Source organism: Calditrichia bacterium, from assembly GCA_020634975.1.
Lineage (GTDB): Bacteria > Calditrichota > Calditrichia > RBG-13-44-9 > J075 > JACKAQ01.
In genome coordinates this window covers 173,015-230,685 of the sequence record JACKAQ010000001.1, presented here as the reverse complement: position 1 = coordinate 230,685, position 57,671 = coordinate 173,015, and the positions used below count along the sequence as shown (strand labels likewise).

Below are 57,671 nucleotides of genomic sequence, written 5' to 3'. Positions count from 1 at the left end.
TCCGTCCGAAAATGCGCAGCACGTTGCCCAGCGTGAATGGCGTGGAAAGCGCCAACGCACACGGGCAGGCGATGATCAGCACAGCGGTAAATGCGTTCAGCGCAAGTGTCACATCTGTTTGCAGCCAGAAAATTCCGGCGATGGTGGCAATGCTCAAAATCGCGATGGTAAAATATTTGCTGATGCTGTTTACAAAGGAATTCATATTGTGTGCATCCGGATTGCCAAATGCGTCGTTATTCCACAATTGCGTGAGATAGCTTTGGGAGACATCTTTCACAACTTCCATTTCGATGGCGCTGCCAACCTGCCGTCCGCCTGCGTAAACCAGATCGCCGGAGTGTTTGGCAACCGGTTCGGCTTCGCCGGTAACAAAGCTGTAATCGATCATGCCGTCGCCGTTGATCAGCACGCTGTCCGCCGGAATCAATTCCTGATGGCGAACCACCACGCGATCGCCGACTTCCAGCTTTTCCAGCGGAATGCTGGTTTCGCTGTTACCGGTTTTGCGGGTAATGGCGATGGGAAAAAATGATTTGTAATCGCGTTCGAAAGATAGATTGTCATACGTTTTTTGCTGGAATATTTTACCGATGAGCAGCAAAAATACCAGTCCTGCAAATGAGTCCATGTATCCGGCGCTGTTGTACCACAAAATTTCGATCAGGCTGCGACCGAACATCGCCAAAATGCCCAGCGAAAGCGGCACATCAATATTAATGGCGCGGTGGCGCAAGCTGGCATATGCGGATTTCAGATAATCGATCGCGCTGTAAAACAGCACCGGCAGCGACAGCAAAATGTTCATCACGCCAAAAAACCGGCGAAAACCCGGAGTAATCGTATCGCCGATGGCCAGATATTCCGGAAAACTGAGCAACATAATGTTGCCAAAGCAAAATCCGGCAACGCCTATTTTAATGTATAAACTGCGGTTGGTGCGCTGTTGCGATTGCTGATTGCCAACGCCATCCAGATTAATGAGCGGCTCATAACCCAGTGATGCCAATAGTTCCACCGTTTGCCGCAACGAAATTTCTGTGTGGCGAAACGTTACCGATAGTTCCTTCCGCAAAAAATCAACTTTGGACTGGCTGAACGCCGGATTGATTTTGTAGAGATTTTCCAACAGCCACAAACAGGAACTGCAGCGAATGGCCGGAATGTAAAATGTTACTTTCGTAAGGCGATCATCCCGGAAGTCGGTCAGTTTCTGCTGAATAGCTTCATCATCCAGATACGCGAAACGTTCGGGCATTTCCACTGCTTTTGGGCGTGCACCGGGATTTTCGTTCAAATCGTAATATTGGCAAAGGTCGTTTTCGTTCAAAATTTCGTACACCATTTTGCAACCATTGCAGCAAAAAGCTTTTTCGTCCAGATGAACCGTTTCATCTGCACATGGCAAACCGCAGTGGTAGCAGGCAACGTCTGTCGTTACCGGTGATTTTTCGGGCGCTTCGACCAAACCGGAATCCTTTAGTGGCATTGAATTTCTTGAGTTACGGGCTTGTTAAACGCTGTGGAAGCGTTGTTAAATCCCTTATAAGTGGTAATAATTCCCAACACAATCACCAAAACTGTGGCAAATTTAAACACCTTGCTGCGGAAATTTGCGGAAACAGCCGTTGCGCTCAACCCAACGGCAATTAGTGCCGGGAATGTTCCCAAACCAAAAAACAACATCGTTGCCATGCCGCTGAGTATGCCGCCGGAAGCCGCAGCTTTTGCGCCGGCAGCATACACCAGACCGCATGGAATGAACCCCATAACAAACCCTAAACCTAACATCCTACCGGTTCGTAACTGGCGTAACGAACGGCCGATTAATCGCTTAAACAGGTCGTACCCCGGAAAGCTGGAAGAATATTTGGATGGCACCCAACCACCCATATCGAGACCGATCAAAATCATCAAAACACCGGCAACGGCTTGCAAAACCCCCTGATATGCATGCAATCCGCCAATGACATTCAACGTTTCGCCGACCAATCCGAATAGCCCCCCCAGCAAACTGTATGTAAACACTCTGCCGGTATTATACAGAAAGTGCGGCGTTAACCGATGAAATAAACTGGTAGAATAGCGTTCCCCGGTTTGTAATTGAATGGTGTATGCTGTAACAAATCCCCCGCACATTCCAATACAATGTCCGAAGCTGCTAAAAAATCCGATGGTAAAAATGATCCAGTATTCAGTCACGAAATTCTTCCTTAATCAAATGTTCGCTATAATAGCAAAGCGTTTGCCAATTAAATTTCATTTCGCGTAAGCCATATAAAAATATGCACTTACAGAATAGGATAATTGGAGGTTGTTTGATATCGCTCTGCCACACAATTGGAGCGATTTAAACGAAATGGATTAAATTTTTACTTAACTATTTGAAAAATCGGAATTTATGGATTCTGTGCATCGCGTGGCTGCTAACGATTTTGTGGCACCCTTTTTTTGTGTAAATATCAAGCCGGGAGTAAAACTTGCGGATCAAAATAAAAAATACATCTGCCGATAAAGCTATATCGTTAACGCGAAAAAATGCTTAACTTTTATACACGGCGAGCACTGTAACAAAAAGTTAAACCCAAAACAGCTGATTTGACTTTTAAACGATGCTGCCGTAATATGCAGCATGATTTTCGAATTGACTGACAACCGACGATTTCTACCAGCACGTTACAAATAATTGCGAAATTTGTTCTTTTAGAATATTGAATACAATTCTGAATCCAAGGGGTTGCCAATGGGTAAGTTGAATGTAAAAGAAGCTGTTCAATCGCTGGAGTTGCAGGCGTTTATGCGATCGCTATTGGAAGATCTGCGTACGCTGGATGAGATGATCAAATCCGGAGCGATTGAAAGCGATATTACCCGAATCGGTGCAGAACAGGAATTGTGCATGATCGATGAATTCTGGCGTCCGGCACCGGTCATCGAAAGTGTATTGCCGCGCATTCGCGACCCGCATTTCACAACTGAACTTGCCAAATTTAATCTGGAATTTAACCTCGATCCCATGGAATTTAACGGAGATTGTTTGAGCAAATTGGAAACTGAAATACACGCCGCTCTCGCAAAAGCATGCAAAGCTGTCCGGATGATGCGCGGTGATGTCATCCTTTGCGGCATTCTGCCAACCATCCGGAATATGGATTTGGAACTGGATAACATGACACCAATACCCCGTTATAAAGCGCTGTTCAACAGCCTGCGCCGTATGCGCGGCGGCCCGTTCGAGTATCATATTTTGGGCAAAGATGAGCTGATTTTCAAACAGGATTATCCGTCGTTCGAATTTTGCAACACCTCATTTCAAATCCATTATCAGGTGAGCCCCGCGCAATTTATCGATACTTATAATTTTTCGAAACTGATCACCGCGCCGGTGCTCGCGGTAGCCACAAATTCGCCGCTGCTTTTTGGAAAGCGGCTGTGGCACGAAACCCGCATCGCGCTGTTCCAGCAAGCCATCGATACGCGAAATATGTCGCATCATTTGCGCAAAGGACGCTCGCGGGTGTCCTTTTCCGATCAGTGGGTGCGCAATTCCATTCTGGAAATTTTTCAGGATGACGTATCGCGATTCCGTTTGCTGCTGTACGCAGATGTAGAGGAAAAATCCTGGGATATCTTCAAAAATGGCGAAATACCGGAACTTACGGCATTGCGTATTTTTAACGGAACGATTTATCGATGGAACAGAGCCTGTTACGGCATTCTGGATGGCAAGCCACATTTGCGCATCGAAAACCGCGTACTGCCCGCAGGTCCGACCGTTGTGGACGAAGTGGCCAACGCTGCATTCTGGTTTGGGTTGATGCACGGAATGCCGGACGAATATCGCAATTTGCCCAATAAAATTGAATTTGATCTGGCTGTTGAAAATTTTACAAATGCCGCACGAAACGGGCTCGATGCCAGCTTTTACTGGATCAACGATACCCGTTACACGGCGCAGGATCTGGTGTTGAAAGAGTTGCTGCCAATCGCCAAAAACGGATTGAAACGTGCCAATATCGATGCGGTGGATAGCGAAAAATACCTCTCGATTATTCAGGAAAGAGTGGAATCGGGAAACACCGGCTCCCGCTGGATGCTGCGTTCATTTACCAATTTGAAAGAAAAAGGCTACGGCGATGAATCGCTGGTTGCGCTGACAGCCGGCATCGTAAAACGCCAAAAAACCAACACGCCAGTGCACAAATGGGATCTGGCAACCATCGATGAAGCAGGCAGTTGGATCAATAAATTTGGGCGGGTTGAACAAATTATGGCGAACGATTTGTTTACCGTTCAACAAACGGATTTGGTGGATTTGGTGACCAGCATCATGGATTGGAAAGATGTGCGACACATTCCCGTGGAGGGCGACAACGGGGAGTTGGTCGGGTTGATTACCTCGCGGAGCATTATTCATCATTATGTATGTGCCAACGAAGGGCGAAAAAATGCAGCTATCTGTGCCGGCGATATTATGATTCGCAATCCGATTACCGCATCACCGGAGATGTTTACCGTCGATGCGGTTTTGATGATGCAAAAACACGAAATCGGCTGTTTGCCGGTTGTAAAATCCGGGCGATTGGTTGGCATTGTTACGGAATATGATTTTATGAAAATTTCTGCACAGTTGCTGGATGAACTGTATGGCAAAATTGATGTGCCTCAAAATAATAAACCGCCGTCTAAATACAGGATCAAGAACAGCGGTTCATTAATGAGGAGGTAATGTATGTTCAAAAAAAGCTAAATCAAATAAATAGTGACAGTTACATGTTTGGATTAATCCATGCATAACACCCATCTTTTAGCGTGTCGCGATTTCCTTGCATGTGTTTATCTGCTTTTGTGCGAATAAACGGCGCCAGTTGATTGTAACGGTTCTGTGCAGAAGAGGCAACGTTACGATCTTTTGATGCAGCTTTGCGATACTCTTCGCGAGCCATTTCAAATACCAGTTTGTCGTCGTAGCTGTAGCCATCTTTTTCGCGTTTGTTGGAGCAATTCATAACCGCATTTTCATAAATTTCACCCATCACCATATAAGCCAATCCATAACCGGCATCTTTATTAATTGCCCGTCGGATATACGAACGTGCCACCGAAAATTCGTTCAATCTTCCGTAAACAGAAGCTAACGCACATAATGTATTGAGTCGATCCGGGTCGATAGTGATGATTTTTTTGTAAACGTTGATCGCATTGGAAAGCTGGTCTTTCGATTCATAAACGCGCCCGATGTAGCTAAATGCTTCCACATTTTCCGGTTCCTGAACCAGCACCGCGTTAAATGCGCGAAGCGCTTTGTCGTATTGCCCGGATTCAAATGCAATCATGCCGTACTGGCGAGCGTTCAGCACATTGGTCGTATCTTTTAGAAATGCTTCTTCACGGGCTTTCAGCGGGTCCATCCCAAAAAAGTCCATCATTCGTGCCAGCGTTGTTGCTGCTTCCACATTTTCCGGATCGTATTCGATCACTTTCCGTTGTGCGTCGATGGCGCGTTCATCTTCAAGCTGTAAGTACAATTGAGACAACACCATATAGTAATTTTTTAACGCATCTGGGTTTTGGGTTTCATCAGAAACCAACGCTTCGTAATGCAAAATGGCGCATTTAATATTCCCTTTGTTCTTTTGCAAGTATCCGGCGTGATAATGCAGCGACGGATAATCCGGATACAATTTCAACCCGCGATATGTTGCCAGCATCGCGCTATCCGGCTGATTCAGGTTCAGGTAACAATCTACAATTTTGCCGTAAACTACTTTAAAAGCACCGGTTTTGTCGTTAACCACAACTTTCCAGAAATAGGGGAGGGCTTTTGAATAGTTATCTTCGGATTTGCCGTACTGTGCTTTTTTGTAATATTCGCGACCGTAATCGTACCAAATTCGAATTTGATCCATTGTAACAGAATCATCGGCGTAAGCATCGTAAGGTGTGGTCATGTTTTCCGGTTCACATGCCACGTCTTCGGTTTCATCCAGTCCTTCTTCCTGAGCAGAAATGGGCTGAAAAGTTGCAGCCAGCATAAAAAGTAATGCAGTGAAAGCGGCTGTTTTCAGTGCGGTGAAAATATTCACGATTAACTCCATTTTTTTAAAACACACGATATTTTTTTATTGCCAACAAACAAAATGGGATTGCGGCGGCGCTGTCATCCGGACAAAATAAGCCAGCGTCAATTACGATTTGGCAAAGCTCACAAAATTTGCCTGCATTTTAAGCTTGATATATTGGGAAACCCGAAACCGGCCGTTTTCGAAAATGTCGCTCCATTTCATCCCGAAATCAAACCTGTCAACCAAACCGGTTGCGGTAAATGATACATAATTCGAAATATCGTTGGATACGGTTGTTAGCAATACTTCCAGCTCAACTTCGCGGGTTTCGCCGCGCATGGTTAACTCGCCTGTCATCTTGTATTTGCTGTCATCCATTTTTGTGAACGATTTGCTGTGAAAAGTGATCATCGGGAATTTTTCAACAAAGAAAAAGTTCTCCGATTTCAAATCCATATCGCGAATGACGTTGTCCGTATCAATACTTTTGGCGGCTATTTGGGCAACGAATTTGCTATTTTCAAAATTGTTCTCCCCCGGAACAAATTGAATTTCAAATTCTTCAAAAAATCCCTGCGTCACACCAACCGTCGGATAGCCTTTTTCCTCATCATAATCATCACTCAATACCACAATATGTTCAGCTTCAAATCCCACACTTGAGTGCGCTTTATCCATTATCCAGCCTTTTTGGGCCATCATCAAGCCATTGCAAATCAATAATGTCACGAGAATGTTTTTGAGCATTTTCATGATTGACCTCCACAATAATCTATTAAATTTTTCTCTTTTAAAACGCTTCTTTTATACAACTAAAGTAACAAATAACAAATTGCTTGCCAGAAATTAAGTATTGATACAAACTCAATAAAATCATGTATATATCGATTGGTGTTGCATTTTTCTGCATTGTGGAACAGGTGCCACAAAAGCACGGAAAAGACGTTAAAATAACGATCTAAATTTATAGTTTATATATATTTAGGTGTGGATAATAATTATTGTTTTCATCAAAACGTGGCAGGGGTTTTTTGCGCGTTAATCCATTGCAAAATGCAATAGTGCTTCCAACACTCCGCCGGAAATTGCCTGCTCCCGGTATCCGAAATAGCGGAAAGCATCGCTTGGCGTATGCTGGAAAATTTGTGCAACGGCTGCCCGGGCTTCGATAATTTTACCGCTGTGGGTTAATCCCCAAATCTGTCCGTCAAACGGCGAACGGATTTCGATGCTGTCCACCCTGCCGATGGCTTCGTTGTAATGCACCATATCACCGATATTTTTGAGGGAAACCCATACACCGCCAATCGGGCTTTTGCACCAGTCAAACGGTTGTTTAAAAAATGGATCGTTGATTGCTTCCGGAATGTGACAGTTGGGTGTGTAATATCGACCAATGTGATAAGTTTCTCGCGTTTCTACCGCAATATGGCAATTTGTGCCGGGCTGGTGCAGCGGAAACGCACCGATGACCAGATGGGCATCGTCGATAGTGATGGGCGAATAATTTTCGGAATAGAAGTTGACGATCACATCCGGCGGCAACGCATCCATTGCGAAAGAAAGATCCGCCTGCGGAATTACCGCAATTTTACGATCTTTCAACAAATATTGCAGCGCCTGATGAATTTTTGACGGGCGATCTTCGCCCTCTGTAATGCCCCATAGCGATTCATCGATGGTTGCTGCGGTAACGTTTTCGAGGATTTTCTGACCCTGGAAGATGGCATCGCCGATACATAAATGATAGCGAAGATTATTCTCGTTTTCATTTACAACGCAAACAATTTCGAAGCCGCTGTTGTGCAGCCGTACAGCCGTAGCACTGGCGATTTCGTTCCCGCCGCAAATGTAAACAACGTTGTTTTTTTTAAACATCATATCGCCGGTAATCGTTTGATCAAATTGGTTTGCAAATCGCCGACAACCACGTTGCAAATGCCCTCCGCAAACAGTTCCCGGGAGAAAGTGATAGCCCGGTTTTCACGTGCGGGCATATTTGCACCGGCAAAAACCAGCATCGCCGGCCACGGTTGTTCGAAAATTTCTTTCACGCCGATTTCGCGATCGGTCAGAAATTCCAGCATCGTTTCCGGCGAATTTCCGGGAGCTTGTAAAGGTACACCAACACCGTCCTGCAATTCCAAATCTACCGAATCCATTTGTTGGATATCAACCAGATAAATCAGTTGATCCCAACATTGGGCAGCCTGCCAGCTTGCCGAATTTTCATTGGGATTAAAACAGTGTTGCATGCTGTTTCCCAATTCCAGCAGTAGAAAGACATCGGGCAACAGCAACTGGATCTCCGCACATTTTTCCAATGGAAACCCTTGTAAATATTGCCCTTCCAGTCGATTGGCTGCGTATAACAAATGGTGGGTGTCAAATTTTTTGTGGAGCACTTTCACCAGTAAATCGGGGTGGGAACAAACCACCATCTCGCCGGTTCCGGGAAAATGTTGCAGCCCGTTGCTGAGCATCAACACTTTTTTGCCTTTGGCAACCAATTCCCGGGCAATTTTTTGACGCAAAAAACCGCGACCTATTCCACCGCAAAATGCAAGGGCGCGGTACTCTTCATTCAGTACAACTTGCTGGGTAATAACCATTTAATTCACTCTTTCGGTTCCGGAATCACGCTGAGCTGTAGCTGTTTGTAATCGGGTTTCGTGGTTAGAATCGTGCGCAATCGTCTTCTTCGCATGAGGATAAAGCATGCATAATCGTAAAGATCGAGGTCCAGTGAACTGTGTTTTTTCATCAACCAAACTGCTTCTTTTTGAGTGCGGCGACCAATCCAGAGCATGCTCAGGTGGGCACCGCTGTATGCAGCATCAACTATTTCGTAAAATTTGTTGGATACGATAGCTCCGTTTTGCTTTTTGATTTCGCTCATGGCATTGCCAATGGCAATGTTGTGCGTAAACAATCGATCGCCTTCGGATAGTGCGCGTTCAAATTCTTTGGCAACGCGAATTTCGACTGGCGTTTGGGGATTGACCAACGCAATCCATGCTGACTGATCGACAAAAGTTTTCATTGATTATTCGTTTCCGGTTCTGTTGGCCGCCGTAAATTCAGGATTTGAACCAGTGGATTTTCCGCGAGAATCAGATCCAGCCGTCCGGATTTAATTTTTTTTATGGAAATTTCCACTCTGTCGCCGGCGTCCAGCCGCAATTTGTCACACACATCGGTTGGTAATTTTAATGTACGACCTTCCTGAATTTCGGCATCAAATGTCGCAAATCGTGTCAAGTTTTATCCCTTCTATTTTTTAATAAAATAGCAATCTTTCGCTTCTCGTTCAAGAATTTTCTCGGTGCGAACCGATTCCGTGGCGCTTTCCTCACCGGTTGATAAACTGCACTAACTGTCGATACCACAAGATTTCCATTTTGCAATATGGGCTGATTATGATATATTGAGCATTGAAAAAATAAAAAAAAGACAAAGATTTTTTAGCTTTGCCGATTATCATAATAAAGAGATAGTTTGTAAAGGCGTTTGGAAAACAATTTGAACATTTGCGCCGGATGTTAGTTTTATCAATATAATTTGGAGTGTTTATGCGTTTGCCTCCTGTAAAAATTGCTGTTCTGGATTTGTATAACAATGAGCCAAATCAGGGAATGCGCTGTATTAAAGAAATTGTGGGGAATGCCAGTGGTTCGGTCGCCAATCGCGGTGTGATGCTCGATATTTACGACACGCGATACAAAACCGAAACGCCGGGGCTGGATTATGATATTTACATTTCCACCGGCGGACCGGGCAGCCCGTACGATGGTGTGGGAATGGAATGGGAAAACCGCTATTTCCGGCTGATCGATGCCATCTGGAACCACAACGAAGGCAATCCCGAATCTAAAAAATTCGTGTTTTTCATTTGTCATTCATTTCAAATGATGGCCAGATTTTTCAAATTTGCCGTTGTGCAGGAACGGGATAAGCGATCCTTTGGGATTATTCCGGTGGTCAAAACGGCATCTGCCGATAACGATTCGCTGTTCAATTTGCTGCCGCGCCAATTTTATGTGGCGGATTTCCGCCAGTTTGAAGTGATCTCGCCCAATGAAAAACAACTGGCGCAACTGGGCGGCAATATTCTCGCCCGTGAGTTACAACGGGTAAACCCGAAGCTCGAACGCGCACTGATGGGCGTTCGGATTTCCAACGAAATGATCGGCACCCAGTTTCATCCGGAAGCCGACCCGATGAGCATGTTGTATCACTTCCGCCAGCCGGAACGAAAGCACCAGGTTGTAACGGAACATGGTGAAGAAAAATATTACGATATGATTGCGCATCTCGAAGATCCGGAGAACATTTTGCTGACCCGGGAAAGAATTTTACCGCGCTTTCTGCGGCATGCCATGATTCAGTTGACGCCCGACGAATATCTTTCAGAAACAACGCTGGAACCGCTCGGGATATTGGATCACAAAGCTGCTGCGAATCAGTAACTGTATCAAAAACAATAGTATAGGGGAGGAAATATATGTCGGAGTTTTCCGCAGAAGAAGTACGCGTTTTGGGTGTTTTGATGGAAAAGCAACTGACCACCCCTGAATATTATCCACTTACGCCCAATGCAATCCGGACAGCCAGCAACCAGAAATCCAACCGTTCACCGGTCGTGGAATATGATGAAGATCTGGTGCAGGATACCCTTCAGCAGCTTCGCAAAAAGCAAATGTTGGTGGTTGTATCCGGCAGTGGCAGCCGGGTTCGAAAATACGAACATCGCATGCGCGAAGTATTTTTTCTGAATCAACGGGAAATGGCTGTGCTCAGCGTTTTGATGCTGCGCGGTCCGCAAACCATCGGCGAAATTCGCAGCCGGACGGAACGAATGGCTGATTTTTCAACGTTAACGGAAGTGGAAGAAGTGCTGAAAGATTTATCCGCAGATACCCGCAAGCCATTCCCGCAAGTGATGCAATTGCCGGTGTGGCCAGGACAAAAAGAGCCGCGCTTTATCCATTTAATGTCCGGGCAGCCGGATATCGAAAAATTGCAGGAAGAAACCACGATGATTATGCCACAAGCCGCCGCCGCTGGCGCTTCCCGGTTAACATTGCTGGAAGAAAAAGTGGAATCCTTAACCGCAGAGCTGGAATCGCTAAAAGAGCAATTCGCAACATTTAAAGAACAATTTGAATAAAAAACGGGGCAAAAGTTGCCCCGTTCTATTTTTTTCTCGCCCAAAATATAATTTAAAATAGTTGTTGAAAGCCGGGAGATTCCTGCCTTCGCAGGAATGACCTGTTGCTTACATCAAATTGGCAGGCCTATTTTTTCAACACAAACGCAATTCGCGACAAATCGCCGTCAAGGTTTTGGCGCGGCATGATGCCGAAAATTTCGCAGAGCAACGGATAAACATCAATATTGCGCACGGTTCCGGTTGGATACCCGCTTTTGAAATTCGGTCCCATTGCGTAAAAAATACCGTGCATGTCCATGTGGTGGTTATCGTATCCGTGGTTGCCGCCGGTTTTGTGGCGTTGCCGGTAACGATCTGCGGAGCCGGTTGTGTGCAGGCTCCAACCCATTTCCGCTATCAAAACAATATCCGAAATAAACGGGTGTTTGGAAAAATGGAAATATTCCGGCACATCCTCACGTTTGTAAACTGCAAAATTTTTGGCGGTTTGCTGCAATTTTTGGTAAACGGAATCCAGTTCGCCCGGTTTGGGTTGAACCATCATAACCGGGCCAATTTCGTGATATTGGCAATCGAAACCATCCAGCAGTTGTTGCACATCGATGATTCGCTCGATATCGACATTGGTCATTCCGTGATCGGAAGTGATCATAATGTTGGTTTTATCCAGCATATTATTTTTTTGCAATCCATCGAGCAGCAGCCCGAGCAACGCATCCAGTTGTTTTATGGCGGCGTTTACTTCCGGCGAATCCGGACCGAAATCATGCCCTTTGCTGTCGGTTTCGTGAAAATACAGCGTGATAAAATGGGGACGCTCAGCTTCCGGTAATTGCAGCCAGTCCAGAACACCCTGAACCCGAGCATCGTACGGGCGGTTGTGTTCGTACATTTCCCGATAAGTGGGGTGGCGATGATCGAGTAAAATTTCCGATCCCGGCCAAAAATAGCTGGCGGTAATAATGCCCTGCCGTTCGGCTGTTTCCCAAAAAAATTCGCCGAGATACCATTTGTCATCCTGAACGGCATCGCGATTGCCCAGGCTGTATCGTTCCCCGGAATATGGATCGAAAATGCTGTTCATGATGATGCCGTGGTTTTGCGGATACAAACCCGTTACCGTTGAAATGTGGTTCGGGAAGGTTTTGGAAGGAAAGACAGGTTCCAGAGAAAGTGCTTTAACACCTTGTTTTTCAACGCGTTCCAGATTTGGCGTTAATCCCCGCTGCGGATAATCCCACCGGAATCCATCAAATGAAATCAAGATGAGATACGGCTGCTTCCCACCGCCCAGTAGAGTAACGGGCAAAATGAGCAGCACTGAAAAAATCAGGTTTAGGAATCTTCTTTTCAATTGGATTTTCCTTTAATGAATGGTAAAAAAAAGGCTCCGTAAAGGAGCCTTTTTTGTTACTCTGTGCTAATATTTTAGTTGAAAAAGTAACGCATACCGAATGACATCCGCCAGCGAGAAGCCAAACCGGCGATATCATAATCATCTTTTCCAACATTATCTTTCCGGTATGTGAATCTGGGGGTTGTACCATCTGCTTCATACCCTTCAAATTGATACAGGAAGTAGTTGTTGAAATCGCCAGGTACGGTGTAAACAGTTCCCCATTTGCTGTTGAGGAGGTTGGCAATATTAAAAATATCAACCAGGAACTGAATACGATGAACTTGTCCACCGGCATTGATACCAACATCCTGACGAATACCGAGATCGAAAGTTGCGCTAAACGGAGCCCATGCACCATTCTTTTCAGCATAACTTCCACGGTTGTTTTTCAGGTAAGCATCTTCTTCGATGAATGCGTTCAGTTGTTCCCACTGCTGTGCAGCCGTAATGGTTTCGCTGCCACTTACATAATCAACCAGATTGATGTCTGATGCTGATTCGGGAATGTAAATCAAGCTGCGGTTTCTGCTGGTGCTGCCAGTTTCGTTATTGAGGTTACGTGCATTACTACCGCCGATTACATAAGAGAACGGAGAGCCTGACTGGCCGTTAAAGAACAGCGAAACAGTTGTAGCCATGTTCTTGTCTGAGGTCCAGTTATGTTTGTAGCTCAGTGATGAAAGGAATCTGTGACCGACTGCAAAGTCTGTCCGGCCATAGGACGGGTCGTTTCTGCCGTTGATGTTCACTTGACCTCTCCATTGGGAAGAGTTTTGTGAGGATGTTCCTTCACTCAACGCTTTTGCATCGCCATAGGAGTATGCCAATGTGCTGTTCAAGCCGAAATCGAAGTTTTTAGCTAATGAAACGGTCAGGTTATAACCATATCCTTTGGACGTATTGGATGCCAGATAAACAGCGCTGTAGGTCGGATCAATGCTGCTTCTTGTGAATACTTCTCTGTTATCCGGGGAACCTGTCCATGTGTAATCAACGGTCGGGTCGGAGTTGATATTGGTGTAATTGATATTATTAACCGTTTTGGTGTAAAGTGCTTCCACGGTTGAATAAATACCAAAAGGCATTTGGAAATCAACACCCAAATTCGAGCGGAAAATTTGGGGGAATTTGAAATCTTTGGTGAAAAGGTCAATTTGACCGGAAGGCACGCTAAAGTTCGGGTTGGTGTATTGATTTTGAATATTCGGGATAAAATCGACGTCACCGGCAATATCGCCTTCACTGACACGTCCCTGAGTAAGTCCGTTGTTGTTGAACATTGCGCCCGGCCAAACAAAGGGGATACGGCTGGTGAACAAACCAGCGCCACCGCGAACGATAGTGCGATTATCACCGTTTACATCATAGTTAAAGCCCAAACGGGGAGAAAGCATAATTTGGCCATCCGGTGCTTTTCCGGCAACTGCGTCTTTCGCAATCGGGTATTTAGCAGCCATCAGCGGCAGCGCAGTGTTATTCAGATAGGTATCTTCAACCGGATCGGAAGTGATAACCGGAATATCGACCCGCAGACCACCCGTTAATCTCAGTTTGGGGCTCATCGTCCATTCGTCTTGTGCATAAAAGCCCAACTGCATTGCTTTAAAGTCTGCTGCTGCTGCGGTGCCGTCGCCAGTAAGGTTATCTACCAACGAATATGCGCGGTCATATTCTTCTGCCGGAGCGCCATTGATAAAATCATCAATGCTGGCAAAACGGTATGTACCATAGTTCTGGCCGATGAACACATTATAAATGTCATAAAATTCGTTGTGTGTTCCAAAAGTGAGGGTGTGTTTGCCGCGATACCAATTAAAGTTGTTGGTAAACGCAAAAATGTTCTGATTCAATTGGTTTGCGGTAGAAAATTCTTCAGATCCAAAACGAATCAGACCGCTGCTTACGTCTTCAATAAATACATACGGAAAATCGCCGGCGAGCGGATCTCTGTCGTCACGAACAGCCACAAAGCTCAAAATCGCGTTGTTAGAATATTTGGACCCAAAATGAGAGTTCAGTTCCAGTGCGGTTGAGTTGGTGATGCTCGGGAAATAAATGCCATTATTAGAAAAGTTAATGGTGCTGCTGCTACCCGCAGTCCGGTCAAATTGTTCAGCTTTTGTATATTGGTGGCGCAAGGTTAAGTAATGGTTTCTGCTGATGTTATAGTTCAGTTTACCAAAAATCTTTAAGCCATCAAGATCATCTGAAACATTACCGAATGTTCCGGGGTCGTAGCCATAAGTGTTGATAAGATGGTTACGCAATCTATTCAAATCGGATACGGAATATCTGCCGGCAACGGATGTGTAAGTTTCTGTTTCAAATGGCAGCGGTGTTTCGTCTTTTTGAATTTCGACGTTACCGAAGAAAAAGAGTTTGTCTTTCATGATCGGTCCGCCGAGGGAGAAACCGTAAACGCGTTTGGAAAAATCATCTACTTTTTCGCGTTCGATGCCCAGGCGATCGGCAAGTGTGCCGTTTGTTTTTGCAACCAGGCTTTGATTTTGCAGATAGGTATATGCAGTACCTTTAATGGTGTTTGTACCAGATTTGGTTACAGCGTTAATACCGGCACCCGCAAATCCGCCCAGTGTAACGTCGTACGGAGAAAGCACGACTTGCAACTGATCGATAATGTCAACGCTAAAAGGCGAAATACCTGTTTGACCACCGTTTGTACCGGATCCGGCCAAACCAAAAACGTCATTATTTACAGCCCCGTCGATATAAATTGCGTTGTATCTGTTGTTGATACCGGCAAATGTTATACCTTCGCCATATTGGCTGGACTGAGGGGTGAGCCGTACGTAATCGTTTAAATTACGATCGAGCGACGGAAGTTCTTCAAGGTTTTCGGTCGAAATTTGGGTACTTGTTCCAGAATTCTCGCCGACGGAGCCCGGTTTTGAGACAACTGTAACGCCAGCGATCTCAATTGCAGCTTCTTTCATGCTAAATTCAAAATGCGATGTCACACCAAGTTTAAGATAAACATTCTCTTCAACCTGATCATTGAATCCAACATATGATGCGGTGACTGTGTATGGACCACCAACCCGCATACCGGGGATAGTGAAACGCCCGTCAATACGGGTGCTGGCGCCATATCTCGTTCCCGATGGATTGTGAACCGCTACAACGTTTGCGCCAACAAGCGGTTCGCCATTGTCTCCGTTTACAACACCGGTCATCGTGGCAGTGGTATTACCCTGTCCGAAGAGAACGGCGGTAAACAAGGAAACAAAAATTACGGTTAAAAATTTTTTCATTTACTCCTCCATAATTGGAATTAATTATAACTAAGCTAAGCGTACATAAAGAATTTCCTGATTGTAAAAAATAGAATGCAAAGATAGGCGAGCAGTATTAAGATTCGATAATAATCCTCCTTCAGATTTATTAAACTTTTTCATCGAAATGTCGTTAATAAAAGATTCCGATGCTCAATACAGCCGCGATAAGTTAAACTTTGCAAAAAATCTTATCAAGATAATTTTTTCATCGTTCCGGCAAGCGCCAGAACGCATAACATTTTTCAATGCTCAAGTAATTGTAAAAGTGTTAGTTGCGGTTGGGGGATTGTTGGAAAGGAGTGAAAAAAAAGTTGTATTATTTTGAGATTACAGTGATTTTTTCGGCGATTTCTGCCGGAATCGGGCGGGCTTTCATCGATTTTGTTTGCGGATCCCAATGAACGCACACAACCGCAAAAGCACCTGTGGCAACGGCTTCCAGTGGCTGATCTGCAGATTGCCCCTGAGCACTCATTTTAAAGATTTCGAAACGGTACGTCAGCTTCTTCTCTCGTTTTTCCGTGACATAGACATGCACTTCCAATTCATCCTCAAAATGCAGCGGTGCCCGGAAATTGCAATCCACATATACACGCGGAAACCCATATTCGCTGTTTCTTGGGTGAATGGAAACACCCAGCGACCGGAAAAACGCGTGTTCAGCCATTTCCATATAGCGAAAATAATTGGCAAAATGAACGATGCCGGCCGCATCTGTTTCAGAAAATTCTACCCGTTTGCGATAAATAAAATTCGGTTCCAAAATGCCTCAAACTGTTTCTGCGATCAATGGTTTACCGTGCGGTAAATCAGCCGGTAATTCGGCAAATTCGCGCATGGCGTTAAACAATTCGTCGTAACTGCGGTCGGTTTTTCCGATCAAAATATCGGTCACATCCGAGCGCAATTGCGGATATTTTTCAAAAAATGAACGGAAGTTAAATGCATCATTATAAAAGGCATAGACCAGTTTTCGCATCGCTTCCAGATTGTATCTGACCACATCGCTGTACTCCGAAAATTGCGATGCGCGGAAATTATTCTGCTGCAAAGCGATCTCCACTGCATCTGCAGCCAACTCCCCGCCAACCAGCGCGAGCAGCACACCGGTTGAAAATACCGGATCGAGAAATGCGAAGGCATCGCCGGCCAGCACAACGCCATCGGCAGCGCAATATCTGGATCGATAGGAATAATCGCCGGTCACCCAAAATTCCCCGAATTGTGTGCCAGGTGCGAGGTGGTCGGCAATCCAGCGATTGTTTTGGATTTCGCGCTGAAAAATTTCCTGCGGATCGCGGGTTTCGCGGTAAAGATACGATTTTTCCGCCACAACGCCAACGCTCACCACATCATCCGCCAGCGGGATGTACCAAAACCAGCCTTTTTCGGGAATGTAGGCAACGGTGGTTGCGCCTTCGTCGATGCCCGCATCGCGTTTGGCACCTTTGTAATACGTCCAGATCGATACTTTTTTGAGTTGATCATCCATCACCCGCCAGCCGTTTCTGTTTACGAAAAAGCTGTTTCTGCCGCTGGCGTCGATGGTTACCGGTGCGATAAATTCGTTGCGATCGTCGTTTTCATCTTGCGCAATAATGCCGGTTATCGCGCCATCGTTTTCCAGCGCTTCGCGAACGCGCCAGCCTTCGAACACATCAGCGCCTTTTTCGCGGGCGTTATCGAGCAACATTTTGTCGAATTCGCTGCGGCGAACCTGCCAGGTTTGCGCGGCGGCGTGATCGAGGTGTTCGCCAAAATAAAATGGCTGCGAAATATTGCCGCGCGTGCTGGCAAATTGCACGCTGTATTTTTTGGTGAAATGGGTTTTGCGGAGTTTTTCAACCATCCCGATGCGATTGAGCGTAAAATAACAATACGGCACCAGCGATTCGCCAACGTGATAGCGTGGAAAATGCTCTTTTTCGATAACGGCGACACGGCGTCCGTTCATCGCTAAAATGGCCGCTGCGGTCGCGCCGGTTGGTCCGCCGCCGATGATCACAACATCATATCTTTGGGTCGATCGGTTCATTTTCAAAATCCTGTTTGTCGGACATTCACTCATTTCCAAAACGGAAACTTTAACCTAAAACAATACTCAAAATGCTGCAACCGATTTCTATTTTGGGGATGTTTCCGGCAAAATTTCAACCACTTCGACCAGCGGTTGACCGTCCGGCAGCAACAGCCGGTTCAGCCGCCCGAACAGCCAGCGTGATTGCGTCATGCCGAACGCCCGGTTGATGACCGCATCCGAAAGTACCCGAAAAAAAAAGAGCGGCTCGCTGCTGTGCGGCAGCGGATGATCGCGTAAAATACCGCCAAGCGGCTGCCGGCAAGCCAGCGTTTTGCTGCGGATTGGCTCAGGAAATTGCAGCAAATGAATGCAGATCGCACCAAACAAAACCGGTTCATCGTTTTCGCAATCGAGCGTTACCATCCGGTGCAAATATTCATCTGTAACGGTTTTGTGCAATACGTTCAATGCGATATTCTGGCGATAAAAGGATTCCAGCGTCGGCGTCATATCATTGCTGTGCGCCAATAATTGCCGTTGCGGTTGGGGAATTTCCGTTTCAGGAATTTCGACAAATGGCGGTGAATTTTGGCGGATTCCCGCATACAGCGCTTCGAGAGGAAAGAGTGTGTGAAAATCATTTTTCATGAGAGGCATCTAAACTCGATGGTATGCTCGGAAATTCCGAAATTAGGGTTTCTGCCAATTGGTTTTACAGGTTACTGTCATACGCAAAAGTGTCGTGTGTGTTTCCTGTTAAATGATGATTCGCCGGTTATTGAAATTAAAGAACTGCAGTGTAATTTCGCAAAAAGATGTATTTTTTTGTGGTGAATTTTGTGGACTGTCGACGCAACACATCCGTTTCTTCAGTCGTGTCCTTCATCCTGCGTCGGCCTGTCGGCGGGCAAATCGCGATGTTCGATCGGGCATTCCAGAATGGCGGCAATTTTTTCTGATAATTCCTGAATAGCGCCGGCATTACCGGCGGAAATCAGCGAATGTGCCGAGCCATTCCGCATTGCTAGTTGCAAATTGTTGCGCGTTTTTAACGGATTGCTGAGCCAGCGGAGGGCTTCCACTTCGCTGAAACTTGCCAGATATTGCCCGTTTTTTTCAATGATACCGCGTCCGCCGTGGAAAAAATATTTTTCGCCGACCAGCGCCATTCGGGCATATTTCAACAATTGCGGAATCAGAAATGCGACCGGCACCAACAGAAAAATAATCAAAAATGGGTCGCGTTCGACCACCATCCGGATGCGCTCAAAAATATTGATGGTGTCGCTCTCGAAAGAAAGAAAAAGAATGCCGTAATACCAAAAACATGTGAATATTAGCAAAAACAGGAACGGCACAATTGCCTGCGACCGCGATCGTTCGATCGTTAGTTCGCCCGGAACGGGGCTATCAATTTGATAATATTTAATTTGCATCGCCAAAAAATCCTGCTGCTTTATTTGCTGATATGTTAGCACAATCGCCGGTTATTTGCAAACATGGCTGGATTTGCAGCTATTGGTTCAGTTTTTTTTCAGTTTTAATATCAATTGTTCCGCCGCCGCGAAATCATCCGCTTTGAACCCGACTTTCGGATCGCCCAAATCCACGCCTTGGTTTTGGCGAATTTCATCAACGCTCACCCATGCGAAATCGCAGTGTTCATCGGAAAGCCGCAGCGTTCCGCCGGTAATTTCTACCAGATAATCAATTGCCAGCATAAATTTACCCGGCTGAATTTCGCCAAACCAGGTGTCTGCGGTTTGCAGGACGGTTACATCCAGCCCGGTTTCCTCCCGCACTTCGCGGATGACGCCATTTTTTGGATCTTCATTTTTATCGAGCCGCCCGCCCGGCGGTGCCCACAGCAGCGGCGGATTGTTGCGTTTGAGCAGCAAAAATTTACCATCGCGATACACATATCCGATTACCGCAACAACGTGCGTAAGTTTCATAGATTCATCAGTTGCGTTACTCATTGTATCTCCGGATGTTGTTCAGCGAAACATAAAAAAGCCCTCGCCAAAATGGCAAGGGCTTTTGCAGAAAGCGATGAAAAAATAATTATTTCAATAAAATCATCCGTCGCGTTTCCCGGAAATCACCGGATTGCAGCATATAAAAATACATGCCGCTGGCAACAAGTGTGCCGCCTTCGTCTGTTCCGTTCCAGGCAATTTGATGAACACCGGCGGGCATTGTGCCGTTTGCCAATGCTTTCACCAATTGCCCTCGAGCGTTGTAAATGTTCAGTGAAACCATCGCATCCACCGGCAAACCAAATTGAATCGTTGTGGTTGGGTTGAACGGGTTGGGGTAATTTTGGCGCAGCTCAAACGTTTCAGGTACAGCGGCAATTTCTTCCGTTGCCTGTGGTGATTTCGGCAAAATAGTCGCGCTGTGCGAAACGATCACCACATTTTTTTCAATCGAAATACGATCCGCGACAATCGATCCTTTGAAATAACTATCATCTTCCAGTTTGACTGTTGCGTTTGGCGCAATCAGGTTGCCGCGCATAATAGCTTTTTCGCGAATTTTTATGTTGCGATCATCGCCGCAAAATACTGTAAAATCTGCAGTTGAGCCGCCGGAAATTTCCACTTCGGCACGTTCGTCGAGTTGCAAATCTTCCTCCAAATAAATATTCACAGGACCGCCGGAAACATCAACCAGCAGCTTTGCCCGCGATTGGAGCGTCAAATCTTCCGCAAAATAATCGCCGCTGCTCAATTGCAGCGTGGCGCGGTCGCCCACTTCAATATCGTCGTAGCTGCCGGGCAACAATATTTTTGTGCTGCGTTTTCGAACGTAAATATCTGTATTTCCTGAAGAAAACTCGGACAATTGCGGCATCGGAACCGCATCGACAGATTCTTCCAAAATCGAACCGTTCACCATGCCGTCAATATCCGTTTCGGGTGAAATGACATCGCCATCGACAGTGTTGCGCTTTTCAATTTCGATCGATTCGACAGCGGAGATGTTGCCGTAAATAACACCATTGCGTCCTTTTTCGATCTCGACTTTGTCGTTCGAATGGATGTTGCCATGAATTGAACTGAATTTTTCGATGTTGATCCGTTCATTTGCCAACAGTACAAAATCTTGTGCCGGTGGTGGCGAATTGTCGATGCCTTCACCGGTCAGTTGAATTTCGACGATTGGCGAATCGGGATCATCGCTGGAAATGTTGATGCTCGCTGCAGTTGCGCCAATTGCTGAGGGTGAAAACGTCACGTCAAACGTTGCGGTATTTCCCGGAGAAATGATTGCCGTCAGCGTCGGCAAATTGGCAATTGCGAACGCACCGCCGGGATCGGAAATGGCGGAAACGTTCAGATCCGCGCTGCCGTTATTGTGGATGGTGACGGTTGTCGCTGCATTTGCGCCGAGGGTAATTTGCCCGAAATCGATCGCCGTCGGCGAAACCGCGATGTCCGGTTCTGTGCCGACGGAAACGCCGTTTTCGCTGCCGGGTGTCGGCGCAAAAAGGGCGTATGTGTCGCTATTGCGAGCGCCACCGCTGCCATTTGGAATGCGCTGCATCGATTCGCCGATGGCATTCCCGTTGCCGTTTTCGTTGATTTGCGGTTGTCCGGCGTTCAGCAAAGCGAGCAATTCTGTGTCGTCCGCATCGTCGGTATCGTACACCATCGCATCAATCAAATTGACGGTGGAAACGGGGGTTCCGTTGGGAAAATCTGCGGCATCTCCCGCGAAAATGGCGATGGCATCCGCTCCGTTTTGCAAAAAATTATTGTTGAAAATCAAATCCGCATTGGGCACGGCAGCATTCCCGGCGACAAAATAACCGGCGGCATTTGTGGAAAATCCGTCCAGATCGTACGCGGCGTACGAAACATCTGATGTGCCGTTGAAAAACACCAGCACCAGCCCGGATAAATCCGTGTTGCCCGTTCCGCCATCGAACAGCTCCACAAATTCTGCCATGTCCGTGCCGTCCTGATCGCTGTCCACCTCGTTGATGACCACCGGAACTGCGGGCGGCGGCGCCGTTCCTTCACCGGAAAGCTGGATTTCGATCGTCGGGGAATCCGGGTCGTCGCTGGAGATGGTGATTGTGGCGTTATCCGCTCCCGCGTCTGTGGGCAGATAATTCGCATCGAACGAAACGGATGAACCGGCGGGAATCGTCGCTGACAAAACCGGCACATTGGTGAGCACAAACTCACCGCCGGGATCGGAAATCGCACTGACCGTTAACTCTGCGGTGCCCGTGTTGCTAACGGTAATTGTTGCCGGACCTGCCGCGTTGCCGATTTCCACCGTCCCAAAATCAATCGCCAACGGCGAAACCGCGATGTTCGGCGCCGGCGCTGCAGCTACAAAACTTTGCGAATTGTTGATGCTGCCGAACGTTTCCGCAGCCGCCGGATTCCAGCTAAAATTTTCGTAAATAGTACCGTTGCCGCCAAGTTGTAAAGATTCGCCAACCGGCGAAGTTGTCGGTTCATTTACAATAATATCGGTGCTGGGCAAACCGGTTGCCGGACCGTTTGTTGCGGTAAATTCTCCGTCGTAGCTCAAAAATTGGATAACATTTCCCAAATCATCCACCAATGCCAATCCGTCGGGATCGCCATTTTGGATGCCGGCACGGAAAAATGCCAGCGTGCCAAATCCGTTGTCCTGATCTGCAATAACGCCGGATAAATTGATGGTTCCATACGATGCGCCGGTTGCCCCGTTGTAAAGCACAATTTGCCAGCCGGAAAGATCCGTTCCAGCCGGTCCGGCAATTTCAACACCTTCGCCGATATCAGTGCCGTCGTTATCGTAATGGATTTCGTTGATGAACACATCTGTGGCACTTACAAATGTGCTAAATACCAGAAATAACAAGAAGATAAGCGCGCGTGGCGCAGGGTGAACTGTCGCATGAAACATGCCGTTTCCTCCTTTTTGCGTTAGCATAAAATGAGTGTTGATGATTTGAAAAATATCAAATCATTGCGACTGCATCGGATTTCCGCTGCAAATCGATCGAACAACTGTGATTTTTAGAACTTTGGGGTGTTAAATACGCCATCAATAAATGGCATAAAAATATAAGTATCCAGATTAAAAAATCAAACCCGAACTTTATAATTCCGAAAAAATAGAAATATTTCATCCATTTGATGTAATCGGGAATAGTGGTAGATTTGTCTTTCGCAGTTTCCCTATTAACTACTATTCAATCGAGGTGAATTATGTTTGCCTACTTAAAAACGAAACACATTTGGATCGTGCTGATTTTTTCAATAACATTTTGGAATTGTTCACAAACGAAACAGGGGAGTCCCGTGCCACCAGATGTTGAAAAAAAACCGGAAAAATTAACCGCCAACGGCGATACCCGCATCGATAATTATTATTGGCTAAACCAACGCGAAAATCCGCAGGTGATTGAATATCTGGTTGCGGAAAATAATTACACCGATGTTGTGCTGGCGCATACGAAAACGCTGCAAAACACATTATTTGATGAGATGGTCGGAAGAATCAAGCAGGATGACCAATCCGTGCCATATCAATACAACGGTTATTATTATTACAATCGCTACGAAACCGGCAAAGAATATCCGGTCTACGCCCGCAAAAAAGGCAGCCTGGATGCCGCCGAAGAAATTTTGCTGGACGTAAATGAAATGGCGGAAGGTCATGATTATTATCAACTTACCGGTTTGGAAGTGAGTCCGGATAATCAACTGATCGCCTTTGGTGTGGATACCGTCAGCCGTCGGCAGTACACACTGCACATCAAAAATTTGGCAACGGGCGAAATTTTGGCCGATCGCGTGCCGAACACAACCGGAACATCCACCTGGGCAAACGATAATCGCACATTATTTTATGCCACAAAAGACAGCACGCTGCGCCCCTACAAAATCATGCGCCACACCCTGGGCAGCGATCCCGCCAGCGATGTGGAAGTGTTCCACGAAGCCGATAACACATACGATTGTTATGTGTATAAATCCAAATCCGAGCAATATATTTTTATCGCTTCCAGCAGCACGCTTTCATCGGAATTCCGCTTTTTGGATGCGACAAATCCCAATGGCGAGTTCAAAATTATTCAGCCGCGCGAACGCGATCATGAATACGAAGTGTTCAATTATCAGGATAAATTTTACATTCTCACCAATCTGAACGCCAAAAATTTCCGGTTGATGGAAACCTCTGTTCGCAACACCGGAAAAGAAAATTGGACAGAAGTGATACCGCATCGCGACGACATTCTATTGGAAACGATAGAAGTGTTCAATAATTATCTCGTTTTGCGCGAGCGAAAAAACGGGCTGCGCCAATTGCGGATCATTAATCAACGGGATAAATCCGATCACTATCTCGATTTTGGCGAACCCGCTTACTCCATTTACAGCGATATCAATCTCGATTTCGACACCGATTTGCTGCGCTACAAATACACATCGCTCACCACGCCGATGAGCAATTACGAATACAACATGAAAACGCGCGAAAAAAATCTGCTCAAACAGGATGAAGTTTTGGGCGGGTTTGATCCGGCAAATTATGTTACCGAACGGCTGGAAGCCACCGCTCGCGATGGTGTTAAAGTGCCGCTTTCCATCGTTTACAGAAAAGGTGTTGAGAAAAACGGCGAAAACCCGTTGCTTCTGTATGGCTACGGTTCATACGGCATCAGCATGGATGCAACCTTCCGTTCCGACCGGTTGAGCCTGCTGGATCGCGGATTTGTGTTTGCCATCGCGCATATTCGCGGCGGTCAGGAAATGGGCAGAAGCTGGTACGAAGACGGCAAGTTGCTCAAAAAGAAAAATACCTTCACCGATTTTATCGATTGCGGCGAATTTTTGATCGAACAAAAATATACCAATCGCGAAAAAATATTTGCCCTCGGCGGCAGCGCCGGCGGTTTGCTGATTGGCGCGGTAGTCAACATGCGCCCGGATTTGTTCAAAGGCGTGATTGCGGCAGTGCCATTTGTGGATGTCATCACAACCATGCTGGACGAAAGTATCCCGCTGACAACCGGAGAATTTGATGAATGGGGCAACCCGAAAGACCCTGTTTATTATGAATATATGAAATCATATTCGCCATACGATAACGTGGAAGCAAAGGATTATCCCGCAATGCTGGTGACAACCGGATTGCACGATTCGCAGGTGCAATATTTTGAACCTGCCAAATGGGTGGCAAAATTACGGGATCTGAAAACGGATGATAACCCCTTGCTGATGCATACCCAAATGGAAGCCGGGCACAGTGGCGCATCCGGTCGGTTCGAAAAATATCGCACCGTTGCGCTGGAATACGCATTTTTGATTGATCTGGCAAATGCCGACCAATCTGCAAAATAACGGATCGATTGATATTGCAGGTTGCTTTTCTCAAATAATATGAGCCGGCAACCTGCAATTGTTTTTGATAAACAGATGGTTTTTTTTAGGTAACCCCAACCGCTTGCCCGATTAAAAAATGTATAAATTTTCAAACAAAATTGTGAAAAGCGCATGAAATTGGCTATATTTGACAGTTCAAAACCGGAGAAATAATGCGCACCTTCACATTCTGCTTTATTGTATTGCTGCTCGTTTTGGTCGGTTGTTCCGGTTCATCGCGATTGGATTGGCAAAAAGTAAACGACAATTTACGGCAAGAAATGGCTACACTGGCAATGGCCGGAGATGCCGGAATATTGACAGTTAGCGGCAAAACCCGCACCGATTTGACAGATTCGCAGCAGCAATCGTTACAAAAAATTGGCGTCACCATAAAATCTCACAGTGGCAATCAATTTGTTGCGGAAGGTTCGTTGCAACAAATCGAGCGCGTTGCCGGTTTGCCCTTTGTGGAATGGCTGCAACTATCCCGATAAATCCGGCGTAAAGCAAACGGATATTGCCAAAACATCAGCAAATCACAAATCTTTCCCATTTTTCGGCGGAATCGCCGTATCAACGAAAAAACAAAATTGCAGAAAATGACACTTCCTGAATTGTTAGACGCATGCAGCGATGCACAATCACCCCAACATCGTAAGGGATGGTTGTTGTTTATGGACCAATTCCAACCCTACATCGAACGAAAAGTAATTCATTATTGCACCAAATGGAATGTGCCGCGACTCGGTTTCCAGTTCAATGAATGTGCGAATGATATTCAAGCCCAGGTATTTGAGATTCTTTGCCAAAAAGATTTTCGGGCGTTGCGCAATTTTAAAGAGCGTGACAATGAATACCGTTTCATGAGCTACCTGAGTGTGATTTGTCACAACGCCACCGCGCATTACATGAAAAAATATCTCAAACATTTGGCGGATGTCGAAACGGATGACCTGCGCCAGCTTTCCACGGAAATGGCGGACGACACTCGTGGTCAGCTATTTGAATACGTTGTTCACCAATTACGCAGCACCAAAAAAAAGCTCCCGAAAAATTTTGAACGCGATCTAAACCTATATTTATTGTATGTATGGGGCGATTTCAGCAAAGAAATGATTGTCGAAATGCCCGCTTTCCGCGGACAAATCACACCAAAAATGGTCGATCTCGCGGTTTACCGGCTTCGCGGATTGCTGCGCGAACTGGAATCGGAGTAATTTCATTTTTTTTGAGAAAAACCAAAAGCATTCACCTCTTATTAGTTAGTGACGGCGATCACGGCAAACGGAGCCGGAGCAAATGGACAAAAAATGCGAGAGGTGCATTATGAATGTTGAGCCAATTATCATCGGAAAAGGGCTGGCGTTGTTCGAACGCAATTTTGGTAAATCCTCACCATCAGACCCACAAACATCAGTGCCGGAAAAATTGAACAATGTCATCGGGTGGTGGCAAGATGGGTATCATCAGCTCAAAAACGGAGATCCGTTTTCGAATGATTTTTTGCAAGATGAAACCGTTTACGCGGAAAAAATACGCTACGAATTATTGAGCAACTGGCTGGAAACCAACACCGCAATGGATTTTCATCGCGTCAGTGATGGGTTGCTGCGGGAGTTGAACAACGATTACATTTTTTTTGAATATTTTTGCGAAGTGATGCGCGGTTATTTTAATGAAAAAGAAATGGTGCTTTAGCTTGGTTTGTGTTTTATCTGAAAAAACATGGTGAGATGCAGGTGCGGCATCTGCGCCGGAACGCGACAATAAATTGACGTAAACAAACTTGTGGTGAGTTTGAAGGAGAAGTAGAAATGGGAATAAATTTAACATATGAAGACCTTGTTTCCTGGTTGGAAAAACCGGAAAACAATGCATCCGGACAAAAAATAAGGCAGGAAGCGGAAAATAATCCCCCAACCCAATTATTGATTAGCTTGATCGACGAATGCCGTTCGATGGTCCAATCAGCCATGCTCATCAAACCGGATGCGGTGCTGAGCTACGAACAAATTGACGATCTGTTAACCCGGCTGCTCGCTGCGCCGACAGAATCAGACGCCCGGCAATTTTTGGGGCAGCTCCGGTTTTTGCCGGCATTTTTTCGCAAACTGAGCATTCGGCTGGAACTGATTTCCGAGGAAGTCAACGTTGCGGAAATTTCCAAAATTAGCCAACAATTCGGTTATCAATCGCCAACGCGGGAAAACCTGCTCAACATTGTGCCAACATTGCAACAGCAAGGGTTTGCGCGTACCGAAAACCCGGCAAAAAATATTGTATCGATGCCGGTGTTCAACTGGCAACGATGGGCATCTGCCGTTGCTGCCGTTCTCCTGATCGGGGTAATCTCATTCTGGTCGCTGACGGACACAAACGCCGGATATATGGGGATTTACGACAATCAATTGCCCTACCAATTTTCGCAATTCGAATTGATGCCGATGGAACAATTGCGCAGCCAATCCGGATTGCGCAGTTCATCCCAATCGCTCGAGGGCAATTTTCAGGCGCTGGCAGCAGTGATGACCACCAGCCGGGAAAATTACGAAGCCTTCCGGTATTCGGGAATGGTAAAATCGCTGGAAAATTTCCAGCCGGTTGCGGCTATTTTGGAAGATCAGGTTGCCAAAGCTTCTGTAGAATCAGATAATGTCGATCGGGAAATGATAAGCCAAACGCAGCGATTATTGCAGGAATACCATTTTACGTTGGGGTTGGGATATCTGGCGCTATCGACATCTGCAAAAGCCGCGCCGGATGAAAGCAGCCGCGAATCCTTTCAAGAGCAGGCGATTTCCAGCTTTGAAAAAGCCAAAAATCTGGCTGAAAAATTTGCGTTGCAAACCTCAGGTCGCGAAATTTTTTACACCGGATTGGCAGAGCGTTTTCGCGGGGAAATTGAGTTGGCAAAATCGTATTTCGAGCAAATTCCGCCGGAAAGTATTTTTTATGAACAGGCACAAGAGGAATTGGGCGATTTGTAAAATTGCATAGGTTCCGATAAAAAACACCGCAACTGAAAATTAAAATTCAACAAAAAACGCGCAGTGATTTAGCATCGCTGCGCGTTTTTCTTTGTTGGCTATTTCTAATAAAATCAGGGGTTTGTGGTTACCTGTGGTTGCAGTTGATTGTTTCCCGAATCCACAAAAACGGCAACCCGCTCGTTGTAAATCCGTGACCATAGCGTGAGCCGGCCATCATCGCCACCGGAGAAATATTTATCGCCAAGCCCGTTAAAACAGAGTGCATTTATGGAGCCGTTGTTTGTCTCGATCAGGCTTCGGCTTTTACTATTTTCCGTTTCCCAAATGCGGATTTGCCCGCTTTTATCACCGGAAATAAACCCATCGCCGGCAGGCGTAAACGCAACCGTTTTTACCGAACCTGAGTGACCTTTGTATTCCCGCATTTTTTTCCCATCACCGACGCGCCAGCGAATAATGGTTTTGTCATTTCCGCCGGAAAGCGCCATCTGCCCGTCCGGGCTGAGCGCTACGGTCAACACACCACCGCTGTGACCTTCCCACGTTGCCAGCGGTTCGCTCAAGTCGATTCGCCAAAGTTTCACGGTTCGGTCCAGGCTGCCGGAAATAAAATAAGTGCCGTTATTGGAAAAACTCACCGATGTTACCGAAAAATCGTGACCTGCAAATATCCGGACGATTTCGCCGGTTGTGCTGTTCCACAGTTTGAGCGTGTTATCGTGACTGGCTGAAAGCACAAATTGACCGTTCGGCGAAAATGTTACCGCCATTACGGCGCCGTTGTGACCTTCGAGCATTCTCAACAAATTTCCGGATAAGGCATTCCAAAGCTTGATGGAGCCGTCTTTGCTGGCAGTTGCGATGGTTGATTCATCGGGCGACCATTGGGCAGATGTGATCCAAAATTCGTGGGCGGGAATTTGACGAACCAGTTTTTCGCTTGCCACATCCCAAATGCGCAAAATATGATCTGTGCCAGCGGATAAAACAAATGTACTGTTCGGGGAAACGGAAACTGTGTTGATGGGTGAGGCTTCTCCGGGCGTGTTCTCCTGTGCGTGCATCCAACTGATCAGCAAAATGGCACTGACCATTATTCGTAGCGGCTTTTTTTGCAAAACGACCTCCTTGTATCATCTCACGATGTTAAGAAACGGTTACAACTTGGCTGCAAATAACATCAAATGTGAGCTGCGTCATGTGTCTAAATCACAAACTTGCCAATGGGATTTGAAAAAGAGGGGAGTCCGGAAACCGGAGGTGCAATTTCCGGATAATTTTTTGCGCTAACGATTTAAAATATCAATCACTTGCGGATGGAGGGCGGGATTAGCTGCCACAATGCTGTTACCGCTAACAGGATCGTTACCCTGCCAGTCAGTAATCACGCCGCCGGCACCGCGAATAACCGGAACCAGCGCCAGTAAATCCCACGGATTCATTACCGGATCCATCATTAAATCCGACCAGCCGGATGCGACGAGCACGTAACCGTAGCAATCGCCCCACGTGCGGGTGAAACGGGTTTGCTGCATCAGTTGATCGAAATTTCTGGCGGATTGGTATTTGCCCACCGCATTCACATCGGTGGTGAGCAGTACGGCGTTTTGCAGATTTTCCGTGTTACGCACCCGGACCGGTTTTCCGTTCAACAAAGTTTGGCTGCCGTCGCTAATGCACAATTGGTTGAGCGCCGGTAAATTGATTGCGCCGACAACCGGTTTGCCGCCGTGCAGCAGCGCGATGAGGGTGCCGAACAGCGGACAACCGCTGGCAAACGATTTTGTGCCGTCGATGGGATCGAGCACCCAGACAAACTCAGCTTCAGCGTTCGAATTGCCAAATTCCTCGCCGATAACACCGTGTTCCGGATATTTGCTTTCGATGAGTTCGCGCATGCGTTTTTCCGCTGCGCGATCCGCGATGGTTACCGGACTGGCATCGGATTTTGTTTCAACTTCCAGCGATTGATTGAAATACCACGGTTGGATTACGGTTTGGGCGGCGTCTGCCAAAATTTTGGCAAAATCAAAAAATTGTCGATACGACATCGTTTCTCCTCAATTTTACTGTTCGTAAAATAAGGGAATCGACAGGGCAATCAAAAAAGTAATTGTGCTGAAACCCATAAAAATCCAGCCGATTTCAACGCAATATTCGCGAATGCCCAGTTCGCCGAGCAGGTAAAACCAGTCATGTTTGCCATTGCCGAGCAGGCGGAGCTGGCGCACTTGCGCATCCGCCACGTAAACGCTGATGTTGATCCAATTTTGCCCGAGCCAGGCAATCATTATTTGAAATCCGGTGCGGTAGTCATTCTGCCAAAAATAAAACGCCAGGAACAGCGGAAAAATAATCTGCATCAGCGTGCCGCCGAGCGCATAAATAAAGTTGCCGAAAAAGATGAAAAAAAAGTGCCCTGCTTCGTGAATCACCAAATCCGCGTTGTCGATGAGTGTGTAATTCCCGCGTGTGAGCAAATAATACAGCGAAATTGGCAGCAAAATCAGCGAGGCAGTCCATTTTTTGAGCGGCGCTACACCAACGAAATAATATGCGATAATCCCCATTTTTGCCCCTTTTTAAAAAATAGTATCGAACAAAATCGAGCGATCATCAGCCGGAATTCCGTACGGGATGTTTGCGGTTGTCTAAATGCGGATCAGCCATTATATTCATTTGTGAACAACAATTTCAGCACCATTTTCGGTGGGACAATATGAATTTCCCGAAAACATTTTTTGTATATTTGGCGATTTTTCTCGCGGTTAACGGGCAAGGTGTTGCCCAAAACACTCGCGGGGCAGTGCCGATTTCTGTCGATCGGGATCGCTCGGAGGCTCGGACGGCGTTGGTGATCGGCAACGGCAGCTATCGCGATTCACCGTTGGCAAATCCGGTGAACGACGCAACGGACATCGCCGCAAAATTGAAAATATTGGGTTTTTCGGTAACGCTGCTCACCAACGCAAACCGTTCGGCGATGATCGACGAAATTCGCCGGTTTGGCGACCATTTGCGCGATCGCAAAGGCATTGGATTGTTGTTTTATGCCGGACACGGCATTCAGGTGAACGGGCGAAATTATCTCGTTCCGGTTGATGCGGATATCATTCGCGAACACGAAGTGGATGACGAAGGTGTGGATCTCGGGCGGGTTCTCGGCGAAATGGCAGATGCACGTAACCGTCTGAATATTTTGATACTTGACGCCTGTCGCAACAACCCGTACGAACGCAGTTTTCGCTCTGCCGGACGCGGATTGGCGTCCATCGATGCACCGCGTGGCACGTTGATCGCCTATGCCACAGCGCCCGGTTCTGTCGCTGCGGATGGCAGTGGGCGCAACAGTCCGTACACCGCAGCGCTGCTCAGACAAATCGTTTCGCAGGGCACACCGGTTGAAATTGTGTTCAAAAAAACGCGGGCGGAAGTTATCAGCAGCACCAACGGCGCGCAAATTCCGTGGGAATCGTCATCGCTGGTTGGCGATTTTTATTTTGCGGTTGCGGGCGAGACAACCGAGTCGCCGCAGCAAACGGAGCGCCGGCGATTGACCCGCGAGGGACTTATCGATCCTGCTCTTGCGTTGGATTCCCCAAAAAACACGACCGAAAAACCGGTCAGCGATGCTGCCGCAGAACAGATTCGCAGCACACCCCAACCGGTCAGCGAAGCGGAGTTGAAAAATATTGCCAATAATCTCAATTTAAATATAAAAAAAATACAGGATGATTTTGATCCAAACACACAAACGTATCGGTTAAGCGGTGCGGGATTCGAGAACCAGTTTGAACCGGCTGCAAACGGGCAGGTCATCATCGATCGCAACAGCAATTTGATGTGGCAGCAGGGCGGATATTCCGGCGAGTTTGGGTTGAGCTTAGCTGCCGCCCGGCAATATATTAAAGATCTCAACTCACAAAATTACGCGGGTTACAGCGACTGGCGATTGCCAACTGTCTCGGAAGCGCTGACCCTTTTTGAGCCGGATAAAAACAGCTCAGGTCTGCATATTCACAGCTATTTTTCCAACCGGCAAATGGGTTTGCGAACGTCGGATACGTTCCCGGGTAACATGGGCTGGATTGTTGATTTCGATTTTGGGGAGTGCTCTGCGGTGCCGGATTATTATCAGATTTTTGTCCGCGCTGTCCGCAATTTATAATAATTTGTGATAAAAAAATTAACCAAAACTGAGGAATTCTACCCGATGACTTATTTTCGCTGGATATTTTTGGCCATCTGTTTTGCGGTTGTGGCGGCGGTTGCGCAAACAACCGATGCCGTAAAAAATGAGCTGTATTCAATTTTTGACGATGAATGGCAGTTCCGGCTGCAGGAAAATCCCGATTTAGCGGTGAGCATGGGGAAAGCAGAATTCGCCGGAAAATTACCGGCCGTCAGCGCTGCGGACGAGCTGCGCCGGGCTGAGTTCGATCGCGGATTGCTCCAGCGGCTGGCCGCGGTCGATCGCGAAAAACTGTCGGAAACGGATCGCGTCAATTACGATGTGTTCAAATTTATTCTGGAAAATCGCGTTGCGGAAGTTGAGCACGAATCATATCTCACGCCGATCAGCAGCGAAGGTGGATTTTACACCTCATTTTTGTTTATGATTGGCGATTTGCCATTTGAAAATGCGAAAGATTACCAAAATTACCTCAGCATGCTGGCAGCGTTTACGGATTACACAAATCAGCACATCGAGCTGATGCGGGAAGGGTTGCGCAAAGGCAAAACGCTCCCCAAAATGCTGATGTCGCCTGATTTTTTCACAGCCATCGATGCACAAATTGTTGCGAAACCCGGCGAAAGCCCACTGTTCGATCCGTTTGAAAAAATGCCGGAAACCATCGCTGCTGATCAGCGCAAACAATTGGTGGAATTAGGCAAAGCTGCTATCGCAAAGCATATTATTCCATCATTTAAAAAAATAAAACAATTTTTGGAAACAGAATATATTCCCGGTGCGAAAGCCGAACCGGGCGTATCGGCGGAGCCGGGCGGAAAGGACTTTTATGCGTATCGCGTCCGATTTTTTACGACCACTAACATGACGCCGGACGAAGTGTTTCAAATCGGGCAAAAAGAAGTTGCGCGAATTCGTGCGGAGATGGAAAAAATTATCGCAGATCTCAAATTTGAGGGCAGTTTTGCGGAATTCCTCAATTTTCTGCGCACCGATCCCCAATTTTACGCCAAAACCCCCCGCGAGCTGATGATGGAAGCGTCCTATTTTGCCAAAAAAGCGGACGGAAAATTGCCCGAATTTTTTGGCGTTTTACCCCGGAATTCATACGGCGTTGAGCCGGTTCCGGCAGATATCGCGCCAAAATATACCGGCGGCAGATATGTCGGTGGTTCGCTGGAAAACGGTCGCGCCGGGCTGTATTGGGTGAACACTTTCAAATTGGAAAGCCGTCCGTTGTATGTGCTGCCGGCGCTCACGCTGCACGAAAGTGTGCCGGGACATCATCTGCAAATTTCGCTGGCGCAGGAAATGGAAAATGTGCCTAATTTTAGAAAAAGCAATTACTTATCCGCATACGGTGAAGGGTGGGCGTTATACACCGAATACCTCGGCGAAGAAATGGGCATTTACGAAACACCCTATCAACTGTTCGGAAAATTGACATACGAAATGTGGCGTGCCTGCCGTTTGGTGGTGGATGTCGGCATTCACGCCAAAGGCTGGTCGCGCGATGCCGCGGTGGAATTTATGGCATCGAACACCGCGCTTTCGCTGCATGAAGTGAACACGGAAATTGATCGCTATATCGGTTGGCCGGCACAGGCGCTGTCGTATAAAATCGGCGAATTGAAAATACGCGAACTGCGCAAAACCGCCGAAGCAGCGTTGGGCGAACAGTTCGATTTGCGCAAATTTCACGATGTGATTTTATCGCAGGGTGCGGTGCCACTGTTTGTGCTGGAAGATATGGTGAAGCGGTATATCGCCCTTGAGAAAATGACCGGTGAATAACGGTTATTGCCAATGAAAAAAAATCTTCGATGTAATCACTGTTAAAGGGCGAATGTTTCGCCCTTTTTTTGTTTATCTCACCTGAAAAATCATGCCACGGTTTGGATGTGTATTTGTGTATGATTTTATACTTTAATTTCAATAAAAATATAGTTTTGCGAAAAATTAACGCTGCTATGTGTGGCACCTGTTGGCGACCTGTTTTTGTGCGCAGTTGTGGCGAAAATGCTTATTTTAAAGCATTTTGATATATATCTAGGTAGATGTTTATTTTTGGCAGCAACTTTGCAGTTTGTGAAAATGATAATTTTGCAAATCCCGCCATTCCTTCAGAAAGGCAGGGCAAAAGTATTAACAAACGGATGGATTATTTTAAAATATTATTAAACAAAAAGGGGTTATGTAATGTCTCGGTTACAATCAGGAACCTTGAAAACTTTTTTTGCTGTGATGCTTTTGGTGTTGATGGGCAGCAGCAGTTTTGCAACCAACGGCTATTTTCGTCATGGTTATGGTATTCAATATCGTGGTTTGGCGGGCGCAGGGGCCGCGTTGTATCTCAGCCCGCTGGGAATTGCGGTTAACCCGGCAAGTGCTGTTTTTCTGAAAGGTCAATTTGATCTCGGTGTATCGCTGTTTAATCCGAACAGGCAATATACGATTTCCGGCGCACCGTCCGGTTATCCGGGTACTTTTCCGCTGACGCCCGGCGTCATCGAAAGCGAATCCAACTTATTTTTGATTCCAAATATTGGAGTTTCCATTCCGTTTGGCAAAAATAATGCGCTGGCTTTCGCCCTTTACGGAAACGGCGGAATGAATACAGATTATGCTACCAAAACGTTTGATAATCCGCAATTGTCTTTCGATGCGATTACTGGTGTGGATTTGTCCCAAATGTTTATAATGGCAACGGTTTCGCGGGAAATTGTGCCGAATCAGGCTATCGGTGTATCGGCGATTTTCGGATATCAGCGGTTTCAGGCGGAAGGGCTGTATGCGTTTTCCGGCATGTCCGCCGATCCGACAAATTTGACCAACAATGGCTACGATAATGCCACCGGTTTTGGTATTCGGGTGGGCTATCTGGGACAAATTACCCAAAAATTATCGATGGGATTAAGCTATCAAAGTAAAATGAACATGAGCAAATTTGATAAATATTGTGGTTTGTTCGCCGGCGAAGGCGATTTTGATATCCCCTCCAATTGGACCGCTGGATTGGCGTTTCGCCCGACCGAAAAACTGACGCTGGCATTTGATGTTCAGGAAATTTATTACAGCGATGTGAATGCCGTGAGCAATCCGATGGTTCTGCCGATGTTGGCAAACGGCTCTATGAATCCCGAATTTGAGGCGCTCGGCGGTGAAAATGCCAGCGGTTTTGGCTGGGAAGATATTATGGTTTTCAAATTTGGTGCACAAATGGCAATCACAGATTTCACAACCCTTCGTGCCGGTTATTCATATTCCGGGCAACCGGTTCCGGAAACGGAAGCGATGTTCAATATTTTGGCTCCCGGCGTAGTTCAACATCACGCCACAATGGGAATTTCCCACAAACTGACAAAATCGTTTACGCTAAATGCGGCATTGATGCGCGCGTTTTCAAACAGCGTATCTGGTGTAAATCCCATGGAAGCACCTGAACAACAACAGATAGAATTACAGATGAACCAATGGGAAGGTGATTTGGGCATCTCGCTGAATTTTTAAATTTGATGATCCATTTAAACGTTACGGCTGTTTCCGGTGCTTCGGGAACAGCCGTTTTTTTTTGCTTTATTAACTGTAAGTTAATTTATTGCTTTGTTTGGCAGAGTCTGTCGTTGAAATTGTTTAGCCCTTCCGTTTTTAATTGACAACGTTGTCGTAAAAGTATTACCTTAAAATCTTACTACTTCTATCAAGTTTGACCGACTTGGGCTGCAAAAATCATTTGCTGTTTTGCCATCATATATGAAATAAAAAAAGACTGATTCAAACACTTGGGTGTGTAATGATAGAATTTTTCCAGAAACTTTTTGTTGCGGATTTTATGCCGCATGGGCATTGCCTGTTTTGGCAACCGGGGGTGTTGTGGCTACACATTATTTCGGACGGGCTCACTACACTTGCGTATTATAGCATTCCCATTGCGATGTTCGTTTTTGTCCGGAAACGTGAAGAATTCCACTATCAATGGGTTTTTTATATGTTTGCGCTGTTCATTTTGGCTTGCGGCACAACGCACTTGCTGAACATCTGGACACTTTGGGAGCCGATTTACCGGTTTGAGGGCGTTGTGAAATTGTTTACTGCCGGATTGTCCGTCGCTACAGCGGTGATGCTATGGCCGCTAATTCCGCGAGCGCTCCGTATGCCCAAACAATCTGAACTCGAATCTGAAATCCTTGCACGGAAAACATATGAAAAACAATTGATTGCGGCGCACGATGAACTGGAACAACTGGTTCGCAAACGAACGGAAGCATTGGAAACAGCTAACGCACAGCTCAAAAAAGAAATCGAAGAGCGGATGCAAGTTGAAGAAGAACTTTTGCTAAAAAGGCAGCAGTTGGAGCTGACGCTTTGGGCATCGGATTTGGGAATGTGGGACTGGGATGTCATCAATAATAAACGGGTGGTGAATCAATGGGTGAAGCAGTTGGGTTACAATTCGACTGAATTTCCCCAAAAAGAAGATTGGGAATCTGTGGTTCACCCGGACGATTTACCCGTTAAAATGAAACAACTGGATCGATACCTGAAAGGGGAAATTCCGTTTTATGAAGCAGAATTCCGGCAACGTGCCCAAGATGGCGAATACCGGTGGATACTCTCTCGCGGAAAAATTACCGAATGGGACGAAAACCAGCGTCCCGCACGGTTGACAGGCACATATTTGAACATCACCGAACGCAAACAGGCCGAAAAAGAACTGCGCGAAAGCCAATCGCAATTAGCCGGGATTTTCGCTTCGGCGATGGATGCGATTATCACGGTCGACCAAACCCAGCAAATAATGTATTTCAATGCATCTGCCGAAAAAATGTTCGAATGTCCGGAAGCTGATGCCATCGGCCAACCGCTGAACCGGTTTATACCGGAACTATTTCGTGATTTGCACAGTCGGCACATTCAGCAATTTGGGGATACCGGTTTTACTAATCGCAAAATGAGTACACCGATACAGCTTTCCGGGCTTCGTGCAGGCGGGCAGGAATTTCCTATCGAAGCATCTATTTCTCAGGTGAAAGCTGGGAATCAGTTTTTGTATACCGTTATATTGCGCGATATAACCGAAAAATTGCAAAAGGAGCAAGAGCTGCGTTTTCTCGCTACCGTTTTGGAAAATGTATCGGAAGCGGTGATTTCCACCGACATGGAATTTGTTATCAACTGGTGGAATTACGCCGCCGAAAAAATGTATGGTTTCAAATCGGAAGAAGTAATCGGGAAAAGTATGAACAGTATTATTCACACCCGCTACGAGGATACCGATGAAGAAACCGTGCGGCAGCAATTCCTGGACAACGGTATGTGGCGCGGAGAAGTGATTCAGGATCACAAAAACGGAAAAACAATGAACGTGTTCGCGTCCGTTTCCAAAGTGTATAACGCTGGTATGCAACCCATTGGCGTTGTTGCACTTAACCGTGATATTACTGAGCAAAAACAACAAAAAGCCAAGTTGGCAAAATATGCGCATGATTTACAAAGGAGCAATACAGAGCTGGAAAATTTTGCGTATATTGTATCACACGACCTTAAAGAGCCGTTGCGGGGGCTTCAGAATTATGCCGGATTTATCATCGAAGATTACAACGATGTTCTGGACGATCCCGGTAAAGAAAAATTAAAAACACTGCAAATGCTTACGCTAAGAATGGATCAACAATTGGAATCGCTGTTGCAATACTCCCGAGTAGGACGGGTGGATTTGGCGTTTGCGAAAACAGATTTGGGACTGATTGTACAGCGAGTATTGGAGCGGCTTAAATTTACAATTGAAGAAAGCGGCACAAACGTGCTGATACCGCGAAAAATGCCAATCGTTTATTGCGACAACGCCCGCATTGCGGAAGTTTTCCAAAACCTGATCCTCAATGCCATCAAATACAATGATAAACCTAACCCGACTGTGGAAATCGGTTACATTCAGCCGGATGAATCGGGCACCATTGAACCGGATGCCGAAATGGTTAGCATTTATATCAAGGATAACGGCATCGGAATTAAAGAGAAGCACTATGACACTATCTTTAGAATATTCAAACGGTTACACGCGCGAGATAAATTTGGTGGCGGTACTGGAGCAGGTTTAACAATCGTTCAAAAAATTATTGAACGCCATGGCGGAAAAATATGGTTAAATTCTGAAATTAATGAAGGGACGACATTTTATTTTACATTGTCAGAAAATAAAAATGAAGCGAAAAACACCCCCGATATTAATCGTTGATGATAGCCCGGAAGATTACGAAGCCATTTACCGGGCGATGCGAAAATTTGGTGCCGAAAATCCCATTTACCATTGCATCGATGGCGATCAGGCTTTGGATTTTTTGTATAAACGCGGTCAGTATGCCACAACCATGCTTTCGGAACAGCCCGGCATTATTCTCCTGGATTTAAATTTGCCCGGCACCGATGGCTACGAAGTGTTGTCTAACATCAAAAAAAATAATAATTTAAAACAAATCCCTTTGATCGTTTTTACAACATCAAACGATCCGGCGGATGTTGACAGATGCTATAAAGCAGGTGCCAACAGTTATGTGCAAAAACCTGTTCACTTAAATGGATTTTTGAACGCAATTAAGGTAATTAAAGAATATTGGCTATTAACCACTATTTTACCTGAAAGAGTCTGAACAATGAAACCGGACCCAGGTTCAAGATTAAAAATCCTGATTGTCGAAGACAACCCGATTGACAGAGAGTACTACCGTCGATTGCTGTTACCCTCGTTTGAACCCCGATGCGATTTTTTTGAGGAAGAAAGCGGGGAAGCGGCTGTCAACAAATTCCGTTCGATCCAGCCGGACTGCGTGCTGCTGGATTACGAGCTACCGGATATGGACGGATTGGAATTTTTGGAGAGCATCCCAAACGATGCCATGGAAAGCGTTGCAATCATCATGATTACCGGACAGGGCAATGAGAATATCGCTGTCAGCGCTTTGAAAACAGGTGTTCAGGATTATCTCATCAAAAATAATCTCTCACAGGAATCGCTGACTCGCGCCGTAGAAAATGCCCTGGACAAAATTCACCTTCGCAAACAGCTTGCCAGAAAAACAGAAGAACTGCAGGAAAGCAACCAGGCATTGGAGCGATTTGCCTATATCGTTGCGCACGACCTGCAATCGCCTTTGCGAACCATAAAAGGCTTTATCGAAATTCTGGATTCCAGCTTAAAAGACCGGTTGAGCGAAGAAGAAAAGGAATATTTCGACTTTATCCACGATGGCAGCCTGCGCATGAGCCGGTTGATCGACCATTTGTTGACGCTTTCCCGTGCCGGAAATAAACCGTTCGAAAATGAATGGCTGCCGATGAATATGCTCATCGACGAGGTTTTGATGGATCTGGATTCTGTAATTCAGAAATCGAACGCCTCAATTGAAGTTGAGCAGCTACCCGAAATTTTCGGCGACCGCGAACAAATTTACCGGTTGTGGCTGAACCTGATAAGTAACGCGTTAAAATTTTCCGGCGATAAACCGCCGGTTATCCAGATTGGCGCAAAAGAAGAAGTGTGTATATGGCGTTTTCATATCCGCGACAATGGGATTGGTGTCGATCCGTCAAAATTAAACAAAATTTTCCAACCGTTTGAACGACTGAATCCCCAAAAACTATACGAGGGAAGCGGTCTGGGGCTGTCTATCTGCCAAAAAATTGTGGAGCGCCACAATGGTAAAATCTGGGGAGATTCGGCACCCGGCAAAGGCACCGTTTTTTACATTACCCACCCAATTACAGAAAAAGAATCATAGTTTTTTTGATAATCGTGATCCATTCGGTTGTCAAAAAATCACAATCCGGTGGTTTTCGAATTTGATAAATAATTGGCTTTTCCGTATTTAAAAGCCTAATTTCCGGTTCATATTCTTTTACAACGGATTTGATGATTTAAGGAGAATCACGATGATTATCGTAACCGGCGGCGCTGGTTTTATCGGGAGCAATTTGGTGCGCGCATTAAACAATCGCGGCATCAACGATATTCTGATTGTCGACAGCCTGAAAAATAGCGCTAAACACATGAATTTAAATCGCTTAAACTTCCTCGATTTTATAGATTACGATGAATTTTTAGATGAACTGGATTATCTCGATCCGGATGAAATTGATGCCATCTTTCATGAAGGCGCCTGCACCAATACCATGGAATACGACGGCAAATTTATGATGCGCGTGAACTACGATTTCAGCAAGGAATTGCTCAATTTTTGTCTGGAAAATAGTGTCCGGCTGATTTACGCATCGTCCGCATCCGTTTACGGCAATGGCGATAACGGATTTAGCGAAGAACGGCGCTGCGAATATCCGATCAATATTTATGCCTACTCCAAATTTCTGTTCGACCAAACCGTACGGCGATTGCTGCCGGACGCACCGGAGCAAATTGTCGGGTTGCGCTATTTTAATGTTTACGGACCGCAGGAAAATCACAAATCAAAAATGGCATCGGTGATTTTTCAATTTCACAATCAGATAAAAGATTCCGGCGAGTTGCGCCTGTTCGAAGGCAGCGAAGATTTCCGCCGCGATTTTATTTTTGTGGATGATGTGGTGAATGTCAACCTGTTTTTTCTGGATCATCCGGACAAAAGCGGCATTTTCAACTGCGGCAGCGGGTCTGCCCAAAGCTTTCGGAAAATCGCCGATATCATGCAAAAACAATATGATAGATGCGCTATCAAACACATTCCTTTCCCGGAAACGTTACAGGGAAAATATCAGGCTTTCACCGAGGCGGATTTAACATTGTTGCGCAGTGCCGGTTATGATAAACCGTTTACCAGCCTGGAAGAAGGCGTGAGCAAATATGTTGCGTTGCTTAAGTCGCAAAATGGCATTTATTAGCTTTTATTTTTGAAAAATCATTTTGAGAATTATCTGATGGGCTCTAAATTTAGGGCTGTTTAATCCCCAAAACGGGGCATCTTATCTTATAAAGGAGGATTTTTTTTAATGACTGAAGAAGTTAAACCCCAAACGCCGGCAAACTCCGGAAAAAAGGCAGATGACGGATTACCGTTTCAGCCTGGTCAAGTTGTCAAATTGGAAGATCTTGACAAAATTATGTCCGAAGCAGAGCATGATCGAAAAGAACTGCAGGACATGTATGATGAAAGTTTCTCCCAATTCAAACAGGAAGAAATTGTAAAAGGGAAAATTTTGGACATCGGGTCCAATTTTGTTGTGGTTGACATCGGATTCAAAAGCGAAGGCATGTTGCCGCTGGAAGAATTTATCGACATCCACAAATTCAAAGTTGGCGACGAAGTTGAATTATTCCTCGAATCTCAGGAAGACAAAGACGGAAACGTGCAGGTTTCTCGCCGCAAAGTGTACTTCTTGCGCACATGGGATCGCCTCATGAAAGCACAAGAATCCGGCGAAATTCTGCAAGGGCGTATTGTTCGCCGCATCAAAGGTGGTTTTGTGGTGGATCTGGACGGTGTGGATGCATTCCTCCCCGGCTCGCAGGTTGACGTAAAACCGATTCGCGATTTTGATGCATTCGTTGGCGGAGCACTGGACATGAAAATTGTGAAAGTGAACGAACAACGTAAAAACATCGTCGTTTCCCGTCGTGTGATTATCGAAAAAGAACTGGAAAGCAAACGCGAAGAAATCCTTTCCACATTGGAAAAAGGCCAGGTTCGTCGTGGTGTGGTCAAAAATATCACCGATTTTGGTGTGTTTATCGACCTCGGCGGCGTGGATGGTCTGTTGCACATCACCGACCTTTCGTGGGGACGTGTCAATCATCCCAGCGAACTGGTCGATCTGGATCAGGAAATCGATGTGATGATTCTCGATTTCGACGAGAAAAAATCCCGTATTTCACTCGGTCTGAAACAGTTGAAACCGCATCCGTGGGAAAATATTGCCGAACGTTTCCCGATCGGTTCCAAAGTGACTGGCAAAGTAGTGAGCCTGACGGATTACGGCGCATTTATAGAGCTGGAACACGGCATCGAAGGGCTGATTCACGTATCCGAAATGAGCTGGTCGCATCACATCAAAAATCCGTCCCAAATTCTCAAAGTTGGCGACGATGTTGAAGCGGTGTTGCTGAGCATCGAACCGGAAGAACGCAAAATTTCGCTCGGTTTGAAGCAATTGTCTCCGGATCCGTGGGAAGATATCGAAACAAAATTCCCGGTGGACAGCAAACACCGTGGCGTTGTGCGCAACCTGACCCCGTTCGGTGCATTTGTTGAACTGGAAGAAGGTGTTGACGGTTTGGTTCACATTTCCGATCTGTCATGGACTCGCAAAGTACGCCATCCCAGCGAAGTTATCCGCAAAGGTGAAGAAATTGATGTGGTCGTGCTGGACATCAACAAAGATGAACGCCGCATCGCATTAGGTCACAAACAAGTGGATGCCAATCCGTGGGATGCTTTTGAAGATGCCTACGAAGTTGGCACCGAAGTGCTGGACGGCAAGATTGTCCGGTTGATCGATAAAGGTGTAATTGTCGGGTTACCTTTGGGGGTTGATGCATTTGTTCCCCTGCGAGAGTTGGGCATTCCCGGCATGAAGCGCGCTTCCGATCACTTCAAAGTGGGTGACGAAGTGCCGCTGAAAGTCATCGAATTCGATAAAGACAACAAACGTATTGTATTGTCTGCAACCGAATATCTGAAAGATAAAGAACGCGAAGTGGTAGATTCTTACATGGCAGAACACGCAAGTTCGGCACCGACATTGAAAGAAATGGTTGATGAAGTGCCGGAAATGGAAGAATCGCCGGAAGAAGGCAAAGGCCGTAAAGCCCCTGCCAAAAAGAAAGCGAAAGACGAAGAAGCAGAAGCTGCTGAAGGCAATGAAACTGAAACCGCAGAAGCTGAAGAAACAGAAAAAGCGGAAGAAGTTGAAACAGCAGATGAAACACCGGAAGCAGAAGAAGCCGAAGCAGACGCCCCGGCTGAAACTGAAACCGCAGAAGAACCTGCAACTGAAGCGCCTGAAGCAGAAAAAACTGATGAAGAATCAGACAAAAAATCTGCGAAAAAGGAATAAGCTTTCGAAGATTCTTAACTTCGATGATTGTTTTGGAGCCGCCTCAATTTTGGGGCGGCTCTTTCTTTTTTGGCGATAAAATCTCCCCATTTAAAAAATTACCACTCTTGCGAATCATTTCCTTTATTCGTAATCTATTTGAGTTGATCGCTAATTCGTTATCAATTTTGCGAATAAGCGCACTCATATTTTCGGAGAAAAAAACATGGCTAATTCAAACGGTACCTTACGAAAAGCGGTTTATATTGATGGCGGACGAACGCCGTTTCTCAAATCATCCACTGGTTTTAAGCAATTGAATTCATACGACTTAGCGCGTATGGCAATTCAGTCGTTGCTCACCAAAACGCAGATCGATCCGGACAAAGTGGATTGGGTAATTATGGGTCGGGTGATTGGAGATATCAGCAACAGCAACGTTGCGCGGGATGCCGCGCTGGCAGCTGGAATTCCCAATCACACACCGGCGGCAACGGTCACTTTGGCATGCGTTTCCGCAAATAAAGCGATCACCAACGCGGTGGATCTCATCCAGACCGGACAGGCGGATATTGTCATCGCCGGCGGGACGGAAAGCCTCACTGACATCCCGATTCGATACCGCAAAAAATTCCGCATGAAACTGGTTGAATCGCAGCGCTACAAAAAACCGCTGGACTGGCTGAACTTTTTTAAAGGGCTGAAATTCAGCGATGTGCTGCCGGAAATCCCGGCAATTGCCGAATTTACAACGGGCAGAAGCATGGGACAGGATTGCGACCGGATGGCTGCGCGGATCGGCGTAACCCGCGAGGAGCAGGACAGATACGCAATGCGATCGCACCTAAACGCTGCCAAAGCAACAGAAAACGGAAATCTGGCAGATGAAATTTTCCCGGCTGCGGTACCGCCGAAATTTTCCGTGATCGACAAAGACAACGGTTTCCGCGACGACACCACAATGGCCAGCCTCGGTAAATTGCGCCCCGCTTTTGTGAAACCGTACGGTACGCTCACTGCCGGCAACTCATCGTTTTTGACAGACGGCGCGAGCGCCGTGCTGATCATGAGCGAAGATGCTGCAAAAGCGCACGGTTTTCAGCCAAAAGCAGTGTTCAAAAGTTACGCGTACACCGCCCAAAATCCGGATGACGAGCTGTTGCTCGGTCCCGCATACGCCACCCCTAAAGTATTGGATAAACTGGGTTTATCGCTAAGCGATATCGACGTTTTCGAATTTCACGAAGCGTTTGCGGCGCAAATGGTTGCCAATCTCAAATGCCTCAATTCAGATAAATTTGCGCAGGAAAAACTCGGTCGCAGCAGCAAGGTTGGCGAAGTGCCGGAGGACAAACTGAACAACTGGGGCGGCTCGCTGTCCATCGGGCATCCGTTTGGCGCAACCGGCGGACGGCTGGTGGCAACGGCGGTAAACCGGCTCATCAAAGAGGACGGACAACTGGCGCTGATCGCATCCTGTGCGGCGGGTGCGGTGGGAAATGCCATTATTCTGGAACGCTATGCTTAATCAAATACGATCAACTTCGAGGTAAATATGTCTTACATTCGCGTGGAAAAAGACAATGGCGTGGCGGTCGTTTGGCTGGATCAGGAAGGCGAAAAAGTCAATAAATTAGGCGGCTACCTCGTCGAAGCATTCAACAACCTTTTGGAAAATCTGCAAAATGATGCAGACGTAACATCCGCTGTGCTCATCAGCGGCAAGCCGGATACATTCATCGCCGGTGCGGATCTCGATTTTGTATTTGCGCTGGAAGAACCCGGCAGCATCGAAAAACTGAGTCGGCAGGGACAGGCGATTATGGATCGCATCGCCAGTTTCCCCAAACCGATTGTTGCGGCGATTCACGGCGCGGCGCTTGGCGGCGGGCTGGAAGTGGCGCTGGCTTGCCATTACCGCATCGCCAGCGATTCGCCGAAAACGATTTTGGGGCTTTCGGAAGTGAAATTGGGATTGCTGCCTGCCGGCGGCGGAACACAGCGATTGCCCCGGCTGATCGACCTGCAGCGGGCGTTGGATATGATGCTCACCGGCAAAAATATCTACCCGAAACAGGCAAAGCGCATGGGGTTGGTGGACGAAGTGATTCACCAGTACGGATTGTTGGACGCGGCAAAACAGGCTGCCCGCAAGCTGGTGAAACACCCGCTCAAAAAGCGCAAAAAAAAGGCACCACTGATCAATAAAATTCTGGAAAGCACGCCGGTAACCCGAAACATCGTGTTCAAACAGGCGCGAAAAATGGTGCAACGGCAAACGCAGGGCAATTACCCCTCGCCGTTTAAAATTATTGAAACAGTGCAAACCGGACTGGAAAAAAGCGAGATGCTCGGTTACACCGCCGAGGCAAAAGCGTTTGAGGAACTGGTGCGATCGCCAGAAGCAAAAGAATTGGTGCAGATTTTTTTTAACATGACCGACCTGAAAAAAAATCCCAAAAAAGAACTGGTGCGCAAGGTCGAAAAAATCGGTGTGCTGGGCGCGGGATTTATGGGTGCCGGTATTGCACAAGTTAGTGCGAACAAAAACTATCGCGTGCTGTTGAAAGATGTGAGCACCGACGCACTCGCCCGTGGCGAAAAAACCGTCTACGACGATTTGCAGGTGAAAGTGCGCCGCAAAATTATGTCCAATTTTGAACGTGACCAAATTATGAGCCGGATTGCCGGCATCACCGAATATGCGCCGTTTCGCGGTGCGAACCTGATAATCGAAGCAGTGTTCGAGGATCTCGGGCTGAAACAAAAAGTGCTGGCCGAAACCGAAGCTGTAACCCGCGATGATTGTATTTTTGCCAGCAACACGTCGTCGCTACCCATTGGCGAAATCGCCGCTAAAGCGAAACGCCCGGAGCTGGTTTTGGGGATGCACTATTTTTCGCCGGTACCAAAAATGCCGTTGCTGGAAATTATTGTGACGGATAAAACCGCCGATTGGGCAACCGCAACCGCGGTTGAAGTGGGCATCAAACAAGGCAAAACCGTAATTGTGGTGAAAGATGGCCCGGGATTTTATACCACCCGAATTCTCTCACCGATGCTCAATGAAGCACTGATGCTACTCAGCGAAGGCGGCGAAATTGTGCACATCGACCGGGTGATGAAGCAATTTGGTTTTCCGGTCGGTCCGGTTACGCTTATTGACGAAGTGGGCATCGATGTCGGTGCGCACGTTTCGGAGGTGCTCGGTCCGATGTTCCGCGATCGCGGTGCTGAACCGAGTGACGTGATGCAAAAAATGAGCGACGCCGGATTTAAAGGGCGCAAAAATAAAATGGGATTTTATCACTATCACCAAAATGTCAGCTTGATCCAGAAATGGCTCGGGAAAAAGAAAAAAGAAGTGAACACCACCGCGTATCGTTTTTTTGGCGGACAGCAGCGCAAAAAACACGATGCCACCGAAATCCAAAACCGGTTGGCGCTGGTGATGGTCAACGAAGCTGCACGCTGTTTGGAAGAGGGCATTCTGTTCAGCCCGCGCGATGGCGATGTCGGCGCGATTTTCGGGTTGGGATTTCCGCCGTTTTTGGGCGGCCCGTTTCGCTATCTCGATCGCATTTCGCCGCAACATGCGCTCAAAACGCTGGAATCGCTGGAAAATCAGCACGGCGCGCGCTTCACGCCTGCGCAAATTATCCGCGATTACGCGATGAATCAGAAAAAATTTTACAACTAACGAACACAATGAATATTTCGCGGGCAACGCAAAATAGAGTTGCCCGCATTTTTCCTGCCGTAGCACACCACAAAACGCATATCCAAATCCTTGCTTTACATCAAACCGATATTTGCAAAATCGCATAAGTTATCATTCTGAGGGCAAATAGCGGGAAAATATTCCACTTTTCTGCCCGATTTTGTGAAATATGCATGATTGTGGTTCACCAAAAATGGAGTGCATCAAGGAATGAAGTCGCCATATTTTTCGGATTCGATTGAGCAAAATCGAGAGCAGTTGCGTCAATTAATTGACGAGCAAATTTCTGCCGGCTACCCGCAAAATGAGCCCAAAATTTCCCGCGAATTATGGAAAAAACTCGGTGAAACCCGGTTTTTGGGATCGATGATGCCGGACGAAGAAGAATTACAGGATGAGTCCATTTTTCGGGTAATCGTTGCGATTGAGGAATTGACCCGTGCGGGATATGCCCACCTGACAACTGCTATCGCTGCGCATGCGCATGTGGCGCTCACCTACATCAACAAACACGGCAGTCGTTTTATCAAACGGAATTATCTGGAAAAAAGCGTTAGCGGTGAAAAAATTGGCGGACTCGCCATTCACGAGCCATCCGGAAAAATCGATCCGTCTGCAATGAATTTGTTTGCCGTGCAGGAACGCAATCATTATTTGTTGAACGGCGTCAAAAGTTTTGTGATCAACGGCGATGGCGATTTCTGGATTGTTGCTGCGCGAACCGATCCTGAAGCCGGTGCCAGCGGCATCAGCTTGTTTGTTGTCGATCGCGATCAACCCGGGTTAAGTATTCGGCTGCTGGAAACGCTCGGCTGGCAAAGCACAGCATTGGCTGAACTCACCTTTGAAAATGCCAAAGTACCCATGACCCAAATTATCGGGCAGGAAAACATGGGTTACTATTACATCAACGAATGCTTTTTGCTGGAACGTTTGCTGGCTGCCGCATCTGCTGTCGCGCTCAGCGAATACTGTTTGGATGGCGCAATAAAATACATCGCTCAGGCACCGGACCCGGCATTTTTGCCGCCAAATGTGCGGCACGATTTTCCCGAACTGGTAGCGCGGCTCGAATCTATCCGGCAGCTAACTTATTATTCTGCATGGCTTTACGATGAAGGTATGCAGTCCGTAAAACAATGCACGATGGCAAAATTACAAGCTACTGAATTTGCGTTCGATGTTGCCAATAAATGCATGCTCATTTACGGCTGCAACGGAACACTCACCGATTATGAGAGCAACCGTTATTTCCGTGACGCGCGAATGGCAACCCAACTGAACGGTTCATCCGAATCCATGCGGGAAATTTTAGCGCGATTGATTATCGACGGTGCCAGTTTTATTCGCGCAAAAGCGCTTCCGGGTAAAACTTCAGTTGTGGAAAATGCCAAATCTGAATCGCAACCGGTTGCGGCAGAGCCGGAAACCATACCTCAGAATGATACATTTGTTGATGAAGAAGAAAATTCTGAAGAAATACCGGATCTTTCATTTTATGAAAATGCCATCGAAGAAATAGATGAAGATTTGCTGGATGACGACATTGAAGACGATGAACTGGACCCGGAATCTGCAGAAGAAAGTCATTTTCTGGAAGCGTTGGAAAAAGCATACGACCGTGAAAAACAGATTTCGGGAATTACGGAAAATCCGGGTGAATCTGAAAACTCATCCAAAAATGATGACCCGAAATCCGATGAAACCACCGACACAGCCTTACCAGTTGACCCTCAGCCAGCGGTTGAAAATACTGCTTCTGTTGCGGAAAATAACCCGCATGAGATGGAAGAAGCGATTGCTGACGAAACAAAATCGGAGCCGGGGCACTCGGAAGGATATTTTTCAGAAGCGGCTGATATTATTGAAGATACTACCAAAACTGATGAAGTAGCAATTGAGCCGGAGTCGCGCAAATCATCCGGTGCACATGCTGTCGTTGCTAATGGAAAAGCAGCCAAACAGGAGCCTGCGCCGGATGTTCGGAGCATCATTTTCAGTTTGCCGGAACGATTCGAAGCGGAAAAAGCCGAAGGTTTTAAAGCGGTAATGCATTTCAAAATTTCCGGCAGCGAAGGTGGGGAATTTACGGTAAACATCACTCCCAAAAAATGTCAGGTGAAAGAAGGTTTTTCCGGAAAAGCCACCTGCGTTGTGGAAACATCCGACCGCACGTATGTCGATATGGAATCCGGTAAAACCAAAGCACAGGTCGCATTTATGATGGGCAAAGTGAAATTTTCCAACGTCCCGCAAATGATGCGCTTCATCAAATTATTCCGCCAATATACGCCTGTGTAAGTTTTGCGAATGATTTTTGCATCCATTGACTTTGGAGTAGATTTTCACCATAATTGTTGAAAAAGTGGGAAAATTGTGATGGAAAAAATGGAAAATCTCTCCATAAAAGAGTGTCAACAATTGGTGGATGAGTGGATTCAATCGGTTGGCGTGCGCTATTTTTCGGAATTGACCAACCTCGCCCAACTGGTCGAAGAAGTGGGGGAGGTGGCGCGAATTATCTCCCGGAAGTATGGCGACCAGAGTTTTAAAAAATCTGATGAAAACGTTTCGCTCTCCGATGAATTGGCGGATGTGCTGTTTGTGCTGATTTGCATCGCCAACCAAACCGGTGTCGATCTCACCGAAGCCTTTCACAAAAATCTCGCTAAAAAAACAAAACGCGATGGCAATCGCCACCGCGCTAATCCAAAATTGTCATCCTGATTGTTTCAAAAAATTGCTAATTCAGGAAAACGGAGGTCATAATTTCTGCAACAACCGGATCTTCTTCCTGAATATTTTTCTTCGACGTTTTATCGCGGCAGGTGACACCCGCGCTGCCTACTTCCAGCCATGTAAATTGTTTATCGAGTACCTGACGACCCAATTTGTAATTCACGCGATCGTTATCTTTCCATAATTCGTGAAATAGCAGATCGATGCGACGACGGGACTGGCGGCAAAAGATATCCGCGATGTTTGCGGCGTTGCGATTTCCCTGCAAAAATTCCTGATGGGCGCGATGGGTAACGGCGGTAATTGCAAATAATTCTGCCGCAATATCGACCAATCGACCCAAAAATGCCTGCCGTTTTTCCAGCCTGTTGCCGTATCGCAAAACGCCGTGAAATGTGTGACGGGCAAGCTTGCGCGATGTGCGCTCCACGAAACGGACATGCTTTGCCAGCCTGCCAAATGAGCGGTATTTCGGGAAAATGCTGACGGATAGTGCCAGCTTTGCATACCACTGCAAATAGTAAGTCAGAAATCCCGGGAGCGCAGCAAATTTGCTTTTTCTGCTGGTTTTGCGATCGAATAGCAAGCTGGTTTTCTGATAATGTTTGCCCAAAACCTCGCTGGCGATAGACACCCGCATCATCTCGCTGGAGCCGTGAACGATGGTGGAAATTCGCCAATCGCGCATCAGGCGTTCCACCGGCACCGGCTGCTCACCGCGATTTTTTTGCGATTCGGCTGTTTCGTAGCCGCGTCCGCTGCGAATTTGCAGTGTGTCATCGATGATGCCCCAAACAGCTTCTGTGTTGTATAATTTGGCGATGGCTGTTTCCATCCGGATATCCGGTTCGTTATCCGTCATTTTTGCTGCGAGATCCGCAACGGCGTCCATCGCAAATGTGTATCCGGCAATATTGGCAATTTTATGAGCAATTGATTCGTGATGCCCGAGATATCTTCCCCATTGTTTGCGTTCTGCTGCCCAGCTCCGGGCAATTTCCAAACAGGTTTTGGCGCTTCCCGCAGCGCAAGCCGGCAACGCCATCCGCCCGTAATTTTCGGTGATTTGCGCCAGCGCCGAACCCTTGCCCTTTTCCCACAAAAGATTTTCAGAGGGAATTTGCACATTTGTAAACCGGATCACACAATTATCCAACGCCCGCATGCCCATAAATTGATTGGAATGGGCAATTTCCACCCCGTCGCTGTTTGCATCTACAATAAACGCACTGCGTTCTCCCGCTGTATCATGTTTTGCGATGACCACAAAAAATGCAGAGGCATTGGCGTTCGGCGTCCACACTTTTTCGCCATTCAACATATATCCGTCGCCGTCCGGCAATTCCTGAACACTCGCAGAAATTTTTGAAGGATCGGCGCCGGCGTCGTTTTCTGATAATGCGAAAGCAGCCATCGCCCCTTTTGCTAATCTTGGAACATATTGTTTTTTCTGATCTTCCGTCCCAAAATTTTGCAGAACCAATGCAATGGTTTGGTGAGCGGAAATTAACGCAGTCAGGTTAACATCGCGACTGGCGATCAATTTCATGATCATATTGTATTCGATTTGAGAAAGCCCCAAGCCGCCAAACGCCGGATCAATCTGCATTCCGAACGCACCCAACGCCACTAAATTTTCATGAATTGCGGCGGGAATTTTACCGGTTCGGTCAATCTCGTCCGAATCGACCGATCGGAGCCAGTGTTTCATGGTTGTGTAAAAAACCCGGAACTCTTCGCGATTCCGGTTAGGTTGTGAGGAGAGAGATTGAATCAATTCCTGCCGGAAATTGCCCATAAACAGCGCACTCAGAAAACTTTGCTGATTGTTTTTCTGGTTTTGGTGGGTTTCAAACGCTTGTTGAGCGCTTTGTTTGCCGGAAATATCCGCATTATCGGTTGTATTCATTACGGCTCCTTTCTTCATTTTTTAAAAAATGATCGCCGCTATATGTTGTTATTGGTCATGAAATGATAAGTGTGTTAAATCGTAATTTTGTCTCGTTGTTTAAAAACAAAAGCTAAAAATTTGCACAATCAAAATCAAGCGAAATTTCGCTGGAAAAAATTTTACGCTGCACAAAAGCGAAATTACGGCTCGATTCTCAGAAAAGTTTCGCTAATAGTGAAATATTATTGTATAAATTGCGCTTTTGAAATATATTTCTACTGCAAGTTCAATAAATACAACACAATTGAAACCGCTGGAAAATCTGTATGAATGTGAATAGCGAAAATTTGCGACTTGTAATGGGGTTTAAACTGAAGCAATTTCGGCTCGAAAATGGATTGTCCCTAAAAGATTTGGCAGCAAAAACCGATTTATCAATTTCCTACCTCAGCGAAATAGAAAAAGGCAAAAAGTATCCGAAGCCCGAAAAAATTTTTCAACTGGCGGAAGCGTTAAAAATTTCATTTGACGAGCTGGTTTCGTTGCAAATGAACAAAGATTTTGACCCGTTGCCGGTGGTGTTTTCTTCTCCGGTGATCAAAGAATTCCCGTTTCGGATGTATGGCGTCTCGCCGCAGGATTTGCTGGCGTTGATCACCGGCGATCCTGAAAAATCTGGTGCGCTGATCCGCACATTTTTGGAAATCGGGCAGGATTACAACATGCGGGTGGAACATTTACTGCTCGCGGCGTTGCGCTCTTATCAACAAATGCACCACAACTACTTTGAAGAAATTGAAAATGCCGCCGATGCTTTTACCGAAAAACATCACTTGCCCGCTTCTCCACCATTGACGAAAGAGATGCTGCAACAGCTCCTGCAAAATGAATATCAGTATGAGATCGACGAAGAAACGCTTTCCGGTTATCCGGAAGTTGATGAAATTCGTTCGATTTTTGTTTGCCACGGAAATCCTAAGTTGTTGTTACAAAAGAAGTTGCTTGATTCACAAAAGGCATTTCAAATGGGACGCGAACTGGGATTCCAATACCTCAAATTGAAAGAGCGTCCGAAATCTGCCGTGCGGATGATTGCCTCGTTTGAACAGTTGCTCAACAATTTTAAGGCATCCTATTTTGCCGGCGCGCTGATGATGAACCGCAGCCAAATGAAAGAAGATATTCGGAAATTTCTCGGATCCCCGCACTGGGACGGTAACAAGATTCTGCAACTCATTGAAAAATATGACGTTACGCCGGAAATGTTTTTGTATCGATTAAGTGCGCTAATGCCGCGATTTTTCAATTTGCGGGAAATTATTTTTGTCCGGTTTCATCACGAAGTTGGCACGGATAATTTTGAAATGACCAAAATTTTCAACCTGTCCAAGTTGTTTATTCCCAATGGGATAGGCGCAAAAGAACACTACTGCCGGCGCTGGATGGGCATCAAATTAATGAAGCAAATGGGAAAATGGCACGGCGAGTTGCCCCAAAAACCGCTGGTTGGTGCCCAACGGCTCAAATTTTCGAATGATGAACGGGAAGTGTTCAGCATAAATTTAGCCTATCCATCGCAATTGGTGGACAACCGGTTGATCAGCGTAACCATATGTTTTGTGATGAACGAGGCGTTCAAACGCACTGTGGCGTTTTGGGATGATCCGTTAATTCCGCATGTGGAAGTCAATGAAACGTGTGAACGATGCGGTTTCAGCGCGGAAAAATGCAGTGAGCGTGCTGTGCCGGGCATCATTTTCAATCGCGAACAACTGGAGTTAAAGCAGGAAGAAATTCTCAGCCAAATTCTGAAAAATTTATAGAAACTGAATAAAAACAGTACATTAAAAAAGCGCTGAAAGTTGAGTTTCAGCGCTTTTTTGTTGAAAATCGGAAGTCATTATTTTGAGAAACGTTCCCGGGTAACCCGAGCAACCAGTCCGGCCATAAACAGTAAGCCAACCAGGTTTGGAATTGCCATTAATGCGTTACCGATGTTCCCGAGATTCCAGATAATATTAATGTAATGCAAACTTTCTCCCGCCAGCGGCGTAACCACTGCGCCAACAAATAGAAATATGATGAAAATATACCGGAACGGCATCACGGTTTTGTTGCCGCCGATAAATTCAATACATTTTTCGCCGAAATACGACCAGCCGAGCAAGGTTGTGTAGCCGAACAAGAATGAAGAAATAGCGATGATGGCTCCGCCAAACCCGAAGGGAATTACCGAATTGAACGCCGTTTGGGTGACCAAAATACTGGTGATGGTGCCCTCAACATCTTTGCCGAGCCAGGCTTGTGTGTTCACGTATGCGCCGGTGAGTACAATGGTTAACGTGGTCATTGTGTTCACCAAAATGGTATCGATAAAAACGCCGGTCATGGCGATCAGCCCGTTGTTGGTTGGCTCGTCCGATGCGGATGCGCTTTGGGCAATTGCCGCAGTGCCCAATCCCGCTTCGTTGGATAGCAATCCGCGACTGACACCGCTTCGAATCACTTCCCCGACAACTGCGCCTTTCAATGCCTCGAAGCCGAAAGCGGATTCAAAAATGAGTACGAAAGCAGCCGGAATCTGGTCAAAATTTGCGAAAATAACCCACAGCGCAAAAACGATGTAAAACACGATCATTCCCGGCACCAGTTTTTCGGAAACTTTACCGATTTTTTTGATCCCGCCGATGATCACCAGCCCGACCAACACGGCAATTGTCAGCCCGATGATGTAATAATAATATGCAGGTGCCTGCGTTGCGGAGGTTGCGCCGGGATTTATCCACTGGTTCAGCGTGTTTGCCAGCGATGCAGTCATGGAATTGGACTGCGCCATATTTCCCGTGCCGATCAAACAGGCAATAACACCGCAAGCGGAAAACGCGATGCCCAAAAATTTGCCGAGCGATTTATTTTTCAAACCATTTTTTACATAATACATAGGTCCGCCGGCCATTGTGCCGTTCGGTGCCAGCTCGCGGTAACGCACGCCCAAAAAGCCCTCGGCATATTTGGTTGCCATTCCGAATAGTCCGGCAATCCACATCCAAACCGGTGCACCGGGTCCACCAATAGCGATTGCCGTTGCGACACCGGCAATATTTCCATTACCGACAGTTGCTGCCAAAGCGGTCATCAGTGCGGCAAATGGCGAAATATCGCCGGTTCCTTCTTCGGAACGCGATTCTTTTGCAAATATGAGCTTCAGCGAGCTGAAAAAATTGGTAAATTGCACGCCACGTGTCATCACTGTCAGGACAACTCCCGTCCCGATCAATAAAATGATCATGGGCGTACCCCAAAGGATGCTATCCAAATCCGTTGTTATCGAAAGAAACCAATCGAAAAATCCGCCCTGGTTCATACAGTCTGATCCTCTCGGTTAAATGTGAAATTTTATTGAAGATAGAATTTATTTCCAGAACCGGAATATATCGAAAATCACTAAACAATCAAAAAAAATTTGGGGTGGCTAAAAATTAGATATCTGGGGCGATGGGTCATGGGCAATTTATCCGGAAATCATGGCTCGAAAAGCCGTTCGTTTTCCCTTCGTTTATTGTGAAATAAAGACTTTTGGGGCAACCGGTCAGCACCCGTTTTTCTGTTTTAAAAGGCAGTATTTGCCATCCAAATTAATGCATCTTAGCTTGCGATAGCAGCGCGGATTCTTTAATTTCCGCAGGTTATTAATTCATAAAATTAATCGCTTTGCGATAAAGGAGATTGCGAAATGACAGACATTATTTCGGTTAGCGCACGTGAGATTTTAGACAGCCGCGGTAACCCCACCGTTGAAGTTGATGTGTATCTCGAAAGTGGCGCATTCGGACGCGCTGCGGTGCCGTCCGGTGCATCCACCGGTGAGCACGAAGCCATGGAATTGCGTGACGGCGAAAAAGACCGCTTTTTGGGCAAAGGTGTTTTGAAAGCAGTGCAAAACGTAAATGACGAAATAGCGCCGGAAATCATGGGTTTGGACGCTACCGACCAGATCGGTATCGACCGGACGCTGCTCGATTTGGACGGTACGCCGAACAAAAGCAAAATGGGCGCAAACGCTATTTTGGGCGTTTCGATGGCGGTTGCCAAAGCCGCAGCAGATGCGTTGGGATTACCGTTGTATCAATATCTTGGCGGCGTAAATGCGAAAACATTACCCGTGCCGATGATGAATATTCTCAACGGCGGATCGCATGCGGATAACAGCGTGGATTTGCAGGAATTTATGGTGATGCCGGTGAATGCGCACTCCTTCCACGAATCGCTGCGGATGGGCACGGAAGTGTTCCACAGCCTCAAAAAAGTGTTGCTGAAAAAAGGATACAGCACTTCGGTTGGCGATGAAGGCGGGTTTGCACCGAACCTCGGTTCCAACGAAGAAGCGTTGCAAGTGATTATGGAAGCGGTAGAAAAAGCCGGATACAAACCGGGCGAAGACATCTTTTTTGCACTGGATGTCGCATCCAGCGAATTGTATGACAAAGCCACCGGATTGTATCATCTGGAATCGGAAGGGCGCAAATTGAACGCCGCAGAAATGGTTGATTTTTACGCGAATCTGGTGAACAAATACCCGATCATTTCCATCGAAGACGGCATGGACGAAAACGATTGGGACGGTTGGAAATTGATCACCGAAAAATTGGGCAAAAAAGTTCAACTGGTTGGTGATGATTTGTTTGTGACCAACGTGCAGCGGTTGAGCCAGGGCATCAAATCCGGCGTTGCCAACTCTGTTTTGGTGAAAGTGAACCAAATCGGCACGCTGACGGAAACCTTCGATTGTATGCAAATGGCGCATCGCGCCGGTTACTCAACGGTTATTTCGCACCGTTCCGGCGAAACAGAAGATGCCACCATCGCAGATATCGCGGTTGCCGTGAACGCCGGTCAAATTAAAACCGGTTCCGCTTCCCGCAGCGACAGGATTGCCAAATACAACCAGCTGTTGCGCATCGAAGAAGAATTGGGCGAGCTGGCGGTTTTCCCCGGCAAATCCATTTTACGCTAAAAAAACGGCAAAGCCCTTGCGGGTTATTGGTCAAATTGCGAAAATAAGAATGTGGTTAACATCAGACAGCCGGACAAATTGTCCGGTTGTCTGGTTGTTGAAGTTCGCAAAATTAAGTTCAGAAACGTAAAAAATACAATAGTTTAGCTTCATTCAATAGTCAAGAAAAAGATGTCACTGAAACCGATCAAAACCAAAACATCGCCGAAACGAAAAACCTACACGGTGACGGTATATTACAAATATCTGCCGTTGTGGATTTTGTTGCTGGCGTTTACATTGGTTATTTTTGCGTTTTTTACCGGCAACAAATCCATTTTCGATTTGTATTCGCTATACCGGGAACGCAACGAATTGGTGGTGCAAAAGCAACAGCTTGAGGCGGAAAACCAACGGCTTCAGCAGGAAATTGAGCGATTGCAAAAAGACATCGACCACATCGAAAAAGTAGCCCGCGAAAAATACAATCTCAAACGCGACGACGAAACCATCTACAAGGTCGTTCCGGAAGAGAAGCCGTGAATGCTTTCCGCATCCGATATAAACTCCTTTTTTTATTGATATTTAGCTGCATTTTTCAAATGCAGGGGCAAACACCGTCGGTTTATCAACTGGATTTCACAAAAGATTACATCAGTTGGGTGTGGTCCGCTAATTTACAAACCATTGTTCCCACCGGCAAACAATCCCGCATTTCTGTGAACAATCAATTGCGCAGCAGTTTATTCCGCCAATCGTCGCAAAAGGATAACTGGCGGGACGAAAACACG

The 57,671-nt window shown here is 46.5% G+C and carries 45 protein-coding genes (2 of these 45 running past the window's edge); 24 read left to right on the top strand and 21 right to left on the bottom strand.

Going from position 1 to position 57,671, the window contains the following annotated elements:
• Both H6629_00935 and H6629_00930 read right to left on the bottom strand, forming a co-directional pair.
• A protein-coding gene (locus H6629_00935; GenBank protein ID MCB9066361.1) for a heavy metal translocating P-type ATPase metal-binding domain-containing protein crosses the window boundary here: on the bottom strand, positions 1–1,489 show its 5' portion. It extends 971 nt beyond the left edge of the window; only the first 1,489 of its 2,460 coding nucleotides appear in the window; the start codon lies at positions 1,487–1,489; the stop codon falls past the left edge of the window.
• A complete protein-coding gene (locus H6629_00930; GenBank protein MCB9066360.1) occupies positions 1,480–2,202 on the bottom strand; it encodes a sulfite exporter TauE/SafE family protein in 723 nt (240 codons plus the stop codon). Before H6629_00930 ends, H6629_00935 begins: the two co-directional genes overlap by 10 nt.
• 541 nt (positions 2,203–2,743) lie before the next feature.
• On the opposite strand from H6629_00930, the gene H6629_00925 reads away from it, so the two are divergent.
• Entirely contained in the window at positions 2,744–4,729 is a 1,986-nt protein-coding gene (locus tag H6629_00925; protein MCB9066359.1) for a CBS domain-containing protein, read from the top strand.
• Positions 4,730–4,769: 40 nt separating this feature from the next.
• Here H6629_00925 and H6629_00920 read toward each other — a convergent pair whose 3' ends face one another.
• The 6 genes from H6629_00920 to H6629_00895 all read right to left on the bottom strand — a co-directional run bounded on the left by H6629_00920 (position 4,770) and on the right by H6629_00895 (position 9,326).
• Positions 4,770–6,086, bottom strand: a complete 1,317-nt coding sequence (locus tag H6629_00920; protein MCB9066358.1) for a tetratricopeptide repeat protein — start codon at positions 6,084–6,086, stop codon at positions 4,770–4,772.
• Positions 6,087–6,188: 102 nt separating this feature from the next.
• A complete protein-coding gene (locus H6629_00915) occupies positions 6,189–6,818 on the bottom strand; it encodes a YceI family protein (protein MCB9066357.1) in 630 nt (209 codons plus the stop codon).
• Between the two features lie 285 nt (positions 6,819–7,103).
• Positions 7,104–7,943: a hypothetical protein gene (locus tag H6629_00910; GenBank protein MCB9066356.1), complete on the bottom strand. Its 840-nt coding sequence runs from the start codon at positions 7,941–7,943 to the stop codon at positions 7,104–7,106.
• A complete protein-coding gene (locus H6629_00905; GenBank protein ID MCB9066355.1) occupies positions 7,943–8,677 on the bottom strand; it encodes a hypothetical protein in 735 nt (244 codons plus the stop codon). The genes H6629_00910 and H6629_00905 overlap by 1 nt, the downstream gene beginning before the upstream one ends.
• A gap of 5 nt (positions 8,678–8,682) precedes the next feature.
• Positions 8,683–9,108: a hypothetical protein gene (locus H6629_00900; GenBank protein ID MCB9066354.1), complete on the bottom strand. Its 426-nt coding sequence runs from the start codon at positions 9,106–9,108 to the stop codon at positions 8,683–8,685.
• A complete protein-coding gene (locus H6629_00895; GenBank protein MCB9066353.1) occupies positions 9,105–9,326 on the bottom strand; it encodes a hypothetical protein in 222 nt (73 codons plus the stop codon). Before H6629_00895 ends, H6629_00900 begins: the two co-directional genes overlap by 4 nt.
• Before the next feature lie 311 nt (positions 9,327–9,637).
• On the opposite strand from H6629_00895, the gene H6629_00890 reads away from it, so the two are divergent.
• Positions 9,638–10,534: a GMP synthase gene (locus tag H6629_00890; protein MCB9066352.1), complete on the top strand. Its 897-nt coding sequence runs from the start codon at positions 9,638–9,640 to the stop codon at positions 10,532–10,534.
• Between the two features lie 35 nt (positions 10,535–10,569).
• Complete coding sequence (locus tag H6629_00885; protein ID MCB9066351.1) at positions 10,570–11,235, top strand: YceH family protein; 666 nt, start codon at positions 10,570–10,572, stop codon at positions 11,233–11,235.
• A 127-nt stretch (positions 11,236–11,362) separates the two neighbouring features.
• On the opposite strand, the gene H6629_00880 is transcribed toward H6629_00885, so the two are convergent.
• From H6629_00880 to H6629_00845, 8 genes are all read right to left on the bottom strand, one after another.
• On the bottom strand, positions 11,363–12,571 hold the full coding sequence (locus H6629_00880; GenBank protein ID MCB9066350.1) for an alkaline phosphatase family protein: 1,209 nt from the start codon (positions 12,569–12,571) through the stop codon (positions 11,363–11,365).
• 95 nt (positions 12,572–12,666) lie between these two features.
• Positions 12,667–15,909, bottom strand: a complete 3,243-nt coding sequence (locus H6629_00875; GenBank protein MCB9066349.1) for a TonB-dependent receptor — start codon at positions 15,907–15,909, stop codon at positions 12,667–12,669.
• Between the two features lie 340 nt (positions 15,910–16,249).
• Positions 16,250–16,696, bottom strand: a complete 447-nt coding sequence (locus H6629_00870) for an acyl-CoA thioesterase (protein ID MCB9066348.1) — start codon at positions 16,694–16,696, stop codon at positions 16,250–16,252.
• Between the two features lie 6 nt (positions 16,697–16,702).
• Positions 16,703–17,968: a tryptophan 7-halogenase gene (locus H6629_00865; protein ID MCB9066347.1), complete on the bottom strand. Its 1,266-nt coding sequence runs from the start codon at positions 17,966–17,968 to the stop codon at positions 16,703–16,705.
• A gap of 87 nt (positions 17,969–18,055) precedes the next feature.
• Positions 18,056–18,601 (bottom strand): hypothetical protein, encoded by a 546-nt coding sequence (locus H6629_00860; protein MCB9066346.1) that lies wholly within the window; start codon positions 18,599–18,601, stop codon positions 18,056–18,058.
• A gap of 221 nt (positions 18,602–18,822) precedes the next feature.
• The gene (locus H6629_00855) at positions 18,823–19,389 is read right to left on the bottom strand and encodes a hypothetical protein (protein MCB9066345.1); all 567 of its coding nucleotides are present in this window, start codon (positions 19,387–19,389) and stop codon (positions 18,823–18,825) included.
• 87 nt (positions 19,390–19,476) lie between these two features.
• Positions 19,477–19,932: an NUDIX hydrolase gene (locus H6629_00850; GenBank protein MCB9066344.1), complete on the bottom strand. Its 456-nt coding sequence runs from the start codon at positions 19,930–19,932 to the stop codon at positions 19,477–19,479.
• Positions 19,933–20,017: 85 nt separating this feature from the next.
• Positions 20,018–22,864: a choice-of-anchor D domain-containing protein gene (locus H6629_00845; GenBank protein MCB9066343.1), complete on the bottom strand. Its 2,847-nt coding sequence runs from the start codon at positions 22,862–22,864 to the stop codon at positions 20,018–20,020.
• 305 nt (positions 22,865–23,169) lie between these two features.
• Here H6629_00845 and H6629_00840 point away from each other — a divergent pair, with 305 nt between their 5' ends.
• The 5 genes from H6629_00840 to H6629_00820 all read left to right on the top strand — a co-directional run bounded on the left by H6629_00840 (position 23,170) and on the right by H6629_00820 (position 28,319).
• Positions 23,170–25,308: a S9 family peptidase gene (locus H6629_00840; protein MCB9066342.1), complete on the top strand. Its 2,139-nt coding sequence runs from the start codon at positions 23,170–23,172 to the stop codon at positions 25,306–25,308.
• A 194-nt stretch (positions 25,309–25,502) separates the two neighbouring features.
• The gene (locus H6629_00835; protein ID MCB9066341.1) at positions 25,503–25,826 is read left to right on the top strand and encodes a hypothetical protein; all 324 of its coding nucleotides are present in this window, start codon (positions 25,503–25,505) and stop codon (positions 25,824–25,826) included.
• Positions 25,827–26,006: 180 nt separating this feature from the next.
• The gene (locus tag H6629_00830) at positions 26,007–26,549 is read left to right on the top strand and encodes a hypothetical protein (GenBank protein ID MCB9066340.1); all 543 of its coding nucleotides are present in this window, start codon (positions 26,007–26,009) and stop codon (positions 26,547–26,549) included.
• 109 nt (positions 26,550–26,658) lie between these two features.
• The gene (locus tag H6629_00825; GenBank protein MCB9066339.1) at positions 26,659–27,030 is read left to right on the top strand and encodes a hypothetical protein; all 372 of its coding nucleotides are present in this window, start codon (positions 26,659–26,661) and stop codon (positions 27,028–27,030) included.
• 116 nt (positions 27,031–27,146) lie between these two features.
• On the top strand, positions 27,147–28,319 hold the full coding sequence (locus tag H6629_00820) for a hypothetical protein (GenBank protein ID MCB9066338.1): 1,173 nt from the start codon (positions 27,147–27,149) through the stop codon (positions 28,317–28,319).
• Between the two features lie 113 nt (positions 28,320–28,432).
• Here the strand turns inward: H6629_00820 and H6629_00815 are convergent, their stop codons facing one another.
• From H6629_00815 to H6629_00805, 3 genes are all read right to left on the bottom strand, one after another.
• Complete coding sequence (locus H6629_00815; GenBank protein ID MCB9066337.1) at positions 28,433–29,440, bottom strand: WD40 repeat domain-containing protein; 1,008 nt, start codon at positions 29,438–29,440, stop codon at positions 28,433–28,435.
• A gap of 168 nt (positions 29,441–29,608) precedes the next feature.
• Positions 29,609–30,373, bottom strand: a complete 765-nt coding sequence (hisN, locus tag H6629_00810) for a histidinol-phosphatase (protein ID MCB9066336.1) — start codon at positions 30,371–30,373, stop codon at positions 29,609–29,611.
• 15 nt (positions 30,374–30,388) lie between these two features.
• Positions 30,389–30,892 carry a hypothetical protein gene (locus H6629_00805; protein MCB9066335.1) on the bottom strand — a complete coding sequence of 168 codons (504 nt, stop codon included), beginning with the start codon at positions 30,890–30,892 and terminating at the stop codon, positions 30,389–30,391.
• Positions 30,893–31,041: 149 nt separating this feature from the next.
• On the opposite strand from H6629_00805, the gene H6629_00800 reads away from it, so the two are divergent.
• The 12 genes from H6629_00800 to H6629_00745 all read left to right on the top strand — a co-directional run bounded on the left by H6629_00800 (position 31,042) and on the right by H6629_00745 (position 49,984).
• Positions 31,042–32,490, top strand: a complete 1,449-nt coding sequence (locus H6629_00800; protein MCB9066334.1) for a caspase family protein — start codon at positions 31,042–31,044, stop codon at positions 32,488–32,490.
• A 45-nt stretch (positions 32,491–32,535) separates the two neighbouring features.
• A complete protein-coding gene (locus H6629_00795; protein MCB9066333.1) occupies positions 32,536–34,308 on the top strand; it encodes a DUF885 domain-containing protein in 1,773 nt (590 codons plus the stop codon).
• Positions 34,309–34,713: 405 nt separating this feature from the next.
• Positions 34,714–36,024 (top strand): porin, encoded by a 1,311-nt coding sequence (locus H6629_00790; protein ID MCB9066332.1) that lies wholly within the window; start codon positions 34,714–34,716, stop codon positions 36,022–36,024.
• 283 nt (positions 36,025–36,307) lie between these two features.
• Positions 36,308–38,752, top strand: coding sequence for a PAS domain S-box protein (locus tag H6629_00785; protein MCB9066331.1), 2,445 nt, complete (start codon positions 36,308–36,310; stop codon positions 38,750–38,752).
• Positions 38,718–39,164, top strand: coding sequence for a response regulator (locus tag H6629_00780; protein MCB9066330.1), 447 nt, complete (start codon positions 38,718–38,720; stop codon positions 39,162–39,164). Before H6629_00785 ends, H6629_00780 begins: the two co-directional genes overlap by 35 nt.
• 3 nt (positions 39,165–39,167) lie before the next feature.
• Positions 39,168–40,292: a response regulator gene (locus tag H6629_00775; protein MCB9066329.1), complete on the top strand. Its 1,125-nt coding sequence runs from the start codon at positions 39,168–39,170 to the stop codon at positions 40,290–40,292.
• A gap of 151 nt (positions 40,293–40,443) precedes the next feature.
• Positions 40,444–41,385: an ADP-glyceromanno-heptose 6-epimerase gene (rfaD, locus tag H6629_00770; GenBank protein ID MCB9066328.1), complete on the top strand. Its 942-nt coding sequence runs from the start codon at positions 40,444–40,446 to the stop codon at positions 41,383–41,385.
• A gap of 108 nt (positions 41,386–41,493) precedes the next feature.
• Positions 41,494–43,557: a 30S ribosomal protein S1 gene (gene rpsA, locus H6629_00765; GenBank protein ID MCB9066327.1), complete on the top strand. Its 2,064-nt coding sequence runs from the start codon at positions 41,494–41,496 to the stop codon at positions 43,555–43,557.
• 205 nt (positions 43,558–43,762) lie between these two features.
• Positions 43,763–45,064, top strand: a complete 1,302-nt coding sequence (locus tag H6629_00760; GenBank protein MCB9066326.1) for an acetyl-CoA C-acyltransferase — start codon at positions 43,763–43,765, stop codon at positions 45,062–45,064.
• Between the two features lie 27 nt (positions 45,065–45,091).
• The gene (gene fadJ, locus H6629_00755; GenBank protein ID MCB9066325.1) at positions 45,092–47,236 is read left to right on the top strand and encodes a fatty acid oxidation complex subunit alpha FadJ; all 2,145 of its coding nucleotides are present in this window, start codon (positions 45,092–45,094) and stop codon (positions 47,234–47,236) included.
• 231 nt (positions 47,237–47,467) lie between these two features.
• A complete protein-coding gene (locus H6629_00750) occupies positions 47,468–49,558 on the top strand; it encodes an acyl-CoA dehydrogenase family protein (protein MCB9066324.1) in 2,091 nt (696 codons plus the stop codon).
• Positions 49,559–49,645: 87 nt separating this feature from the next.
• On the top strand, positions 49,646–49,984 hold the full coding sequence (locus H6629_00745) for a nucleotide pyrophosphohydrolase (protein MCB9066323.1): 339 nt from the start codon (positions 49,646–49,648) through the stop codon (positions 49,982–49,984).
• Positions 49,985–50,000: 16 nt separating this feature from the next.
• Here the strand turns inward: H6629_00745 and H6629_00740 are convergent, their stop codons facing one another.
• Positions 50,001–51,905, bottom strand: coding sequence for an acyl-CoA dehydrogenase family protein (locus tag H6629_00740; GenBank protein MCB9066322.1), 1,905 nt, complete (start codon positions 51,903–51,905; stop codon positions 50,001–50,003).
• 308 nt (positions 51,906–52,213) lie between these two features.
• Between H6629_00740 and H6629_00735 the strand changes: the two genes are divergently transcribed.
• Positions 52,214–53,710, top strand: a complete 1,497-nt coding sequence (locus tag H6629_00735) for a helix-turn-helix transcriptional regulator (GenBank protein MCB9066321.1) — start codon at positions 52,214–52,216, stop codon at positions 53,708–53,710.
• Between the two features lie 77 nt (positions 53,711–53,787).
• On the opposite strand, the gene H6629_00730 is transcribed toward H6629_00735, so the two are convergent.
• The gene (locus H6629_00730; GenBank protein MCB9066320.1) at positions 53,788–55,251 is read right to left on the bottom strand and encodes a sodium:alanine symporter family protein; all 1,464 of its coding nucleotides are present in this window, start codon (positions 55,249–55,251) and stop codon (positions 53,788–53,790) included.
• A 369-nt stretch (positions 55,252–55,620) separates the two neighbouring features.
• Between H6629_00730 and eno the strand changes: the two genes are divergently transcribed.
• The 3 genes from eno to H6629_00715 form a co-directional block, all read left to right on the top strand.
• Positions 55,621–56,901, top strand: a complete 1,281-nt coding sequence (gene eno / locus H6629_00725; protein ID MCB9066319.1) for a phosphopyruvate hydratase — start codon at positions 55,621–55,623, stop codon at positions 56,899–56,901.
• Between the two features lie 171 nt (positions 56,902–57,072).
• On the top strand, positions 57,073–57,423 hold the full coding sequence (locus tag H6629_00720) for a septum formation initiator family protein (protein ID MCB9066318.1): 351 nt from the start codon (positions 57,073–57,075) through the stop codon (positions 57,421–57,423).
• A 59-nt stretch (positions 57,424–57,482) separates the two neighbouring features.
• Positions 57,483–57,671, top strand: partial view of a TonB-dependent receptor gene (locus H6629_00715; GenBank protein MCB9066317.1) — the start only. It continues 1,602 nt past the right edge of the window; 189 of the gene's 1,791 nt are visible here — the first part of the coding sequence; it begins with the start codon at positions 57,483–57,485; the stop codon falls past the right edge of the window.

Coding starts and splice junctions, on each gene's coding strand:
- H6629_00925 (MCB9066359.1), top strand. CDS start 2,744: ATGGGTAAGTTGAATGTAAAAGAAGCTGTTCAATCGCTGGAGTTGCAG.
- H6629_00915 (MCB9066357.1), bottom strand. CDS start 6,818: ATGAAAATGCTCAAAAACATTCTCGTGACATTATTGATTTGCAATGGC.
- H6629_00910 (MCB9066356.1), bottom strand. CDS start 7,943: ATGTTTAAAAAAAACAACGTTGTTTACATTTGCGGCGGGAACGAAATC.
- H6629_00905 (MCB9066355.1), bottom strand. CDS start 8,677: ATGGTTATTACCCAGCAAGTTGTACTGAATGAAGAGTACCGCGCCCTT.
- H6629_00900 (MCB9066354.1), bottom strand. CDS start 9,108: ATGAAAACTTTTGTCGATCAGTCAGCATGGATTGCGTTGGTCAATCCC.
- H6629_00890 (MCB9066352.1), top strand. CDS start 9,638: ATGCGTTTGCCTCCTGTAAAAATTGCTGTTCTGGATTTGTATAACAAT.
- H6629_00885 (MCB9066351.1), top strand. CDS start 10,570: ATGTCGGAGTTTTCCGCAGAAGAAGTACGCGTTTTGGGTGTTTTGATG.
- H6629_00875 (MCB9066349.1), bottom strand. CDS start 15,909: ATGAAAAAATTTTTAACCGTAATTTTTGTTTCCTTGTTTACCGCCGTT.
- H6629_00865 (MCB9066347.1), bottom strand. CDS start 17,968: ATGAACCGATCGACCCAAAGATATGATGTTGTGATCATCGGCGGCGGA.
- H6629_00860 (MCB9066346.1), bottom strand. CDS start 18,601: ATGAAAAATGATTTTCACACACTCTTTCCTCTCGAAGCGCTGTATGCG.
- H6629_00855 (MCB9066345.1), bottom strand. CDS start 19,389: ATGCAAATTAAATATTATCAAATTGATAGCCCCGTTCCGGGCGAACTA.
- H6629_00850 (MCB9066344.1), bottom strand. CDS start 19,932: ATGAGTAACGCAACTGATGAATCTATGAAACTTACGCACGTTGTTGCG.
- H6629_00845 (MCB9066343.1), bottom strand. CDS start 22,864: ATGTTTCATGCGACAGTTCACCCTGCGCCACGCGCGCTTATCTTCTTG.
- H6629_00840 (MCB9066342.1), top strand. CDS start 23,170: ATGTTTGCCTACTTAAAAACGAAACACATTTGGATCGTGCTGATTTTT.
- H6629_00835 (MCB9066341.1), top strand. CDS start 25,503: ATGCGCACCTTCACATTCTGCTTTATTGTATTGCTGCTCGTTTTGGTC.
- H6629_00830 (MCB9066340.1), top strand. CDS start 26,007: ATGGACCAATTCCAACCCTACATCGAACGAAAAGTAATTCATTATTGC.
- H6629_00825 (MCB9066339.1), top strand. CDS start 26,659: ATGAATGTTGAGCCAATTATCATCGGAAAAGGGCTGGCGTTGTTCGAA.
- H6629_00820 (MCB9066338.1), top strand. CDS start 27,147: ATGGGAATAAATTTAACATATGAAGACCTTGTTTCCTGGTTGGAAAAA.
- hisN (MCB9066336.1), bottom strand. CDS start 30,373: ATGTCGTATCGACAATTTTTTGATTTTGCCAAAATTTTGGCAGACGCC.
- H6629_00805 (MCB9066335.1), bottom strand. CDS start 30,892: ATGGGGATTATCGCATATTATTTCGTTGGTGTAGCGCCGCTCAAAAAA.
- H6629_00800 (MCB9066334.1), top strand. CDS start 31,042: ATGAATTTCCCGAAAACATTTTTTGTATATTTGGCGATTTTTCTCGCG.
- H6629_00795 (MCB9066333.1), top strand. CDS start 32,536: ATGACTTATTTTCGCTGGATATTTTTGGCCATCTGTTTTGCGGTTGTG.
- H6629_00790 (MCB9066332.1), top strand. CDS start 34,714: ATGTCTCGGTTACAATCAGGAACCTTGAAAACTTTTTTTGCTGTGATG.
- H6629_00785 (MCB9066331.1), top strand. CDS start 36,308: ATGATAGAATTTTTCCAGAAACTTTTTGTTGCGGATTTTATGCCGCAT.
- H6629_00780 (MCB9066330.1), top strand. CDS start 38,718: ATGAAGCGAAAAACACCCCCGATATTAATCGTTGATGATAGCCCGGAA.
- H6629_00775 (MCB9066329.1), top strand. CDS start 39,168: ATGAAACCGGACCCAGGTTCAAGATTAAAAATCCTGATTGTCGAAGAC.
- rfaD (MCB9066328.1), top strand. CDS start 40,444: ATGATTATCGTAACCGGCGGCGCTGGTTTTATCGGGAGCAATTTGGTG.
- rpsA (MCB9066327.1), top strand. CDS start 41,494: ATGACTGAAGAAGTTAAACCCCAAACGCCGGCAAACTCCGGAAAAAAG.
- H6629_00760 (MCB9066326.1), top strand. CDS start 43,763: ATGGCTAATTCAAACGGTACCTTACGAAAAGCGGTTTATATTGATGGC.
- fadJ (MCB9066325.1), top strand. CDS start 45,092: ATGTCTTACATTCGCGTGGAAAAAGACAATGGCGTGGCGGTCGTTTGG.
- H6629_00750 (MCB9066324.1), top strand. CDS start 47,468: ATGAAGTCGCCATATTTTTCGGATTCGATTGAGCAAAATCGAGAGCAG.
- H6629_00745 (MCB9066323.1), top strand. CDS start 49,646: ATGGAAAATCTCTCCATAAAAGAGTGTCAACAATTGGTGGATGAGTGG.
- H6629_00740 (MCB9066322.1), bottom strand. CDS start 51,905: ATGAATACAACCGATAATGCGGATATTTCCGGCAAACAAAGCGCTCAA.
- H6629_00735 (MCB9066321.1), top strand. CDS start 52,214: ATGAATGTGAATAGCGAAAATTTGCGACTTGTAATGGGGTTTAAACTG.
- H6629_00730 (MCB9066320.1), bottom strand. CDS start 55,251: ATGAACCAGGGCGGATTTTTCGATTGGTTTCTTTCGATAACAACGGAT.
- eno (MCB9066319.1), top strand. CDS start 55,621: ATGACAGACATTATTTCGGTTAGCGCACGTGAGATTTTAGACAGCCGC.
- H6629_00720 (MCB9066318.1), top strand. CDS start 57,073: ATGTCACTGAAACCGATCAAAACCAAAACATCGCCGAAACGAAAAACC.